General features: G+C 69.4%; 51 protein-coding genes and 1 tRNA gene (1 of these 52 only partly in view). 30 read left to right on the top strand and 22 right to left on the bottom strand.

The features are described 5' to 3' along the window. Nucleotides 1-169: 169 nt before the first annotated feature. Both LQ566_RS05670 and LQ566_RS05665 read left to right on the top strand, forming a co-directional pair. The gene (locus LQ566_RS05670; protein ID WP_231090633.1) at nucleotides 170-649 is read left to right on the top strand and encodes a hypothetical protein; all 480 of its coding nucleotides are present in this window, start codon (nucleotides 170-172) and stop codon (nucleotides 647-649) included. A 210-nt stretch (nucleotides 650-859) separates the two neighbouring features. Further along, on the top strand, nucleotides 860-1,720 hold the full coding sequence (locus tag LQ566_RS05665; RefSeq protein ID WP_231090632.1) for a sulfurtransferase: 861 nt from the start codon (nucleotides 860-862) through the stop codon (nucleotides 1,718-1,720). A 17-nt stretch (nucleotides 1,721-1,737) separates the two neighbouring features. Here LQ566_RS05665 and LQ566_RS05660 read toward each other — a convergent pair whose 3' ends face one another. The 4 genes from LQ566_RS05660 to LQ566_RS05645 form a co-directional block, all read right to left on the bottom strand. Beyond that, nucleotides 1,738-2,139, bottom strand: a complete 402-nt coding sequence (locus LQ566_RS05660; RefSeq protein ID WP_231090631.1) for a VOC family protein — start codon at nucleotides 2,137-2,139, stop codon at nucleotides 1,738-1,740. A 4-nt stretch (nucleotides 2,140-2,143) separates the two neighbouring features. Further along, on the bottom strand, nucleotides 2,144-3,139 hold the full coding sequence (locus tag LQ566_RS05655) for a permease prefix domain 1-containing protein (protein ID WP_231090630.1): 996 nt from the start codon (nucleotides 3,137-3,139) through the stop codon (nucleotides 2,144-2,146). 1 nt (nucleotide 3,140) lies between these two features. After that, complete coding sequence (locus tag LQ566_RS05650) at nucleotides 3,141-3,476, bottom strand: PadR family transcriptional regulator (RefSeq protein WP_231090629.1); 336 nt, start codon at nucleotides 3,474-3,476, stop codon at nucleotides 3,141-3,143. Between the two features lie 96 nt (nucleotides 3,477-3,572). After that, the gene (locus tag LQ566_RS05645) at nucleotides 3,573-9,014 is read right to left on the bottom strand and encodes a fibronectin type III domain-containing protein (RefSeq protein WP_231090628.1); all 5,442 of its coding nucleotides are present in this window, start codon (nucleotides 9,012-9,014) and stop codon (nucleotides 3,573-3,575) included. A 163-nt stretch (nucleotides 9,015-9,177) separates the two neighbouring features. Here LQ566_RS05645 and LQ566_RS05640 point away from each other — a divergent pair, with 163 nt between their 5' ends. The 8 genes from LQ566_RS05640 (at nucleotide 9,178) to LQ566_RS05605 (ending at nucleotide 17,879) form a co-directional block, all read left to right on the top strand. Then, on the top strand, nucleotides 9,178-10,269 hold the full coding sequence (locus LQ566_RS05640; RefSeq protein ID WP_231090627.1) for a substrate-binding domain-containing protein: 1,092 nt from the start codon (nucleotides 9,178-9,180) through the stop codon (nucleotides 10,267-10,269). Between the two features lie 146 nt (nucleotides 10,270-10,415). Continuing rightward, entirely contained in the window at nucleotides 10,416-12,062 is a 1,647-nt protein-coding gene (locus LQ566_RS05635; RefSeq protein ID WP_231090626.1) for a TIGR04028 family ABC transporter substrate-binding protein, read from the top strand. A gap of 5 nt (nucleotides 12,063-12,067) precedes the next feature. Next, nucleotides 12,068-13,042, top strand: a complete 975-nt coding sequence (locus LQ566_RS05630; RefSeq protein ID WP_231090625.1) for an ABC transporter permease — start codon at nucleotides 12,068-12,070, stop codon at nucleotides 13,040-13,042. After that, complete coding sequence (locus LQ566_RS05625; protein WP_231090624.1) at nucleotides 13,039-13,956, top strand: ABC transporter permease; 918 nt, start codon at nucleotides 13,039-13,041, stop codon at nucleotides 13,954-13,956. Before LQ566_RS05630 ends, LQ566_RS05625 begins: the two co-directional genes overlap by 4 nt. Next, nucleotides 13,953-15,611, top strand: a complete 1,659-nt coding sequence (locus LQ566_RS05620; protein ID WP_231090623.1) for a dipeptide ABC transporter ATP-binding protein — start codon at nucleotides 13,953-13,955, stop codon at nucleotides 15,609-15,611. The genes LQ566_RS05625 and LQ566_RS05620 overlap by 4 nt, the downstream gene beginning before the upstream one ends. Beyond that, nucleotides 15,608-16,633, top strand: coding sequence for a putative FMN-dependent luciferase-like monooxygenase (locus tag LQ566_RS05615; RefSeq protein WP_231090622.1), 1,026 nt, complete (start codon nucleotides 15,608-15,610; stop codon nucleotides 16,631-16,633). The genes LQ566_RS05620 and LQ566_RS05615 overlap by 4 nt, the downstream gene beginning before the upstream one ends. After that, nucleotides 16,630-17,274, top strand: a complete 645-nt coding sequence (locus LQ566_RS05610; RefSeq protein WP_231090621.1) for a CMD domain protein — start codon at nucleotides 16,630-16,632, stop codon at nucleotides 17,272-17,274. Before LQ566_RS05615 ends, LQ566_RS05610 begins: the two co-directional genes overlap by 4 nt. Continuing rightward, nucleotides 17,271-17,879, top strand: coding sequence for an alkylhydroperoxidase domain protein (locus tag LQ566_RS05605; protein WP_231090620.1), 609 nt, complete (start codon nucleotides 17,271-17,273; stop codon nucleotides 17,877-17,879). The genes LQ566_RS05610 and LQ566_RS05605 overlap by 4 nt, the downstream gene beginning before the upstream one ends. A 305-nt stretch (nucleotides 17,880-18,184) precedes the next feature. Here the strand turns inward: LQ566_RS05605 and LQ566_RS05600 are convergent, their stop codons facing one another. After that, nucleotides 18,185-18,544, bottom strand: a complete 360-nt coding sequence (locus LQ566_RS05600) for a hypothetical protein (protein ID WP_231090619.1) — start codon at nucleotides 18,542-18,544, stop codon at nucleotides 18,185-18,187. A gap of 112 nt (nucleotides 18,545-18,656) precedes the next feature. Beyond that, a complete protein-coding gene (locus tag LQ566_RS05595; RefSeq protein ID WP_231091387.1) occupies nucleotides 18,657-19,283 on the bottom strand; it encodes a GTP pyrophosphokinase in 627 nt (208 codons plus the stop codon). A 263-nt stretch (nucleotides 19,284-19,546) separates the two neighbouring features. Here LQ566_RS05595 and LQ566_RS05590 point away from each other — a divergent pair, with 263 nt between their 5' ends. After that, nucleotides 19,547-20,749, top strand: a complete 1,203-nt coding sequence (locus LQ566_RS05590) for a hypothetical protein (protein WP_231090618.1) — start codon at nucleotides 19,547-19,549, stop codon at nucleotides 20,747-20,749. Here the strand turns inward: LQ566_RS05590 and LQ566_RS05585 are convergent. Beyond that, nucleotides 20,670-21,056, bottom strand: a complete 387-nt coding sequence (locus tag LQ566_RS05585; protein ID WP_231090617.1) for a DUF3054 domain-containing protein — start codon at nucleotides 21,054-21,056, stop codon at nucleotides 20,670-20,672. The genes LQ566_RS05590 and LQ566_RS05585 overlap by 80 nt on opposite strands. A gap of 89 nt (nucleotides 21,057-21,145) precedes the next feature. Here LQ566_RS05585 and LQ566_RS05580 point away from each other — a divergent pair, with 89 nt between their 5' ends. From LQ566_RS05580 to LQ566_RS05560, 5 genes are all read left to right on the top strand, one after another. After that, complete coding sequence (locus LQ566_RS05580) at nucleotides 21,146-22,114, top strand: AraC family transcriptional regulator (protein ID WP_231090616.1); 969 nt, start codon at nucleotides 21,146-21,148, stop codon at nucleotides 22,112-22,114. Nucleotides 22,115-22,190: 76 nt separating this feature from the next. Continuing rightward, nucleotides 22,191-22,607, top strand: a complete 417-nt coding sequence (locus tag LQ566_RS05575; protein ID WP_231090615.1) for a GreA/GreB family elongation factor — start codon at nucleotides 22,191-22,193, stop codon at nucleotides 22,605-22,607. A 335-nt stretch (nucleotides 22,608-22,942) separates the two neighbouring features. After that, a complete protein-coding gene (gene gdhA, locus LQ566_RS05570) occupies nucleotides 22,943-24,289 on the top strand; it encodes an NADP-specific glutamate dehydrogenase (RefSeq protein ID WP_231090614.1) in 1,347 nt (448 codons plus the stop codon). Between the two features lie 99 nt (nucleotides 24,290-24,388). Next, the gene (locus LQ566_RS05565) at nucleotides 24,389-24,709 is read left to right on the top strand and encodes a hypothetical protein (RefSeq protein WP_231090613.1); all 321 of its coding nucleotides are present in this window, start codon (nucleotides 24,389-24,391) and stop codon (nucleotides 24,707-24,709) included. Nucleotides 24,710-25,024: 315 nt separating this feature from the next. Beyond that, nucleotides 25,025-25,948 (top strand): dioxygenase family protein, encoded by a 924-nt coding sequence (locus tag LQ566_RS05560; RefSeq protein WP_231090612.1) that lies wholly within the window; start codon nucleotides 25,025-25,027, stop codon nucleotides 25,946-25,948. Nucleotides 25,949-25,972: 24 nt separating this feature from the next. Here the strand turns inward: LQ566_RS05560 and purU are convergent, their stop codons facing one another. Next, the gene (purU, locus tag LQ566_RS05555) at nucleotides 25,973-26,824 is read right to left on the bottom strand and encodes a formyltetrahydrofolate deformylase (RefSeq protein WP_231090611.1); all 852 of its coding nucleotides are present in this window, start codon (nucleotides 26,822-26,824) and stop codon (nucleotides 25,973-25,975) included. Nucleotides 26,825-27,736: 912 nt separating this feature from the next. Here purU and LQ566_RS05550 point away from each other — a divergent pair. Then, entirely contained in the window at nucleotides 27,737-28,234 is a 498-nt protein-coding gene (locus LQ566_RS05550; protein WP_231090610.1) for a glutaminase, read from the top strand. Between the two features lie 46 nt (nucleotides 28,235-28,280). Here the strand turns inward: LQ566_RS05550 and LQ566_RS05545 are convergent, their stop codons facing one another. The 7 genes from LQ566_RS05545 to LQ566_RS05515 form a co-directional block, all read right to left on the bottom strand. Next, complete coding sequence (locus tag LQ566_RS05545) at nucleotides 28,281-28,751, bottom strand: hypothetical protein (RefSeq protein WP_231090609.1); 471 nt, start codon at nucleotides 28,749-28,751, stop codon at nucleotides 28,281-28,283. A 176-nt stretch (nucleotides 28,752-28,927) separates the two neighbouring features. Continuing rightward, a complete protein-coding gene (locus tag LQ566_RS05540) occupies nucleotides 28,928-29,650 on the bottom strand; it encodes a LysR family substrate-binding domain-containing protein (RefSeq protein WP_231090608.1) in 723 nt (240 codons plus the stop codon). 165 nt (nucleotides 29,651-29,815) lie between these two features. Next, on the bottom strand, nucleotides 29,816-30,223 hold the full coding sequence (locus LQ566_RS05535; RefSeq protein WP_231090607.1) for a transferase: 408 nt from the start codon (nucleotides 30,221-30,223) through the stop codon (nucleotides 29,816-29,818). A 134-nt stretch (nucleotides 30,224-30,357) separates the two neighbouring features. Next, complete coding sequence (locus LQ566_RS05530) at nucleotides 30,358-31,134, bottom strand: DNA-formamidopyrimidine glycosylase family protein (RefSeq protein WP_231090606.1); 777 nt, start codon at nucleotides 31,132-31,134, stop codon at nucleotides 30,358-30,360. Continuing rightward, nucleotides 31,127-35,686 (bottom strand): ATP-dependent helicase, encoded by a 4,560-nt coding sequence (locus tag LQ566_RS05525; protein ID WP_231090605.1) that lies wholly within the window; start codon nucleotides 35,684-35,686, stop codon nucleotides 31,127-31,129. The genes LQ566_RS05530 and LQ566_RS05525 overlap by 8 nt, the downstream gene beginning before the upstream one ends. A 536-nt stretch (nucleotides 35,687-36,222) precedes the next feature. Continuing rightward, nucleotides 36,223-37,005 carry a tyrosine-protein phosphatase gene (locus LQ566_RS05520; RefSeq protein WP_231090604.1) on the bottom strand — a complete coding sequence of 261 codons (783 nt, stop codon included), beginning with the start codon at nucleotides 37,003-37,005 and terminating at the stop codon, nucleotides 36,223-36,225. Further along, nucleotides 37,002-38,336 (bottom strand): MFS transporter, encoded by a 1,335-nt coding sequence (locus tag LQ566_RS05515; RefSeq protein WP_231090603.1) that lies wholly within the window; start codon nucleotides 38,334-38,336, stop codon nucleotides 37,002-37,004. The genes LQ566_RS05520 and LQ566_RS05515 overlap by 4 nt, the downstream gene beginning before the upstream one ends. Before the next feature lie 197 nt (nucleotides 38,337-38,533). Between LQ566_RS05515 and LQ566_RS05510 the strand changes: the two genes are divergently transcribed. Genes LQ566_RS05510 through LQ566_RS05500 form a run of 3 tightly spaced genes read left to right on the top strand, consistent with a single transcriptional unit; the run spans nucleotide 38,534 to nucleotide 41,134 of the window. Continuing rightward, nucleotides 38,534-40,291 carry a glycoside hydrolase family 3 protein gene (locus LQ566_RS05510; RefSeq protein WP_231090602.1) on the top strand — a complete coding sequence of 586 codons (1,758 nt, stop codon included), beginning with the start codon at nucleotides 38,534-38,536 and terminating at the stop codon, nucleotides 40,289-40,291. Nucleotides 40,292-40,300: 9 nt separating this feature from the next. Then, the gene (locus LQ566_RS05505; RefSeq protein ID WP_231090601.1) at nucleotides 40,301-40,924 is read left to right on the top strand and encodes a TetR/AcrR family transcriptional regulator; all 624 of its coding nucleotides are present in this window, start codon (nucleotides 40,301-40,303) and stop codon (nucleotides 40,922-40,924) included. Nucleotides 40,925-40,933: 9 nt separating this feature from the next. Then, nucleotides 40,934-41,134, top strand: a complete 201-nt coding sequence (locus LQ566_RS05500) for a hypothetical protein (RefSeq protein ID WP_231090600.1) — start codon at nucleotides 40,934-40,936, stop codon at nucleotides 41,132-41,134. An 83-nt stretch (nucleotides 41,135-41,217) separates the two neighbouring features. Here the strand turns inward: LQ566_RS05500 and LQ566_RS05495 are convergent, their stop codons facing one another. After that, nucleotides 41,218-41,892, bottom strand: a complete 675-nt coding sequence (locus tag LQ566_RS05495) for an SDR family NAD(P)-dependent oxidoreductase (RefSeq protein ID WP_231090599.1) — start codon at nucleotides 41,890-41,892, stop codon at nucleotides 41,218-41,220. Between the two features lie 117 nt (nucleotides 41,893-42,009). On the opposite strand from LQ566_RS05495, the gene LQ566_RS05490 reads away from it, so the two are divergent. After that, entirely contained in the window at nucleotides 42,010-42,252 is a 243-nt protein-coding gene (locus LQ566_RS05490) for a hypothetical protein (protein WP_231090598.1), read from the top strand. A 72-nt stretch (nucleotides 42,253-42,324) separates the two neighbouring features. On the opposite strand, the gene LQ566_RS05485 is transcribed toward LQ566_RS05490, so the two are convergent. Beyond that, nucleotides 42,325-43,923 carry an ABC-F family ATP-binding cassette domain-containing protein gene (locus LQ566_RS05485; protein ID WP_231090597.1) on the bottom strand — a complete coding sequence of 533 codons (1,599 nt, stop codon included), beginning with the start codon at nucleotides 43,921-43,923 and terminating at the stop codon, nucleotides 42,325-42,327. Nucleotides 43,924-44,232: 309 nt separating this feature from the next. Then, nucleotides 44,233-44,862, bottom strand: a complete 630-nt coding sequence (locus LQ566_RS05480) for an alpha/beta hydrolase (RefSeq protein WP_231090596.1) — start codon at nucleotides 44,860-44,862, stop codon at nucleotides 44,233-44,235. Between the two features lie 103 nt (nucleotides 44,863-44,965). Between LQ566_RS05480 and LQ566_RS05475 the strand changes: the two genes are divergently transcribed. The 3 genes from LQ566_RS05475 to LQ566_RS05465 all read left to right on the top strand — a co-directional run bounded on the left by LQ566_RS05475 (nucleotide 44,966) and on the right by LQ566_RS05465 (nucleotide 46,933). Next, nucleotides 44,966-45,754, top strand: a complete 789-nt coding sequence (locus LQ566_RS05475; protein WP_231090595.1) for a DUF3800 domain-containing protein — start codon at nucleotides 44,966-44,968, stop codon at nucleotides 45,752-45,754. A gap of 183 nt (nucleotides 45,755-45,937) precedes the next feature. Next, complete coding sequence (locus LQ566_RS05470; RefSeq protein WP_231090594.1) at nucleotides 45,938-46,552, top strand: NUDIX hydrolase family protein; 615 nt, start codon at nucleotides 45,938-45,940, stop codon at nucleotides 46,550-46,552. Nucleotides 46,553-46,684: 132 nt separating this feature from the next. Continuing rightward, the gene (locus LQ566_RS05465) at nucleotides 46,685-46,933 is read left to right on the top strand and encodes a hypothetical protein (RefSeq protein ID WP_231090593.1); all 249 of its coding nucleotides are present in this window, start codon (nucleotides 46,685-46,687) and stop codon (nucleotides 46,931-46,933) included. A 56-nt stretch (nucleotides 46,934-46,989) separates the two neighbouring features. Here the strand turns inward: LQ566_RS05465 and LQ566_RS05460 are convergent, their stop codons facing one another. Then, entirely contained in the window at nucleotides 46,990-48,060 is a 1,071-nt protein-coding gene (locus LQ566_RS05460; protein WP_231090592.1) for a threonine aldolase family protein, read from the bottom strand. Nucleotides 48,061-48,125: 65 nt separating this feature from the next. On the opposite strand from LQ566_RS05460, the gene LQ566_RS05455 reads away from it, so the two are divergent. Beyond that, entirely contained in the window at nucleotides 48,126-48,569 is a 444-nt protein-coding gene (locus LQ566_RS05455; protein WP_231090591.1) for a YdeI/OmpD-associated family protein, read from the top strand. Nucleotides 48,570-48,572: 3 nt separating this feature from the next. Further along, complete coding sequence (locus LQ566_RS05450; RefSeq protein ID WP_231090590.1) at nucleotides 48,573-49,505, top strand: phosphotransferase; 933 nt, start codon at nucleotides 48,573-48,575, stop codon at nucleotides 49,503-49,505. A gap of 1 nt (nucleotide 49,506) precedes the next feature. Here the strand turns inward: LQ566_RS05450 and LQ566_RS05445 are convergent, their stop codons facing one another. After that, the gene (locus LQ566_RS05445) at nucleotides 49,507-50,346 is read right to left on the bottom strand and encodes an SDR family NAD(P)-dependent oxidoreductase (protein WP_231090589.1); all 840 of its coding nucleotides are present in this window, start codon (nucleotides 50,344-50,346) and stop codon (nucleotides 49,507-49,509) included. Nucleotides 50,347-50,529: 183 nt separating this feature from the next. Between LQ566_RS05445 and LQ566_RS05440 the strand changes: the two genes are divergently transcribed. Both LQ566_RS05440 and LQ566_RS05435 read left to right on the top strand, forming a co-directional pair. Continuing rightward, nucleotides 50,530-51,126: an asparagine synthase gene (locus LQ566_RS05440; RefSeq protein ID WP_231090588.1), complete on the top strand. Its 597-nt coding sequence runs from the start codon at nucleotides 50,530-50,532 to the stop codon at nucleotides 51,124-51,126. 116 nt (nucleotides 51,127-51,242) lie between these two features. Further along, nucleotides 51,243-51,315, top strand: a tRNA-Arg gene (locus tag LQ566_RS05435). A gap of 84 nt (nucleotides 51,316-51,399) precedes the next feature. Here the strand turns inward: LQ566_RS05435 and LQ566_RS05430 are convergent. Then, nucleotides 51,400-52,050 carry a TetR/AcrR family transcriptional regulator gene (locus LQ566_RS05430; protein ID WP_231090587.1) on the bottom strand — a complete coding sequence of 217 codons (651 nt, stop codon included), beginning with the start codon at nucleotides 52,048-52,050 and terminating at the stop codon, nucleotides 51,400-51,402. Between the two features lie 68 nt (nucleotides 52,051-52,118). On the opposite strand from LQ566_RS05430, the gene LQ566_RS05425 reads away from it, so the two are divergent. Then, entirely contained in the window at nucleotides 52,119-53,489 is a 1,371-nt protein-coding gene (locus tag LQ566_RS05425; protein WP_231090586.1) for an MFS transporter, read from the top strand. Between the two features lie 66 nt (nucleotides 53,490-53,555). Here the strand turns inward: LQ566_RS05425 and pgi are convergent, their stop codons facing one another. After that, the gene (pgi, locus tag LQ566_RS05420) at nucleotides 53,556-55,238 is read right to left on the bottom strand and encodes a glucose-6-phosphate isomerase (RefSeq protein ID WP_231090585.1); all 1,683 of its coding nucleotides are present in this window, start codon (nucleotides 55,236-55,238) and stop codon (nucleotides 53,556-53,558) included. 83 nt (nucleotides 55,239-55,321) lie between these two features. On the opposite strand from pgi, the gene LQ566_RS05415 reads away from it, so the two are divergent. Next, nucleotides 55,322-56,403, top strand: the 5' portion of a protein-coding gene (locus LQ566_RS05415; protein WP_231090584.1) for an L-serine ammonia-lyase, iron-sulfur-dependent, subunit alpha. The gene runs 406 nt beyond the window's last position; 1,082 of the gene's 1,488 nt are visible here — the first part of the coding sequence; it begins with the start codon at nucleotides 55,322-55,324; the stop codon falls past the right edge of the window.

The raw sequence follows: 56,403 nt of genomic DNA, 5'->3' as shown, positions 1-56,403 counted from the left end.
CTGTCCGAGACGGGACAGCAGCATGTGAAACCCGGGGATGCTGTGGTCTCAGAACCTGTCGGCTGTCTGAACCAGAACAGCAGTATGTGAGACCGGGCGCGGGCCGTTGTCTGAGCCGACGGCCACACCTGCGCACAGCAGGACTCATCGCCGCCGATAGGCTCGGGGGATGGCCTCCGTCCCCGTCACTGTGGCGATCGCCGGGCAGTCGCCCATTGCGGTACAGCGCCGGATCGACGGATGGCTGACGGCCACGCGCAGCGCGGGAACCTACCGTCGCCGCGGTGACCGGATCCGTGTGCTGCGGCGTTCGCTCGGCGCCGGGGTCTACCAGCTTCCGAGCGGCGTGGTCCTGGAGCTGCGCATGTTCGAGGCCGACGGTGGCACCCTCCTCACCGGGCGCGCTCGCACGCGGGCCATGGACACCGTGCTGGTGCTGATCTTCGGCGGCATCGCCGCCGGGATCTTCCTGCTGCCGCTGCTCGGCGCCGTGACCGGACAAATGCCGGGCGGCGCGGACATCGCCTGGGCCATCGGCGGCCTCGTGGTGTTCGGCGGCATCACCGTGGCGATGATGATCGCCGATCGTCGTCGGCTGCGGCACACCGTGCCGGAGATGACGCAGTCGCTGCTCGCCGACCTCGGCTGAGCCGTCCCGCCTTGCGCGAACGCATGATCGTGCCACCAATACATGACCCGTCGGCCGTACTCATCATGGATTCGAAGCATGATCATGCACTCGAGAGGCATCGGCACAGCGGAACACGGCGCATGCGCCCGGCAGCCCGCACATGACGCCGTGTGTCGGCGGGTGACGAAACACGGCCCTGGTCGGCCCGGGAATGTTCAGCATGGAAACATGGCTTCGCCCCTGATCTCCGTCACCGAACTCGCGGATCTGCTGCGGGACGGTGCCGAGGTCTGTGTGCTCGATGTGCGCTGGCGCCTCGACCAGCCGGAGGGGCGCCCCGAGTACCTCGACGGACATCTGCCCGGTGCCGTGTATGTCGACCTGGAGCGCGAGCTCGCCGAACACGGGCACCCCGAGCAGGGGCGGCATCCGCTCCCGAGCGATGACACCTTGCGGGCCGCGGTCCGCCGCTGGGGCCTGCGCCGCGGTGTCCCGGTCGTGGTCTACGACGACGTGCACTCCGTCGCCGCCGCCCGCGCCTGGTGGGTGCTCACGCACGCGGGGATCGCCGACATCGACGTGCGCGTGCTGGATGGCGGGCTGCGCGGCTGGGCGGCGGCCGGCTTCGGGCTGGAGACGGGAGACGTCCAGCCGCCGGTCGGCGATGCCGAGGTGGAGGGCTTCGGTGAGCAGCTGGGAATGGTGGAGACCGCCCGGTGGCCGCAGCACGGGGTGCTGCTGGACGTGCGATCCGCCGAGAGGTACCGCGGCGACCCCGATACGCATGACCCCGTGGCCGGGCACATCCCCGGGGCGAGGAACCTGCCGACCACCTATCACCTGAGCGGTGGTCGTTTCCGGTCGCCTGCGGAGATCCGCCGCAACTTCGCCTCACTGGGAGTCGATGACACCGTCCCGGTGGCGGCCTACTGCGGCTCGGGCATCGCCGCGGCGCACACGGTGCTGGCAGGCGCGGTGGCGGGGCTCGACGTCGCCCTGTACCCGGGGTCGTGGAGCCAGTGGTCCCGCACGCGTGGCCGCGAGGTCGCCCTCGGCATGACGCCCGCGCAGCGCATCCGCCGCGTCTGAGAAGGCGCCAGGAACGCTCAGTCGGCGCGCGGAGGGTTGTGCATGAACTCGAAGCGGATGCCGCTGGGATCCTCGACGAAGGACGCGTAGTAGCGCTCGTTGAAGCGGGGATACGGCTTCGGTGCGCGCACCTCGCTCCACCCGGCCTCCAGCGCCACCCGGTGCAGGCGCTCCACGTCCTCGCGGGAGTCCAGGGCGAAAGCGAGATGCTGCCAGCCGGACTCGCCGTGGCGGTGGAGGTCGCCGGGTTCGCGAGCCTGGAAGATGATCAGCTCGGTCTCATCGCCCTGGTGCCACGCCGCCGAATGGTCGTCGGCACCGCCGAACTCGTAACCGAGCGCCGTGAACACCGCCCCGAACTGCGTCAGCGCGCGGTCGAAGTCGACGACGGACATGCCGAGATGATCCACGAGTGCCATGGCGTCATCCTCTCATTCGCCCGCGGGCGCGCCATGCCTGACGCCACCCGTCGAAGCCATCCCACGCGCAGACGGCGATGATCGCGGCGCCCAGCAGCACTGCGAGGATGCGGAAGATCCCGCCCTCGTTCGCGGACTGCAGGTCGGCGTAATGGAAATCCGATCCACCGTGCAGCACGATGGCGGCGATGATCTCGGGATTGATCAGCTGGCCGGTGGAGATCAGCCACAGCGAGACAGCGGCGAAGGCCACGGCCAGCACGGTGTTCGCTGACGCCGTCGCCGCGCTCCACCGCCGCTTCCGGAACACCGCGACGGCAACGGCCGCCTCGCCGAGCACGATCCCGAGGAAGACCAGCATCCACACCGGCCAGAGCCCGGGGTGCAGCACCGGGACGATCTCGCCGTCGAGCACGACGAATCCGCGGAACCGATCCCACAGCACCGCTGCGATCGACGCCCCCAGGAAGACGAGCGATCCCACCAGGTGCGACACGCTCGCACTGTCCTCCCGCGCCTCTGGCAGCTGATCCACGGTCCAGGTCGGGGCGGGGTCCCCGCCGACGCGCTCCAGGAGGGCGAAGACCAACGTCACCCAGAAGCACACGTGCACGACCACCGAGATACCCACCCCCACCGCGGTGCCGATGATCTGCCCGCCGGGGGCGTTGGAGATGCTGAGACCGAGGGCGACTGCGGCCATCACGCTCAGGGGAACGATCCACAGCAGCAGCTTCAGCAGGCGCCACCATGTCATGAAGTAGCGCGGGCCGATGAGGTGCAGCGGCCGATCCGCATATCCTGCGGCGAGCACTCCCGGATCCCCGAGCGCGTTGAGCACCGCCCGTTCCGCATCGTCCGCGGACTCACCCTGCTCCAGCCGCGCCTCGACGGCGTCGGCGATGGACGTGGCCAGCTCCTCGCGGACATCCTCCTGGAGGTGCGGACGCAGGGTTCGCACGGTGGCGTCGATGTAGCGATCGGTCAGGGTGGCAGCCATGTCAGTTCTCCTTATCGTGCGTCAGCGCCGCGACGGCGTCTGTGAGTGCGAGCCACTCGCGGGTGAGGGTGTCGGCGAGATCGGCGCCCGCGGCAGACGTGCGGTAGAACTTGCGGGGACGTGTCTCGTCGGTGTTCCACTCGCTGACGAGGTGGCCCTGCTTCTCCAGACGCCGCAGCAGCGGGTAGAGGGTGTTCGCATCGGTGGGGAAGCCGGCGTGCTCGAGCTGTTCCAGGAGCGCGTACCCGTAGCCCGGCGTACGCAGCAACTGCAGGCACGCCAGCACCACGGTGCCGCGACGCAGCTCCTGCAGATGGATGTCGGTCGATTCGAGCATGGCTACACAATACTGTGTGATGCACACTATTGTCACCTGTGTGGGAGCAGCAGTGCCCCGGTCCCGTCAGGACGGGACCGGGGCACGGCGATGAGGCTACTTCGTGACCTTCACGGTGAGTGGTGCGCTCGTGGTGGTGCCTGCGGCGTTCGTGAACTCGACGGTGTACACGTAGGTGCCCTTCGGTTTGCCCGAGACCGTCGTGGTCGCGCGCTGCGCGGCCGGGGTCGCCGCGGTCAGCGTGCCCGCGGCGATCTCCGTGCCGTCCTCCAGGAAGCGGTACGAGGTGGCGTTCATGCCCCACCAGAGATCCGCGGTGAGCGTGAAGGTGCTTGCTCCGCCCTTCGCGTTCGACGACAGCGTCGGCTTGCCGGGGTTGGCGTCGGTGACCTTCACGGTGAGCGGCTTCGTCGCGGTCGTACCCTTCGAGTTCACCAGCTCACCCGTGAACACGTACGTGCCGTTGCCGAGCCCAGAGATGTCGACGGTGGCGCGCTGCGCCTGCGGGCTGTTCATCGTCAGCGGCACGGTGGCGACCGGCTCCCCGTCGCGGAACAGACGGAACAGCTGCGCGTTCTCCCCCCACCACAGATCCATGGTGAGCGTGAACGTGCCGTCCTTCAGTCCGGTGTCCCAGCCGTCGTTCGACGACAGCGCGCCGACGCCGGGTGCGGTTGTCGCGTTATCGGGGCCGACCTCGGGCAGGGTGATCTCCGCGGTGGCGGCCGACCGCTCGCTCGTGCCGATCGCGTTCACCGCGACCACCTCGTACGCGTGGGTCGAACCGTGCTCCAGGCCCGTGATCGTGCAGGACGTCTCGGTGGTCTCGCACACCACCGTGTCGGTGCCCGCGGCGAACACGCGATAGCCGATGAAGCCGGGACCCGCTGGCGCCGAAGCTGTCCAGGAGACGGCCACCGAGGTGTCGGAGGCCGCGACCGCCGACGCCTCGGACGGTGCGCCCGGGAGCGTCTGATCGGCGACGGCGAGCCACGAGATCACCGGCTTTTCGCCCCCGGCACCCTCGTTCGTCACCACGTACTCCACGGTGGCGGGAGCATCGAGGGTGAACGTGAGGTCCGCGGTGAGACGCGGTGCCGAACCCGACAGCGCGATGTTGCCCTTCGCGAGTTCCACCCCGCCGGCCGACACCGTGTGGTTCATGGTGCGGGTGACGTTCCACCACTCCGTGAACCCGCCGGTGAGCGTGTACGTGCCGGCATCCAGCGGAAGCCGGTAGATGAGACGCGTGGTGTCCTGGTACAGGCCGGTCGAGAACTTGTCGGTGATGTCCGTGGCGCCCTTCGTCTTCATGCCGTCGGCGACGTAGCCCCACGAGCCGGCGTCGGGGGAGACCCGGTCCACCGCATCGTTGCGCAGTGCCGCCGCGCCGGCCACCGCCGTGTACGCGGGGGAGTCGGCGCCACTCGTTCCGGCGTCGATGAAGTACACCGGCGCCGCGGGAATCACCTCGTACCGCGCGATCACGGCCTGCGCGCCGTCGGCGAGCCGGCCAGTCACGCGAAGCGTGTCGTAGACCGCACGCTTCGCCGTGACCGATGCCTCATCCCACACGACGGGGTGAGCGGTTCCCGCGACGTCAACCGTCTCGGGAAGGTCGCCCGTGACGCCGATGGCACCCAGGACGCCGAGATCACGTGGCAGCCGCTGGACCGCGACGAGGGCGAGGCGGCCGTTGTAGCCGCTCGTGCCGTTCGTGCCGAACTCCACGGTGACGACGCCATCCGTCTCCAGCGTGATGGGCTGGGCGATCGGGGTGGCGGTACCGGTGGAGGTCGCCGTCTTCGTGGTGGCGGCGACGCCCGGTCCCGAGACCTTCGTGTAGACGTTGGTGGTGAGTCCTGCGCGTGGTGCTTGTACGGCGACCACGTTGTAGGAACCGGCGGGCAGCGTCAGCCGATAGGTCACCGGCTTGTTGTAGTCCACCCCGAGGTAGGACGAACCCCAGTCCTGGGGGTTGCCCGCATCGGCGGCGGTGGCTGCAGTGGTGTAACCCCACGTGAGGCCCGCGCCCGTGCCATCCCACTTCTGGTCGGCGACCGCGTTGCGTAGCTCCGGGAAGGCCGCCAGCGCCGCGGCCTGCACCGAACCGGTCGCCGCACCGGACGAGCCGGAATCGATGAAGTACTCGAGATCCGCCGGGACGACGATCACGCGCGCGGTGAAACGCTGATACAGGCCGTTGTCCAGCTTCGCCGTGGTGCGTCCGGTGGCCGTGAAGGCGCCGAGCTCCGCGGTGGTGGCGGCGCTCTCGCGGGCGCTCAGCGCCCAGGTCACGGGCAGAGCGCCCTCAGCCAGCGCCAGCTCGGCGGGCAGTGCCCGCGCGCCGGACGTGATGGCGAGCACGCCCAGGTCACGGACATCGGGGCTGACGTCCTTCGGCACGAGACGATCGATGGCTGCCGTCAGCCGCGCACCGAGGGCGAGAGCACCCTCCGCGTCCAGGCCGAAGGCGCGTGGGTCGGCGACGGCGTCGCGGGCGTCGGTCAGGATCGACGCGAACACCGCCCAGGTCTCGGGAGAGTACTCGGTCTCGGCGAGCTGTGCCGCTGCCTCGACAGCGGCGGCCAGCGTGCTGGTGTCCACCGCAGCGGAATCGGCCGTCGCCGTGATCACGCCGACGGCGTCGACGTTGATGGAGGCGGTGTTCGCGGTCCGGATCGTGACGGTGTGCTGACCGTCGCGGAGACCTCGCAGCTGATAGGCGGTGCGCTCGCTGCCCGCGCTCCACGTGGGCGCGCCGGCGACGACGTCGACGCCGTCGACGATCACGTCCAGCGTCGGAGCGCCGGAATTGGTGCCGATGATGTCGAGTCCGGTGCCGGTGAACGCATATGTCATCGACGCGCCCTTCGCCGTGGACTTGGACGCGGTGCGCTGCCACTCGTACATGCCCTGACCGTTGACGTGGCTCCAGTTCGCGTCGAACTGCAGCACCGGCACCGAGGTGTCGGCCCAGCTGGTCTGGTGCATGCCGTCGATCATGGCGGTGTACCAGGGCGTGTAGCCGGGCACGGTGGTGACCTTCAGGTTGTCGAACTGCACGAACGTGAAGCCCGAACCCAGCTGGATCCGTCCCGTGGCCTGCGGAGCGGCATCGGTGTAGCTGGCGATCTCGACGCCGTTGACGGAGGCGGTATACACCGCACCGGCGACGCGGACGGAGATCGTGTTCCAGACACCGGCGCCGGTGCGGAAGGCCGCCTCCGGGACGGTGGTCAGCGTGCCGCTGGCGACCGACGTCCCGAAGCGCAGCAGGCTCCAGGCGCCGGCCGGATCCACCCGCAGCTCGGCGGCCGACACGTTCTGGCCGTTGGCCGTGCCGCCCTGCTCGCGTGCGCCGATGGTGGCGTAGGCCGACGCGGTGCTCTCGAACAGCACGTCCGCCGAGACGGTGTAGTTCGCCCAGCGGGCATCGCCGATCGTGGTCTTCGGGTCACCGCCGTTCCAGGCGCCGCCGGCCATGCCGGGGCCCACCTGCTGACGGAGCACCCGGCCGTGGGAGGCATCGTCGGTGGCCACCGACTCGAACGCGCCATTGGTGTCGTTCGTGTATCGCGGGACCACTCCCGCGCGCACCGCCGAGGTGCCGGGCGTGCCGGCCGGCGACGCACCCGCGCCGCGGGCGTCGAGGAACGAGACGCCGGAATCCACGAGCTGACCGGTCGCGGGGTCGTAGCCGGAGATGGTGGGCAGGCCGGCGTAGTCGAAGTCGTCGGCGTACAGGAACTCGTCGTCCGTGACGCCGTTCACCGCACCGGTGGCGTCGGTGTCGAGGACGTCGCGGCCGCCCTCGGCGGAGGTGTACTCCGCCGACGTCGGCAGCGTGTTGCCGAAGCCCTCGCGAGGGGCGAGCGTGCCGTCGGCACCGGCCACCGCGTGGTCGAGGGTGGTGAGGGTGACGGCGGACCAGGGCTTCACCGTCACGGTGTAGGCGCCGCCGTTCGGGGCGATCTCGGCGATGGGACGCACGTAGTTCGCGTCGTAGCGCTGACCCGCATCGGCCGCGCGCGTCTCCCACACCTCCGCGGTGGCGTCGGCCCCCAGTGCGAGATCCTGCGCGATCACCCGGTACGTCCTCGTGAAGCTGCTGTCGTTGACGATCACCGTCGAGAAGTCTGAGGCGTCGGGGGCGGCGAGCGTGGTGAACGAGTTGCCGCCGGCGCGGGCGCCGCTCGGCGGATTGCCGGTCCCCAGCGTGCTGCCGGAGGCCTGCGGGATCGCCCGCCAGATTCCCGCGGTGTTATCCGCGTTCTCCCATCCGAGCGTCGCGAACTGCGTGAACTGCGCCAGCACCGCCAGCCCGCCGTCGTAGTAGGTCCACCCCGACCAGGGGTCCCGGGCGCTGACCAGTTCCTTGGACGAGTACTGGAAGCCGTCGTAGAACGAGCCGATCGCGGGCTGGAAGATGTTCATCGTCCGACGCGACGCGGCGAACCCGGTCGTGATCCAGTTGCCCATCTCCAGGGCGCTGTTCGTGCCGCCGAAGGACGTGCCGACACCGCCCTGCTCATCGCTGGCGTTGTTGTTCGGCCGGTCCGCGGAGTTCGAGAACGTCGACTGACCCTCGGAGTTCCACACCTCCTGATCGAATTGCTCCGCGAACTTCTTGAGGTTTCCGGCGCTGTCATCTGCACTGGAGTAGTGGAAGCCGACGACGTCCACGGCGTCTCGCAGCGAGGAGTCGCTCCCCGTGAGTGCGTTGCCGAACGACGTCGGCGGGGTTCCGACGGTGTCCGCAGCCACCGTCCGGATCGCCCGGTAGCGCTCGCCCTCCTCGGCGGAGGCGAAGCCGTTGTTCGGGTCGTCCGACGTGGCTCCCTCGTAGCCCTTCGTATCGTTGCGCAGCCAGGAGGAGAAGTCCTTGTAGAGCTGGATCTCCGGGTTGGACGTCTCGTTCGCGTCGGGGTTGATGGAATCCACCATCACGCCGTACTCGCGGTACGCCGCCAGCACGGTGTTCTTGAACCACACGTACTGATCCTGGTGCGAGGTGACCCAGGCGGGGCGGTTCCAGCGCAGGATGCTGACGTGCACGTCCCCGTGAGCGACGAGCTGGGCGTCGGCTGCCAGCTGGAAGCCGGGCTCGCGCTGCACGTTCGGGTACTCGTCCCGGCTCCGCATGGTGGCGGGGTTCGGACCCGTCGAGGTGTTGCGGTCGTTTCCCATCTCGATCTTGACGGTGTTCATGAGCGGGTGATCGCCGCCGAACAGGGTCTCGATGAGCTCCCAGTACTTGTCGGGGTGCTGCGCCTTGTAGTCCAGCAGCAGCGCGCTGGTGGAGTTGGCGCTCAGCACGCCGAATCCCTTGAAGGTGAGGCCGTTGACGTTCTTCGCCGCCGCCGCCACGTCGGCGCCGGTGACGGTCACCGTGACGGTGTCCGCCGGTGCGGCCATCGCGCTGGTGGGCACCAGCAGCGGAGCCGCGATCAGCGCGGCGCTCGCAGCCGCGATCCAGGATCGCCGCGGCCGGGCCCGGCCCTCGCGGCCTCGTCGATCGTTCTGCGGACGGGGCATCCTCGCCTCCGACATGGGCACTCTCCCTTACGGCGCTCACGCATCATGGGCACGACTGCGTGCCCTTCGCCGATCCTGACCGGTGTCGCGGGCGATTTCCATTCAAACGTTCACAAACGTTCATGCTTGATCGAAAACAATCAGATCACTACGCTGACCAGACATGGCCTCCTCCGACACCCCCGCCTTCGGCCTGGCTCGCCGGGAGCGCATCCTGGACGAACTGCGCCGCACGGGATCGGTGCGCGTCGCCGACCTCGCCGAGCAGTTCGGGGTGTCCGACCTCACCATCCGGCGCGACATCGGGCAGCTGGCCGATCGCGGCCTCCTCACGCGGGTCCACGGCGGAGCGACGCTGCGCAGCCGTCTGGACACCACGGTGCCTGCGGCAGCGTCCGGCACCCGTTTCCGCGTGGGCATGGTGGTGCCGTCGCTCAGCTACTACTGGCCGCACGTGATCATCGGTGCGCGAGCCGCGGCCACCGAGCTTGGCGTGCAGCTGGTCCTGCGCGGAGCCAGCTACGCGGTGGCTGATCAGCGGCGTCAGATCGACGCGCTCGCGGCGGCCGGGGAGGTGCACGGGCTGATCGTCGCACCCGAGACGAGCGGCCCTGACGGACGCGCTCTGCTTCACCGTCTGGAGACGCTGGCGACCCCCGTGGTGCTGGTGGAAAGACGCGCGCCCACCGCACTCGCCCTGCCGAGCCTCGAGTGCATCACCACGGACCACGTGTTCGGCGGTGCCCTCGCGGCTGATCATCTCGCCTCCCGGGGCCACCGGCGCGTCGGCATCATCACCTCGTCCGGATCTCCGACGTCGGTGCCGTTGCGTCACGGGTGGAACCGCGCGGTCGCCGATCTCGGACTGGAATGCGCGGTGGACGTCGACGCGGCCCTCGACGACCCCTCCAGCACGTCGCGGGAGTCGGCGGTGGTGTCGATCCTGGACCAGTGCCGCGCGACGGGAACCACGGCACTGCTCATCCACAACGATCCGCAGGCCGTGATGCTGGAGCAGTACGCCGTCGACCACGGCTGGTCGATCCCGGGCGATCTCGCCATCATCGCCTACGACGACGAGGTGGCCTCCAGCGGCAGCCCGCCCATCACCGCGCTCAGCCCGCCGAAGCAGCACATCGGCCGCCTTGCCGTGGAAATGATGGTCGAGCGCCTCACCGGCGGCCCCGACCTCCCGGTGCGGCGCACGTCGGTGCTCCCTGTGCTCCACCCTCGCGAGTCGACCGCCGCCCCCTGAGGCGACGAATGTGACGCGGGACGGCGGCGTGTGACGGCGCATTGCGGAACGTGAACGAGGGTGACACAGACGCGCATCCCCGAGGGGAGCAGATTCCTAACGTGGGGGAACGGTCGGACTGACCGAACCCTTCCACAGGAGAATCCATGCCCCGTCATTCAGCACGTGCCACAGCCGCCGCTCTCGCCGCCGTCACCGCCCTGATGATGGTGGGATGCTCGTCCCAGGGGTCGTCTGGCGGAACGACCGCGTCCGCATCGGCGAATGCCGGCGAGCCGGTACAGGGCGGCACGCTCACCTACCTGGAGTACCAGCCGTACACGAACCTCTACCCGCCGCAGGCCGGCTTCTACCCGAACGGTGCGCTGGTGGGCAACATCACCGACCGTCTCACCTGGCAGGACCCCGAGACGCTGGAGATCCAGCCGTGGATCGCCACGGACTGGACCATCAACGACGACGCCACGGAGTACACGTTCAACCTGCGCCCCGGAGTCACCTTCTCCGACGGCACACCGCTGGACGCCGCCGTGGTCGCGAAGAACTTCGACGTCTTCGGCAAGGGTGACTCCGCCAAGGGACTCACCATCTCGGAGGCCGTGAACAACTACGAATCCAGCGAGGTGGTCGACGCCGACACGGTGACCTTCCACTTCAGCGCTCCGTCGCCCGGATTCTTGCAGGCGACGTCCACCATCACCTCGGGCCTCCTCTCCTCCGCCACCCTCGACCGCAAACTCGAGGACTTCGGTGCGGGCAATGCCACTGACATCATCGGATCCGGTCCGTTCGTGATCGACTCCGAGAAGATCGGCACCGAGGTGCACCTGGCGGCGCGCGAGGACTACGACTGGTCTCCGGCCGAGAAGGAGCACCAGGGACGTCCGTACCTCGACGACATCAAGCTGCTCGTGACGCCGGAGGACAGCGTGCGCATCGGCTCGCTGCTGTCTGGACAGGCCGACTACGTCCGTTACGTCCAGGCCTTCGACGAGCCCCGCGTGGAATCCGCCGGCTTCCAGGTGTTCGCCCCGCAGACCCGCGGCGTGAACAACTCCCTCAGCCTGCGCTTCACCAACCCGCTCCTCAGCGACCTCAAGGTGCGCCAGGCGCTCGTGGCCGGTGTCAACGCCCAGGAGGTCGTCGACACGATCTTCACGCAGAACTACCCCGTCGCCACCTCCGTGCTGAGTTCGTCGGCGCTGGGGTACAAGGACGAGTCCTCCTTCTACACCTACGACCCCGACAAGGCGAAGAAGCTGCTGGACGAGGCCGGCTGGACCCCCGGCTCCGACGGGATCCGCACCAAGGACGGGCAGCGACTGGAACTGCCGGTCTACGAGGCGAAGCCGCAGCCGCTGTCGAAGCAGACGCTGGAGCTGGTCTCCCAGCAGCTGAAGGCCATCGGCGTGGACCTGCAGGTGAAGTCCGCCGACGCGGGAAGCTACGCCGAGGACATCCTCGACCCGCTGAAGACGCCGCTGTACCACTCGATGGTCGGTCGCGCCGATCTGGATGTGATCAAGAGCCAGTTCTCCTCGAAGAACCGCAACGTGCTCCGCTCGGACGACCAGCACCTCGACGACCTGCTGACCGCGGTCGCCTCGGAGCCGGACCCCGCCAAGCGCGTCGCCGCATCCGAGGCCGTGCAGGACTACATCGCCGAGCAGGCCTACGTGATCCCGCTGTTCGAGGAGCCGCAGGTGTACGGCGCGGCCACCTACGTCCACGGCATCGAGTTCGAGTCCGTCGCCCGGCCCGTCTTCGCGGACGTCTGGCTCGAGAAGCGGTGATCCGGATGCCCTTCCTCGCTCGACGCGCGGCACAGGGGGTGATCGTCCTCGTCGTCGCCTTCACCGCCACCTTCATCCTCCTGCAGCTGCTGCCCGGAGATGCGGTGCTGATCAAGTTCCAGAACCCGGAGCTGGGTCTGTCTGCCGAGCAGATCGCCTCGATCCGTGCCAGCTACGGTGCCGACCTGCCGTGGTGGCAGCAGTACCTGCACACTCTCGGCGGATACCTCGTCGGCGACTTCGGGTACTCCACGCAGTACGGCACCGCGGTGCTGACCCTGATCGGTGAGGCGCTGCCCGCGACGGCAGCCCTCGCCGGTCTCGGCTTCGCGCTGGCGATCATCCTCGCCGTCGCGATCGCCGCGCTCGCCACTCTCGCCCCCTTCGGATGGCTGCGACGCGCGGTGCACGCGGTTCCTCCTGTCCTCGTCTCGGTGCCGGTGTTCTGGCTCGGCATCATCCTGATCCAGGTGTTCTCGTTCGGTCTGGGCTGGGTGCCGGTGGTCGGTGCGGATCCCGCCGTCGGGCTCATCCTGCCGGTGCTGACTCTCGCCGTCCCGATCGCAGCGCCGCTCGCCCAGACGCTGCTGCGCTCGATCGACGATGTGCTCCCGGCGCCGTTCGTGACGGTGGTGCGCGCCAAGGGCGCCTCCAACGCGTGGGTGCTGGTGCGGTCGGTGGCGCGTAACGCGCTGCTGCCGACGCTGACCATCGCGGGCGTGCTCCTCGGCGAGCTGATCGGCGGAGCGGTGGTGACGGAGACGGTGTTCGGCAGGACCGGCATCGGCCGTCTCACCGAACAGGCCGTCGCCAGCCAGGACATCCCGGTGCTGCAGGGCGTCGTGGTGCTGTCCGCGCTCACCTTCGTGGTGGTGAGCCTGGTGGTGGACGTGATCGCCACGCTCATCGATCCGCGCCTGCGCAGCACCCGACGTGCCCGGGCCGCCGCGCCCGCGGCCTCCGAGGCGGTGCCGGCATGAGCGCAGGACTCACCGATCCGCTCACCGACACGGTGATCGACGTGTCGGCCCCGGTGACGACGCCGGTGACGGCCGCCGTGACCGCACCCGCGGAACCTCCCCGGGCCCGTCGACGTCGCCGGCTCCCCGCACCGGGGCTGATCGTGGCGATCGCGGTGCTCGCACTGGCCGTCGCCTGGGTGATCGTCCCGTCGGTCTTCGCGCCGGCAGATCCGCTCACCGGCGTCCCCGCCGACAAGCTGCAGGGACCGAGCCTGGCGCACCTGTTCGGCACCGACCAGCTGGGTCGCGATGTCCTCACCCGTGTTGTGCACGGCGCTGTCCATTCCCTCACCGGCGCGCTGGTGGCGGTGCTCGTCGGCCTCGTCGTGGGCACCGTGGTGGGTGTGCTGTCCGGATCCATCGGCGGCATCGTCGATGACGTCCTGATGCGCATCGTGGACGTGCTGCTGGCCATCCCCGGTCTGCTCCTGTCGCTGTCCGTGATCATCCTGCTCGGCTTCGGAACCGTGAACGCCGCGATCGCGGTCGGCATCGGGTCCATCGCGTCCTTCGCCCGTCTCAGCAGGTCCGAGGTGGTGCGCGTGCGCCGGACCGACTACGTCGAGGCGGCGTTCGGGTCGGGCGGGCGATTCCTCACGGTTCTGCGCCGGCACGTGCTGCCGAACTCTCTCACCGCCGTGCTGGGGCTGGCAGCGCTGCAGTTCGGCACGGCGATACTCGCCATCTCCACGCTCGGCTTCCTCGGCTACGGCGCCCCGCCGCCGACGCCGGAATGGGGTCTGCTCATTGCCGAGGGCCGCAACTACGTGGCGACGGCCTGGTGGCTGACGGTGTTCCCGGGGCTCGTGGTGCTCGCCGTGGTGCTGAGCGCCAACCGCCTGAGCCAGGCCATCTCGAGGAGGACCCGATGAGCGCTCTGCACGTCACAGATCTCCGCATCTCGTACGACACGCGTCGCGGTCGCCGCGAGGTGGTGCACGGCGTCGATCTCACCATCGACGAGGGCGAGGTGCTCGCGCTGGTGGGTGAGTCCGGCTCGGGCAAATCGACCACGGCGCACGCGGTGCTCGGGCTCCTCCCTGCGGGCGGACGCATCGAGGGCGGGAGCATCCGCATCGGCGATACGGACGTTTCGGGCTGGTCCGATGCCCGGCTGCGCTCCGTCCGCGGCGCCCGCATCGGCCTGGTGCCGCAGGATCCGGTCTCCTCGCTGGACCCGGTGCGTCGCATCGGGGTGCAGGTGGGAGAGATCCTGCGTCTGCACGGTGAGCGCGATCCGAAGGCCATCCGCCACCGGGTGATCGATCTGCTGGAACGCGTGGGGCTCGATGACCCGCAGCTGCGAGCGACCCAGTATCCGCACGAGCTCTCCGGAGGCATGCGTCAGCGCGTGCTGATCGCCACCGCCATCGCGCTGAAGCCCCGGCTGATCATCGCCGACGAGCCCACCAGCGCCCTCGACGCCACGGTGTCGCGACACATCCTCGACCTGCTCGACGAGCTGCGCGAAGAGGACGGCACGGCGCTGCTGCTGGTGACCCACGACCTCGGTGTTGCGGCGGATCGCGCGGATCGCATCACGGTGCTCCGGGACGGGGAGGTGGTGGAGTCCGGCCGCACCGGCGACATTCTCGCCGCCCCTGCCGACCGGTACACCCGCCAGCTGCTCGCCGATGCGCCCGCGTTCCAGACGGTCGAGCCCCGCACGCCTCCCGCTCCGCTGTACCTGCGGGATCCGGACGCGGCGGGCGCCGAGGACCCGTTCGCAATCGTGGCCGAGGGGATCGTCAAGCGATTCGCCGCCCGGGGTCGCGCGCCGTTCCTCGCCGTGGACGACGTGTCGTTCCGCGTCCGACGCGGCACGACGCATGCCATCGTGGGAGAGTCCGGTTCGGGCAAGACCACCACGGCGCGCATCGTGACGCGCTTCCTCGATGCGGATGCCGGAAGGGTGACCGTCGACGGCACCGACGTGCTCGCGCTGCGGGGACGCGGACTGCGAGAGCTCCGCCGCGACGTCCAGCTGGTCTACCAGAACCCGTTCTCCTCGCTCGATCCGCGCCAGAGCATCGGCTCGATCGTGGCCGAACCTCTCGTGAACTTCCGCATCGGCTCCCGGGCCGAGCGTCGCGACCGGGTGGCGGAGCTGCTGGAGCGGGTGGCCCTTCCTGCCGACGCCGCCGAGCGATCGGCGCGTGAGCTGTCCGGCGGGCAGCGGCAGCGTGTCGCCATCGCCCGCGCGCTGGCCGCCGGTCCTCGCGTGGTCGTGCTGGACGAGGCGGTGTCCGCTCTCGACGTCACGGTGCAGGCCCGCATCCTGGAGCTGCTGGATTCGCTGCAGCAGGAGCTCGGACTCACCTACCTGTTCATCTCTCACGACCTCGCGGTCGTGCGCCGCCTCAGCCACACCGTCTCGGTGATGCGCAAGGGCCGCGTCGTCGAATCCGGAGACACCCGCGAGATCTTCGAACGCCCCGCACACGAGTACACGCGCGAGCTGCTCGCCGCCGTTCCGGGGCGCCCCTCCCACACCGTTTCCCCCGCACGAAAGGAGTTGGTCCCGTGACCGACGCCCCTCCCACGCTGGCCTTCTTCACCCGTCTCCTCGACGAGGTGCCCGCAGCCCAGCGCTACGACAACGCGATCGAACAGATCCGCCATGCCGAGCGCTTCGGAATCGGCCGCGCCTGGGTCGCGCAGCACCACTTCCGCTACGCCGAGGGCGGTCTTCCGTCCCCGCTGGTGTTCCTGGCGCACGTGGCGGCGCTCACGACCGAGATCCGCCTCGCCACGGGCATCATCACTCTTCCGCTGGAGGACGCCGTGCGTGTCGCCGAGGATGCCGTGGTGGCCGATCTGCTTTCCGGCGGACGCATCGATCTGGGGCTCGGCTCCGGCGGCACTCCCTCCTCCTTCATCCCGTTCGGACAGGACCCGAAGGCGAAGGCACAGGTCTACGACGAGAAGCTGGCCGTGCTGCAGAACGCTCTGCGCGGCGGCGATGTGGGAGCGGGCAACTCGCTGAACCCGGTGGCGGGATCACTGATCGATCGCATCTGGCAGGCGACGTTCTCGTCCTTCGGCGGCACCCGTGCGGGCGTGCCGGGCGACGGACTGCTGCTCTCTCGCACGCAGCCCCGTCCGGCCGAGTCTCCCGAGGCATCGCTGGCGGACGTGCAGAACCCGATCATCGACGCGTATCTCGCGGCACTGCCTGCGGGACGGGCACCCCGGATCACCGCATCGCGCACCGTCTTCGTCGCCGACACCCGTGCCGAGGCGCTGCGGTGGGCGGAGCAGGGGCTGCGACGGGGGGCTGAGGGGCTGCGGCGCAGCGGCCAGGTGATCCCCGACGGATCGCTCGACGATCTCATCCGCTACACCGACACCCACCTCGGAACACCCGAGGAGGTGGCCGCGTCGCTAGCCGCCGACGCCACGCTGGGGCGGGTGACCGAGGTCGCCTTCCAGGTGCACTCGGTGGATGCGCCACACGAGCAGGTGCTGCGCTCCATCGAGTTGTTCGCCTCGGAGGTGGCGCCCGCCCTGGGCTGGGGCGCTCGCGTGGAAGCGGAGGTGACGGCATGACCGCCGCCGAGGTGAGTATCACCGACGTCGTCGACGAGCTCACCGGCATCGAGCCGGACGAGCGCAGCGCCGCTTTGCGGAATCGGCGTCCGGTGACCCGGGAGCAGTTGCAGGCGAGCTTCGACGCGCTGTTCGCGCCGCTGTCCGACGAGCACTTCGCGCTCGTTGATCGCGAACTGGTGGCGGCCTTCGCCACGCGCCTCACCGCGGACGACGCGGCGGCGGCGTTCTATGCGGACCGGGCACGCTCCGCGGATCCGGTCGCGGCGGACATCGTGCTGGCAGAGGCCGCCCAGGCGGCCACCACGGGGCCGTTCGGCCACTATCGCGAAGCCGGGCTGCAGAACGAGAACACCGATGGCGTGCGCTACGTCCCGTCGGAGGACGCCGTCATCGCGCTGGGCTCGCGTCTGGCCGCGGCCCTCGCGCACACCCACCTGCTGGTCTATCGTCCGCGCGAGGCCGACGATTCGGCGATCCAGGCGCTCCTGGATGCCGGGTGGGACGCGGACGGCATCATCACCCTGTCCCAGCTGGTGTCCTTCCTGGCCTTCCAGCAGCGGGTGGCCGCGGGCCTGCGCGCCCTCGCTCTCGCCCGGCCCGCTTCATCCGATTCGACCGCGACGGAGGTCTCCGCATGACCGGCACCACCCTCACCCACGACGCCGAGCACCCCCACGCGTTCACGCGCGGCGAGGTCGGCTGGCTGCCCTGGCTGCCCGCCGTGGCCGAGGAGGAGCTCACCGAGCGCCACTACGACGGACTGGTGGATCGGGGCCGGGCCGGCAGCGACTACTTCCGCCTGCTCGCGCGGGACCCGGAGATCCTCCGCGCGCGCACCCTCGTGGACAAGGACATCTTCTACAACACCGTCGACGGCCTGCCGCGCGGCGATCGCGAACTCGCAGCCGCCGCGGTGTCCCGTGTCAACGGATGCGTGTTCTGCGCGTCCGTGCACGCTCGCTTCGGCGCCCATCACGCCCAGCGTCCCGACGACATCGACCTGCTGCTGGCCGAGGGGACGAACGCGGATCTCGGTGAGCGCTGGAACGCGATTGTCGCAGCTTCGGAGGCCCTGACCGTCACGCCCGTGGCCTTCGGCCCGGTTCATGTGGAGCGACTGCGCGCCGCCGGACTCGACGACGACGAGATCGCCGACGTCATTCACGGCGCCGCGTTCTTCAACTGGGCCAACCGCCTCATGCTCTCCATCGGCCGCCCCGTGGCTCCTCCCGCGGAGGCGTGACGTCGGCTCGCCCCGGCGCCGGAACTCACGACGCCGGGGCTTGGTCTCAACCGCTGCGCCGGCATCGCCCGTCGGCGACAGATTCTGAGACGACACCCGTCTCCGCTCTCAGAAAGTGATCCGGAGACGGCGGTGCCGTGCAGGAATGGAGACCACAACGGACAACGGCCGCGCCGGACAACGGCCGGGCGTCGGAGCGAGGGCACGACGGCGATTGACAGCCGGTGGCCCCAGACCACACCGGCGCGGTCCCGCCCTGAGCCGGCCTCGACGGCTGTGCCGGTCCGGCCTCCCTTCGCCCGTTCTCAGGTGTGGCAGTCGACGACGACAAGGCGGGCGTCGGGGTCGAGGTCGCGCCAGGCGCTTTCGAACTCCTCTGACGTGTCGTCGAACGAGCCGCCGTTCCATCGCTCCTCGGCGAACGCACCGCCCGCGATCGTGAACAAGAGGGCTGGTCGGTGCTCGTCGCCCAGGCTGCCGCGACGAGCCGTATCTCCGTGCACAAGCCCTGCCCAGCGGCCACCGATCCGGTACCAGTCCCAGAGCCCGGACTCGATGTGCTCACTATCGGGTCCGAACGCGCGGAACGGAGCGAGCGCGGCGGCAACTGCCACGTCGACGTCGCGCGCGTCTTCGGGTATCTCGACCAGCGTGTACAGGTGCATGTTTCCCCCTCATGTTCACGGAGAGTCCCGCGAGGCCTTCCTCGGTGAATGAGAATCGCCGCAGTGCGCCGATTCTCTCCCACGCAGGGAATCCTCGCGGGCTCTGGCGACGTCAGATCGCGTGGATCGTGGGAGAGGGCGACGGCGGCACGGCGGCGGAGGGGGCCGACGGATGCAGCTCGTCGTGAAGACGCGCCATCCGGGAATCGAGCTCGTCGGCGGTGTCGGCGGCGTCTTTGAGGTCGGCCAGCAGTCCGTCGGGAACCTGCCCGTCGTACTTGTAGTAGATCTTGTGCTCCAGGCTGGCCCAGAAGTCCATCGCGATCGTGCGGAACTGCACCTCGACGGGCACCGCGAGCGGACCGGTCGAGAGGAAGACCGGGACCTCGACGATCACGTGCAGGCTCTTGTACCCGTTCGGCTTCGGATTACGGATGTAGTCCTTCACCTCGCGCACCGAGATGTCGGCCTGAGCGGTGAGCAGATCGAACAGGCGATAGGCGTCACGGACGAAGCTGGTGGTGATGCGGATGCCGGCGACATCGGTGATGTTCTCCCGCACCAGGTCGAAATCCAGCCCGAGCCCGCGCCGCCTCATCTTGTCGGCGAGGCTGTCCAGCGACTTCACGCGACTGGAGATGTGCTCGATCGGGTTGTAGTCGTGCATGAGCTGGAACTCGTCACGGAGGATGGTGAGCTTCGTCTCGATCTCACGCAGCCCGAACTCGTACTGCACCATGAACTCCGCGAACCTGTCGCGCAGCTCGCGCAATTCCTCGGGGGAGTACACCACGCTGCCGTCCGCGCCGAGGAAGCCGTGATCCGGGGAGAACCGCGTGGCGCTGCGAATGTCGTTGGGCCGCGCACCGAGGGATCGTCCGCCGCCGAAGATGGGGTCGGGCAGGTCGTTGCTCATGATCGCGACGCTATCGAGCGCGGATTCGAACTGACTGGGAGAGCCGTCAGCATCCGCCGCAGGCGCGATGCGGGCAAGATGGACGCATGCCGGAGTCATCGCCGCCAGCCGACACCCTCCTTTTCGACACGGAGTGGTTCACCCAGCGCGTGATGCCGGAAGCCGCGGTGGCCTACGAGCAGCAGTTTCGGGAGAAGTACGGCCCGCGCCCGAAGCCGCTCGCGCGGAGCGCGGGCGGGGCGATCTGGATGTACTCGGCGCTCGCGGTGTGGGCGGTCCTCGGTGTTCTCATCCTGGTCTGGACCACGGTGTGGATGCCGGCGGACCAGCGTCAGCTGGACGAGCCCCTGGAACGGATCATGTTCGGTCTCGTGCTCCTGTTGCCGTACTCGATCGCCTACGGGCTGCTGGCGTCCTGGCTCACGTGGGTGTTCTTCGGACACCACGACCCGGAACGGTACGCGAGGTTCCGTCTGCACAGCTTCGCCGAGCGGAACGGGCTGGACTACGAGCCGTTCGTCGCGCTGAACGACCGCGATCAGGTCACCGACATCGTCCGCTTCACACGGGGTCGCGCGATCGAGATCGGCAATCTGCAGACCGTGGTTCCGGGCACCCAGAGCGGAGCCACCGTCTTCCTGTACTCCTACGTCGCTGTCGGGCTCGCCGCGGTGCTGCCGCACATCGTGCTCGATGCCCGCGCCAATCAGTTGCAGCTCGCGATCGGCTCGGGCGTCGACGACGATCAGCGCCTCAGCCTGGAGGGCGACTTCGGGCGGCACTTCACGCTGTACTGTCCCACGGGGGTACGAGCGCGATGCCCTCTACCTCTTCGCTCCGGACGTGATGGCCGCCTTCATCGACGGTGCACGGACCCTGGACGCCGAGATCCGCGGGAACGTCCTCGTCCTCTCCTGCGCGGAGACGCTCAGCGAGCCGGACCCGCGCGCGTGGCAGCTCATCGCATCGGCACTGAACGCGCTGCTGCCGAAACTCGAGGACTGGGAGCGCTGGCGCGACGATCGCCCAGACGCGAGCACGGACCTGGTGGCGGTGCCGGGGGAGACGCCGCTCATTGGCCGCACCCTCGCAGATCCCGCCGTGGCACCGCTGCGTCGGCGTCGGTCGAGGTTCGGCCTCTGGGTGACCCTGACGGTGCTGACCTACGTCGGCGCCATCGTGGTGCTCGCGATGATCCTGAGCTGAGCCTCAGCGGCGCCGTCGGATCAGCGCGGCGATGGCGCGCCAGCCGACGAGGGCGGCACCGAGCACGAGGGTGGCCACGATGATGAACGGCACCGCCGTTCCCTGACCGGAGACCCACCGCAGCAGCATTCCACCCGCCACAGTGATCACCCAGACGGGCACCCCGGTGCGTGCAATCGCACACGGGCGACGCCAGGCGAGCGTCACGATCCAGCCGACCGCCAGGGAGGCCAGGAAGGGCCACGCGGTCGTCAGCAGGCCGAGCCCGAAGGCGGACTCCTCGTGGCTGGCCCGGCCGGTGGCGGCGAAGGCGATCACCAGGACGACATCGAGAGCGGCGGCAGCGAGGATGACGCCGCCACGGGGGCGGCTGACGGAAGTGGTGCTCACCCTTCCATTCTCGCCCCGCCCTCACGTGCACAACGCCCCGGATCCCTTCAGGTGGGCCTGGCACGATGGAATCAGGAGGCTCCCGATCCATGTCCGATACACGCTCCCCGGGAGGCGCCGCTCTTCGCGCGCGCCGGAACCGGCGTCTGGCGTCCGTTCACGATGTCGCCGAGGTCACCCCCGGGTGGCGCGTCACCCCGGTGGGCAACGGACCCCGTAACACCACGTATGAGAACTGGATCGGCCGGCGCCTGCGCTACACCGGTCTCACCGGCGGCGGAATCGCGTACACCCGCGATGAAGCCGACCTGAACGACGAGTACGGACACCTGCTGCAACTGGGGATTCTGCACAGCGGTCGCGTCACGGTCACGCGCGAGGGGCGCACCATGATCGGTGAGGCGGGCACCGTGATCGTGCTGCGCCTGGACACCCCGTACGAGACCATCACCGACCCCGGGTCCGCGCTGACGCTGATCTATGTGCCCATCGACCAGGTGGAAGCCCGCGGAATCGACAGCCGTCGGATGAACGGCCAGATCTGGCAGGCGGGCCCGATCGAGGCGACCATCGCCGAGCTGGCACCGCGCGCTCTCGATGTCGACGAGCAGAACGGGCTGATCCTGGAGGGCGGTCTGTTCGAGCTGGTCATCGGCCTGCTCGCGGCTCACGACGAGGCGGCGGTGGAGGATGTCGCCGCGCAGACACGTAACCGGGTGCTGGCGATCATCGAGGAGTCCTACACGCAGGTGGATCTGGACGCCGCCACCATCGCACGACGACTCGGCGTCAGCCGCCGCTATCTCTACACGCTGTTCGAAGGGCGCGACGCGTCGGTGGCGGCGCTCATCCGCAATCGCAGGGTGACCCACGCGGAGAAGCTGCTCATCGACGACACCGACCTGTCGCTGCGCCGGGTGGCGCAGCTGTCGGGCCTCGGATCGGAGGACCGGCTGCTTCGCACGTTCAAGACAGTGCTCGGAATGTCGCCGTCTGCCTACCGTCGACAGACCCACATCGCGGGCGGCGAAGCGATCCTCGCCAGAGAAGTGCGCTGACCCGCGTCTTCCCGCGCTCCGGTTCTCTCCGGTAAACTGGAGATTCTTTGTCATGAGCAGGGAAGGGGGCACACCCATGTCCACCACCGCAGATGCACTGTGGATGACGCAAGCCGCTCTGGACCGACTCCAGAGCGAGCTCGCCGAGCTCACCGCCCCGGGCGCCGAGCAGGATGACGCGACCCAGGCGCGGGTGCTGGAGTTGCGTGAGATGATCCGTCGCGCCGAAGTCAGCTCGAAGCCGGACGACGGCGTCGTCGAGGCCGGCATGCTGGTCACGGTCCGTTTCGATTCGGATGGCTCGGAGGAGACATTCCTCCTGGGCAGCCGGGAGATCGTCGGTGCCGCCGACCTCGACGTCGATGTGTACTCGCCCACCTCGCCGCTCGGCACCGCGCTCGCGGGCAAGGTCGTCGGCGAGAGCGCGGAGTACGAGACTCCCAGCGGCGCACGCATCGGAGTGAGCGTCGTCGCAGCAGTACCGTTCAGCTGAGCGTTTCATCGCCGGGCCCGTCCTCCACGCAGGACGGGCCCGGCGCCGTTTCGTCCGGCCCCCGGTGAAGCATCGTCCCGCGCATTCGCGGGGGTGGGATCGGGATGTATGCTCGGAAGACCGCGGCCTCATCGACGACGCCAGAATCCGGTGGGGCCGCTTCACGGCTGATCCCGTCACGTCGTCTCACCGGAGCTCATCTGGACCGAGTGATCCCCGGACAGTCGTCCTCTGCTGCCGCGTGTGCGCCGCGCGCGTCGACACGGTTCGCGTGCGGCGGGATCGACTCCCCCTGCGGCCGCGCGTGACGCGCCCGCCCACTGAACGGAACATCAATGACCGTACTGGATGACCGCCTCGTCTCCGTCTATGACGATGTGCTGGCCCGCAACCCCGGAGAGGCCGAATTCCACCAGGCCGTCCGCGAGGTGTTCGAGAGCCTGACGCCCGTCGTCGCGAAGCACCCGGAGTACCTCGATTCGGCTGTCATCCAGCGGCTGTGCGAGCCCGAGCGGCAGATCATCTTCCGTGTGCCGTGGACCGACGACAAGGGTCAGGTGCAGCTCAACCGCGGCTTCCGTGTGGAGTTCAACTCGGCACTCGGCCCGTACAAGGGCGGCCTGCGCTTCCACCCCTCGGTGTACCTCGGCATCGTCAAGTTCCTCGGCTTCGAGCAGATCTTCAAGAACGCGCTGACGGGCCTTCCCATCGGCGGCGGCAAGGGCGGGTCGGACTTCGACCCCAAGGGCCGCTCCGACGCGGAGGTCATGCGCTTCTGCCAGTCGTTCATGACCGAGCTGTACCGCCACCTCGGTGAGTACACCGACGTCCCCGCCGGTGACATCGGTGTCGGCGGACGCGAGATCGGCTACATGTTCGGGCAGTACAAGCGGATCACCAACCGCTACGAGTCCGGCGTTCTCACCGGCAAGGGCATCGGGTGGGGCGGATCGCTGGTGCGCACAGAGGCCACGGGCTACGGCACCGTCTACTTCGTCCAGGAGATGCTGAAGGCCACCGGCGACACGTTCGAGGGCAAGAAGGTGGTCGTGTCCGGTTCCGGCAACGTGGCCATCTACGCCGTCGAGAAGGTGCACCAGCTCGGCGGCACCGTCGTGGCGATGAGTGACTCGTCCGGATACGTCGTGGATGAGAACGGCATCGACCTCGACCTGATCAAGGACATCAAGGAGGTGCGCCGCGGGCGCATCGCCGACTACGCCACCGAGCGCGGTGCCACTTTCGTGCAGGGCGGTTCGATCTGGGACGTCCCCTGCGACATCGCCCTGCCGTGTGCCACGCAGAACGAGCTCGACGAGAAGGCCGCCATCACGCTGGTGAAGAACGGCTGCATCATCGTGGCCGAAGGCGCCAACATGCCCTCCACTCCGGAGGCCATCCGCGTCTTCGTGGACGACCCGAAGCTGCGCTTCGCCCCCGGCAAGGCCGTCAACGCCGGTGGCGTCGCGACCTCGGCGCTGGAGATGCAGCAGAACGCGTCGCGTGACTCCTGGTCGTTCGAGTACACCGATCAGCGTCTGGCGAGCATCATGAGCGACATCCACGACTCCTGCCTGACGACGGCGGACGAGTACGGGGCGCCCGGAAGCTACACCTCGGGCGCGAACATCGCCGGCTTCATCCGCGTGGCCAACGCGATGCAGGCCATGGGCGTGATCTGACCCCATCCGATCGACGGGCGCGGACCACGGGATCCGCGCCCGTCGTCGTCTGTCGCCGACCCTGTTGCCAGGACCGCCCGCGCGCGGCATGATGTGGCCATGTTGGAGGCACACCGGACTCCGCGGGCCGAACCCGCGTATCAGCTCGCCTACCCGCGCTATCGGGTCGAATTCTGGCGCATGGGCGAGGACGGCTGGGACCAGGAAGCGTGGTACCTCACCGGGGTCGACTCCGTCCTCGAGGCGCTCGCGTGGGTCCACGCCCACGCGCATGGCCGCCGGTTCGAGCTGTTCGTCGAGGCCGATGATCACTCGGGGGAAGCCGGGCCGCGAACCGCCCCGCTGGTGCGTCTTGCGGGATCTGATCCGAACGAGCCGACTGCCGTCACCGGCGCCCTCCGCGTCGTCCGCCGTCGCTGAGGAGCTGGTCGCCGGATCGGTTCCCTCGTCGCATGCGTCCCGTATCCATCCCTGCGCGCATCCCGTCGGGTCATCCACCGTGGCTGAGGAGCTGGTCGCCGGATCGGTTCCGTCGTGGCATGCGACCCGTATCCATCCCAGCGCGCATCCCGTCGGGTCATCCACTCGGCAAGGTCGCTTGCGGCGGACGGTGCACGGAGCGGGAACCGCTCGAATCTGTGCACTCCATAGCTCCAGCCGACCCCGCGCATAGCGTTCGCATAGCGTCGTCCGGTGTGCTGAACCTGTCGCGGGTAGCGGCGGACAGGAGAAGACATGAGCGAGCAGCACAACACCCCACACCCGGCCACCGATCCGCAGTGGATCGACGAGAACGGCCAGGAGATCGACGAGGACCACCGCGGCCTCGTGTACGACATCCGCACCCTGATCGATCGTCGGGTCGCGCTGGGCATCTTCGGAACGGTCGGATTGGGGACGCTGCTGGCAGCGTGCGCCCCGGCCGCCTCCGGCGCGTCTCCCACGGCCGCCCCGACGACGACCGCGAGCCCGACGCCCACCGCGTCCACGTCGCCGACCGCCGCTTCCACCGCCACGGCCGCGGCGGCAGAGCCGATCGAGGAGGTCCCGGACGAGACGGAGGGCCCGTACCCCGGCGACGGCTCCAACGGCGTCGATGTGCTCGAAGAGTCGGGGATCGTCCGCAGCGACATCCGGTCGAGCTTCGGATCGTCGACCACGACCGCGGAGGGTGTCCCGCTCACTTTCTCGATCACCGTGCGTGATGCCGCCTCCGGCGCTGCACTAGCCGGTGCGGGCGTCTACGTCTGGCACTGCGATCGGGAGGGCCGCTACTCGCTGTACAGCGAGGGCGCCACGAACGAGAACTACCTGCGCGGTGTGCAGGCAACGGATGCAACCGGCACGGTGACGTTCACATCGATCTTCCCCGCCTGCTACGCGGGCCGATGGCCGCACATCCACTTCGAGGTGTACCAGAGCACCAGCGACGCCGTCTCCAACGGGCCCATCGTGAAGACCAGTCAGATCGCTCTCCCGCAGGAGGCGTGCGAGGCCGTGTACGCCACCACGGGCTATGACCAGTCGGTGCGCAATCTCTCCCAGATCTCACTCGATACCGACATGGTGTTCAGCGATGACCACGCCGTGCACCAGCTCGCCGCGATCTCGGGCGACACCGCTTCAGGCTATGTCGCCGCGCTGACCATCGGGGTGTGATCGCCGTCCGCGGGCGGAATCGCCTCAGAGAATGACGGTGGAGGCCCCGTCGACGATCACGCGATCCTCGCAGTGCCACTGGACGGCGCGCGCCAGCACCATGCGCTCGACGTCCTGACCGCGTCGCTGCAGATCCTGCGCGTTCTCCGCGTGGGTGACGCGGGCCACGTCCTGCTCGATGATCGGACCCTCGTCGAGATCCGCCGTCGCGTAGTGCGCGGTGGCGCCGATCAGCTTGACGCCGCGTGCCTTCGCCCGTGCGTACGGATTCGCACCGATGAAGGCCGGCAGGAACGAGTGGTGGATGTTGATCACCGGCACCCCGACCTCGCGGACGAAGTCGTCGGAGAGGATCTGCATGTAGCGAGCGAGCACGATGAAGTCCACTTTGCCGGCCAGCAGATCCAGCTGCGCGCGCTCCATGGCCGGCTTATCACCCGAGGGGATGTGGACGAACGGCACATCGAAGTTGCGGACGGCGGCTTCGAGATCGGGGTGGTTCGACACCACGCACACCACCTCCATGTCCAGCTCGCCGCGCTGCGTGCGCCACAGCAGATCGAGCAGGCAGTGGTCGTACTTCGACACGAAGATGGCCACGCGCTTCGGCTGAGCGCCGTTGTGCAGCGACCATTGCATCCCGAACTTCTCCGCGAGCCGCTCGATGCCCCGCTCGAAGTCCGCCCGCCGGGCGGCGAAGTCCTCGATGTGCAGCACCAGGCGCTGGAAGAACCGGCCGTCTTCGGCATCGGTGGAGTGCTGTGCCAGCGAGATGATGTTCGCGCCCTGCTCGGCGAGCGTGGCGGCGACAGCGGCGACGATACCCGGCTGGTCGTGGCAGGTGATGAGCAGTCGGGCGGTGTCTTGCTGGATCATGCTTCTCCTGTCGCGGGCGCGGTCCTCCGATTCTCGCCCGTGGCGAGGCACCGCGTCGAATCCGCGCCGTCATCTGTGGTGTGCGACGGCCGCGAAACGAGGAGGGGGTCGTGAGATAAGGGCTCTGGGCGGGCTTCGGTCCTTGTTGCGGTGAATTGTCCTCGTTTCATGTGTGTGGCGTCTGCTCCGCTGGCGTGCTGGTTTGGCGGGATCGCGCCGCATACGGACAGGGCTCCCCAAGACAGGCAGGGGTGCGGGTTCGGCCTGTAGCTACGTCGCCCGGGTGAGTGTGGTGGCGGCGACGGCTGGTTCGTGGTGGGCGGTGGCGCGAAACCAGGACGTTGTCGCGAAATGAGGACTTTGGGTGGGTTGTGGTCCTTGTTTCGGCGAATGGTCCTTGTTTCGTGCCGGCGGCGTGCAGGTCGCGGCGTGTGGCGTGTGGGGTGCGGGGTGTGGGGTGTGGGGTCCGAGAGAGCAGGCAGATGAGTGCGGGGTGTGCGGGCTGGGCGTGCGGGCTGGATCGCGCGGCATGCGGGGTGGGTCGTGTGAGGGCCCGGCGTTGGGTAGTGGGTGCGGGGCAGAGCGGACGGGTAGATCTGCGATGGTGGGCGCGCGAAACGAGGAGATTGTTGCGAAATGAGGACTTTGGGCGGGTTGTGGTCCTCGTTTCGGTGAATCCTCCTCGTTTCGTGCCAGGTGTGAGGGCGTGCGGATCGGACCCGGGCGGATCCGGAGCGGGGTGGTCGGCGGCGTGGGTGGTCGGGGCGTAGCAGGTGCGGAGGTGCCGGAGGCCGGCCGCGAGCCGACCACGGAGTCTGGTGCCGGAGCCCGGCCGTGGGGGGACGTGCGCGGAGGCCCGGGAACGGTACGACGTACGCGGAGGCCCGGCATCGAGCGACGTACGCTGGAGGAGTGAACGATGTGGTCGATCTGTTCCGCGCGGCGCGCGGTCGACTCGCGGGAGCCCCGCGCGAGACGCTCGGGGTGTGGCATGTGCCGAAGAAGGTGCTGGGGCTCGGTGGGACGCCGCGAATCGTGTCTGATGGCGAAGCATGGCACGTGGGGACGCTGCTGATCGCGGACGGTTTCGTGGCATCCGTCGGCGAGGTGAGTCGTGTGCAGGATCCGGGCCGCCGCGGCTATGCGGCGGAGTCCGCACGAGAGCGCGCGGAGATCCGAGCGGCAGCCCTGCGCGGGCGCATCCCCGAGGGCGCGATCGTCCACCTCGGGTGGGATGTGATCGATGTGGACGCCGTTGCCGCGGGCGGGACATCAGGGCCGCTCGTGGGCGGGGATGAACCCCAGATCCGGTGGAGCATGAGTGGCGGACTGATGCCGCTCAGCGCCTACCTGACGGAGCGCATCGACCTGCTGCTCGCGCCGCCGCGCGGCGCGGGCGGGGCCTTCTAGCGCCTCGAACCGCCGGAGATCGCGTCTCCCACAGCGGCCACCGGAATCAAGAGGGCGATGGCCATGCGGTGGGGAGGGAGCCATCCGGGCCGGGAAGAGCCACGCCCTGATAGGGGGTCAGGATCTCCCAGCCGTGGTCACCGTCGCGGAGGAAGAGGATCCGGGGTTCCCCATCGGCGGCCTCCCCCAGAGCATCGCGGGTCTCGCCGCAGCTGTACGGCGTTGACACCACCTCGATCGTGTCCGTGGCGGAGACACCTGACGGAGCCTCCAGCCACGTCCGGACATCCACCGACCAGGTCGTAGCCGGTGCGCCGCGCATGAACTCGATGTCGCCGGTCTTCGTGCCGATCACCGCGAGAACGATGGCGTCGCTCTGGGCCTGCGCATCCTCGATCGAGTCGTACACGACCCAGTCGATGCAGGACTGCACATTGCCCGGCGAGACCGCGCTGCATGCGGGGAGCACCAGCAGCGCGACGAGGCCGGTGACGGCGAGCGAACGGATAGCGGCCATGCCCCATGGTGCCTCCGAATGACGCGGATGGCGTGGATCGATGCTCGAATGTCATCAGCGGCACTGCGGGCGGGGAGCATCACCAGCGCGAGGGGCCGGCGACGGCGGGCCTGATGGCGGGGGCCCATGGGAGCCTCCACACGACCCGGATCGCGTGGACGGTTGCCCGAACGTGGTCAGCCGCGCGACGAGTTCGCCGTGCGGCCGCGGATGATGCCGATGAACGCATCCACATCCGGGGTCTGACGATCGGCGTGCCACGCGAAGCCGACGGGAGCGATGGGACCGTCGACGAACGGGCGGTAGACCACGTCCTTGCGGTGATGGAGACGGGCCAGGGACATTGGCACGATCACGATCCCCACACCGGCTGCCACCGTGGCGATGGCGTCCTCCGTGGTCGCCGGCGGATCGAAGCGCGGGCTGAGGGTTCCCTCGATCGGTCCAACCTCCAGCACGTCATCGGCGGGGACGATCAGCACCTCGCCGGCAAGGTCGACCGGTCGGAGTTCGTCACCGGCGGAGAGCGCCGAGTCCGCGGACACCACGACGACCGGGATCTCGTCGTACAGGGCGATCACGTGCAGATCGTCTTTCTCGATCGGCAGGCGGACGATCGCCGCGTCGACATCGCCGGCCATCAGCGCATCGCGCTGCTCCGCGACCGATAGCGGAACGAGTTCCAGGGTCACATCCGTGAAGCGCTGTCGCCAGATGCGGATCCACTTGCCGGGCGTTGCCCCGGGCACGGCACCGAGGCGAAGGACACGGGGTTCGGCGGACACGGGAGCGGGGCGCGGGGGAGTGCCCGCCTTCTTCGATCCGCCGCTCTTCTTCGCGCCGCCGCTCTTCTTCGCGCCGGCCGTGTTCGCCGGGGATGCCCCAGCCTTGCCGCTCATGCGGGCAGAGGGTCTGGCGGATCGCGACGATCCGCCGCGGGACGGCTGGCGCGACGACGATCGACTCATGTCTCCAGGCTACTCGGCATGTCCGCGCGCTCCAGAGACGGCAGATGCCCCGGACGGGGGAGTCCGGGGCATCGTGACGTCTTCGGCCGGCGTGATTCACGCGGCGAGGTGAAGTCCTCGTCGGTCGGTGGCGACGCGGGCACCATCGGGGATGACCTCGTCATCGCCGATGAGCGCACCGCGGGCGACACGGGCGCCGCGGCCCACGCGCGTGCGAACGCCGATGTGCGCTCCTTCGCCGATGACGGCGGACGCTTCGACGTGAGCGTCGGCGTCGATACGGGCGTCGGAGCCGACGGTGGCGTCACGTTCGATCCAGGCGCCGCGGCCGATTCGGGCACCAGCGGCGATGCGAGCGTGCGGTTCGACGTACGCGCCCGCTTCGATGAGTGCACCGGCGTCGACCTTCGCGCCGTGAGCGACCAGTCCGCGGCCGTTGGCGTGCTTGCGATACCGCAGGGTCTGCCCGCGGTCGTCTTCGATGTCGATGTAGTTCTTACCCACAGCTTCCTCCTACGATCCTGCTCGATCGTCAACGAATGCAACACGGGGGTGGCTTCGTTCATTCCCCAATCTCGTCCTTCCCGCTGTCCTCTCTCTGTGAGGCGCCTACGAGCCGCCCGAGTGGAGGCACATGCTCAGGATCGCTGGCAGGACGGGCACCAGTACACCCGCCGCGTGCGGGTGGGATCGGCCCCGAGGGCGTCCTCGCGGATGGGGGTGCCGCACCGGCGACAGGGCTGGCCGGTGCGCGAGAACACCCAGTCGGTGCGGCCGGGGCGGGCATCGCCGGTGAACACACGTCCGATGCGGGTGAGGTTCGCCCGCATCATGCGGGCGCCGGTGCGAACCAGCGGCAGGACGTCGACCTCGGTGGCAGGGGTGTGCGGATCGATGCCGCGGACGAACAGCATCTCGTTCGCGTACTCGTTGCCGAACCCGGCGATGCTGCGCTGATCGAGCAGTGCGACGTGTATCGGACGGGGATCCGCAGCGACGCGTGCGACTGCTTCGGCTTCATCCCAGTCATCGGCGAGCGGGTCGGGGCCCAGGTGCCCGACGAGGGTGTACTCCTGCGCGGTGGGGATCACGGCGACGCCCGCGAGATCGAAGCCCACCGCGACACGGTCCGCTGCACCCACGACCGCACGCGCCTGGAAGGCGGGTCGCCGCCACCGGGCATCGGCGCGGTAGAGCTGCCAGGCACCCTCCATCCGGAGGTGACTGTGCAGCGTCCAGTCGCCGATCCGGTGCAGCAGGTGCTTTCCGCGCGGTACCACCTCCCGCGTCACCTCGCCGCGCAGATCGGCCGTCGCGCTTCCCGGCACCCGGATGTCGAAGCGTGTGATCTCGAACCCGCTGAGGAACTCATTGAGGCGAGCCGCGGTGCGAAAGACGGTGTCGCCCTCAGGCACGGGCGCCTCCCGCCTGGCGGCGGAATGTCAGCCCCTTGGGCGACTCCACGAACCCGGCGGCCCGCAGCGCCCGGCCCAGCTCCGTCTTGTAGACGAACACGCCGTTCACCTGCTCGATCGTGAGCGTCTCCAGGTTGCGTGCTCGGGCTGTCGCCACCAGGTTCGTGGCGGCGGCCCGGTTCACGTCTTCGTCCTCGGTGAAGCTGAGCACGGTGCGGCCACCGCGCTCCAGATACAGCACCAGCTCGCCGTCGACGAGAACGACGATACCGCCGGCCTTGCGACCCGGACGGTGCTTCACGGCATCCAGCGCCGGCCAGGCCAGCGCCGCACCGTAGGCGTTGGCAGGGTCCGTCGCCGCAAGAGTCATCGCGCGCAGCGGTGCGGGCTCGTCGAGCGAGGCGAACTGACGGAGCCGATCCACCGTGGCCGAGGCTGCGAACTGAGCGGCACCCAGCTTCTCGATGAAGTACCCGCGTCGGCAGTGTCCGGCGTTCTCGAAGCCGGCGAGCGTCCGATAGGTCTGTGCGAAACCGCCGGGAACCTCCTCCGCCACCGACGCGCCGCGCGTCACCACCCCGTAGCGGTCGAGCAGCACGGAGGCGCTGGCCGTGGCGCGTACGGCGGGATCGGCAGCGGCGATCGGAAGCATCGCCCATCGTCCGCCCACGGCGGTGGGCCGCGGCGGTGCGCTCGTGCGCGGAATCGCGGCGCCGCGGTACAGCCGTGCACGAGGTGTTCGCCGCGCGACGCGATGGGCCTGGCTCCCGCCGCCGATGAGCGAGCGCACGGGCGCGAAGGTGTCGTTGGACACCCGGCCCGACCAGGCGAGCTCCCAGAGCGCCTCGACGACCGACTGCTCGTTCTCGGCGCCGGTCATCTCCCGGAGCTGACCGGCGAAGTACGCACCGCCGCCGGAGAGAGCCATCAGAAGCTGATCGGCGAGTGAGCCGGGGGAGATGTCACCCTCCGGGTCGGGCAGAGTCACGGCGGCGGCGTCGGCCAGGTGGAGGGCGATCCATCCGTCGCGTCCCGGCAGAGAGCCGTGGCCGGACCAGAGCACTTCGCCGGTCGAGGTGAGCTCGTCCAGCATCGCCGGCGTGTAGTCACGAACCCGTGACGGCAGGATCAGGGACTCCCACGCGCTCGCCGGGATCGGCGTGCCGGCGAGCTGCTCAATGACGGCCACGACGCCGTCGATGCCGTCGAGGGGGCGGACCAGGTGCTGCCAGTCGGGCAGGAACCGGGCGTAGGCCGACGGCGCCACCGGCTCGACACTGCCCCGCAGCGCCGCGAGCGAGCGCATGCGGAGCCGGCGCAGCACCTCCGCATCACACCACTCGGCCTCCTCCCCGGTGCCGTCGGGGAGGAAGAAGCCGCTGGCCAGTCGTCCGGCCGATTCGAGGCGTTGCAGGGTGTGGCGGGCCACGGCGGCGCCGATGCCCAGGCGCTCGGAAACCTGCGCGGTGGTGAACGGGCCGTGGGTGCGGGCGTGGCGGGCGACGAGGTCGCCGAGCGGATCGGGGAGCGGGTCCAGGAAGGCCACGGGGATTCCCACGGGGAGGGCCACCCCGAGGGCGTCGCGGAGGCGTCCGGCATCTTCGATGGCGGCCGTGCGCGGCTGTCCGGCGATGACCACTTCGATCGCGCGGCGGGCATCGACGAGGGCGAGCAGATGAGCCCGCGCTTCGCCCACATCTGCGGAGGTGGATCGTGCTGCCACTTCCTCCGCCGTGAGCGGACCGAGCAGACGCAGCAGATCCGCCACGCCCTCCCGGTCCCGGACGCGCCGATCGGGAGCAAGGCGCTGGGCCTCCGCCTCGTACTGGGCGATCACGTCGGGGTCGAGGAGCTGGCGCATCTCGACCTTGCCCAGCAGCTCGCCGAGGAGCGCGGGATCCACCGACAGGGCGGCCGCGCGTCGTTCGGCGAGGGGGGAGTCGCCCTCGTACATGAACTCGCCGACGTAGCCGAAGAGCAGGTCGCGCGCGAACGGCGAGGGGACCGAGGGCTCCGTCTCCACGAGGCGGATCTTGCGCTCCGCGATGGAACGGGTGATGCGCAGCAGTGCGGGCAGGTCGTAGACGTCCTGAAGCACCTCGCGCAGCGTCTCCAGGATGATCGGGAACGTCGGATGGCGGCGCGCGACCTCGAGAAGCTGGGCCGATCGCTGGCGCTGCTGCCACAGGGGCGAGCGCTTGTTGGGATTGGTGCGCGGCATCAGCAGCGCGCGGGCCGCGCATTCGCGGAAGCGTGAGGCGAACAGCGCCGAGCCACCCACCTCCTCCGTGACGATCTGCTCGATCTCGTCGGCGTCGAACACGAACAGGTCTGCGCCCGGTGGTTCGGAGGTGGCATCGGGGATCCGGGCGATGATGCCGTCGTCGCTGGCGACCGCCGACCCCTCGACACCGAGGCGTTCGCGGATGCGGGCGTTCACCGCCAGCGCCCACGGCGAGTGCACGCTCATGCCGTACGGCGAGTGCAGGATGAGTCGCCAGTCGCCGACGTCGTCCTTGCCGCGTTCCACGGTGAGACTGCGGTCGGTGGGGAGTGTTCCGGTGGCCTCCTTCTGCTCCGCCAGGTAGGCGAGCAGATTCGACTGGGCCTTGTCGTCCAGGCCGGCATCGGCGAGACGCGCCTCGGCGCGCTCGCGCGGGGACGTGTCGAGGTCGCGAGTCATGCGTCCGAGCGCCTCGCCGAGCTCCGCCGGCCGCCCGAGACCATCGCCGTGCCAGAACGGCAGCTTGCCCGGCTGACCGAAGGCCGGCACCACGTTGACGCGGTCGTGCGTGATCTCGACGATCTTCCAGCTGGTGGTGCCGAGGGTGAAGACGTCGTTCACCCGGGACTCATAGACCATCTCCTCATCCAGCTCGCCAACGCGTGCGTTGCGCGTCTCTCCCGCGACGAAGACACCGAACAGACCGCGGTCGGGGATGGTGCCGCCGGAGGTGACGGCCAGCCGCTGGGCTCCCGGGCGGCCGGTGAGGGTGCCGGCGTCCCGGTCCCAGATCACACGCGGACGCAGCTCGGCGAACTCGTCGGAGGGATACCTCCCTGCGAGCAGGTCGAGAGTGGCCTCGTAGGCGGAGCGGGGGAGCGAGCGAAACGGCGCGGACCGGCGCACCGTCTCGAACCACTCTTCGACGTCGAGGGCATCGAGCGCGCTGGCCGCGACCGTCTGCTGCGCGAGGATGTCCAACGGGTTCTGCGGGACCGCGATGGCCTCGATCTGGCCGTTGAGCATGCGCTCAGTGACGATGGCGGTGTGCAGCACGTCGGCGCGGTGCTTCGGGAACATCGAGGCCACGGAGACCTCACCCACCTGGTGTCCGGCACGCCCCACGCGCTGCAGTCCCGATGCCGCGCTGGGTGGTGCCTCCACCTGGATGACCAGGTCCACGGCACCCATGTCGATGCCGAGCTCGAGGGAGCTGGTGGCCACGACGCAGCGCAGCAGTCCCGACTTCAGCTCCTCCTCCACCACAGCGCGCTGCTCCTTGGACACCGATCCGTGGTGCGCCTTGGCGAGGAGTGCGGGTGCGCCCGCGCTGGAGCCGGCCTGGGCCATCATGCCCGCGGGCACGACGGGATCGGGCAGCGCGAGCCCCACTCGCTCGGCATGGATCTCATTCAGCCGCTCGGTGAGCCGCTCGGCCAGGCGACGGGAGTTGGCGAACACGATGGTGGAGCGGGCGCCCTCGATGCGATCGACGATCGCCTCTTCCACATAGGGCCACACCGATCCGGTCATCTCGGTGTTCTGCGGCGAGTCCGCGTCGAACCAGTCGGCGGAGTCCGATTCCGGGACGGGAGGGTGGGACATGTCGTCCAGGGGCACGACCACCGACAGATCGAACGTCTTCGAGGCTTTCGGAGCCACGATCTCCACCGGGGCCGCACCACCGAGGAAGCGGGCGACCTCGTCGATGGGGCGGACTGTCGCCGAGAGGCCGATGCGCTGTGCGGGAGTCTCCAGGAGCGCGTCGAGGCGCTCGAGGCTGACCGCCAGATGAGCGCCGCGCTTGGTGGCGGCGACGGCGTGCACCTCGTCGATGATCACGGTGTGCACGTCGGTGAGGGTCTGTGCCGCGCGGGAGGTCAGCATCAGATACAGCGACTCCGGCGTGGTGATCAGGATGTCCGGAGGATGGGCGAGGAGCGTGCGGCGGTCTTTGGCGGGAGTGTCTCCCGAGCGCACGCCCACGGTGATCTCCGGCGGCGTGACACCGAGCCGGCGCGCCGACTGTGTGATGCCGACGAGCGGGGAGCGGAGGTTTCGCTCGACGTCGACGCCGAGCGCCTTCAGGGGTGAGATGTAGAGGATCTTGGTGCGCTCATTGCCACCACTGCCGTCGTGGAAGAGCCGGTCGATGGACCAGAGGAAGGCCGACAGCGTCTTTCCGGAGCCGGTCGGTGCGACCACCAGCGAGTGCCTGCCGTGGGAGATGGCCTCCCACGCCCCCTCCTGCGCCTTCGTGGGGCGCGAGAACGCCCCCCGGAACCAGTCGGCGGTCGCAGGGCCGAAACGATCGAGCACATCAGCCATCGCATCCATTCTGCGCGCCCCCTCCGACATTCGGCCCGGAGCCGGCGTGGAGGGAAGGGCCGCTCGTTGCGTACCCCCGTACAGAGCGGCCCTTCAGCGCCGTTGATGGAGGGGATGCCCCGGCGCAGCAGTGACCGGTGGCGGGAGTCCCCCCGGCGAGCGTCCGACACGCTGTGTCACCGGATCAGTGCATGCTCAGCGTAAACGGGGCGCATTTCACAACCGATCCCGGAATGTGAAGGCGGCGTCGCATGTGCGCAGTTGTGCGTTGAGATTGCCGGGGCCCCGCAGATCAGGCAGAGTCGGGCCGCAGCGCGCTCGTCGAGTCCCCGGCACACCCTGGCGCGCCTGCACGGTGGTGTCGGCAGGAGCTCGGGAGCTCCTTCGGCTGCGCACGGGGCGCTCCGATCGGTCGATCCCACGGGGTCGGGCCGGGGCGACGGACCCGCGGCCCCACCACCGGGATGTCTGGGCCGGAGATGGAAAACGCACCTCGGAGCGCTCTCGGAGGTGCGTTTTCGATCTTCGACGAAGGCTCAGCTCCGCAGGCGTGCCTGGACCCCCGCGATGGTGTCGTCGTCGAGGCCGCCGGATCGGAGGTACGCCGCCGACCCGCCGCGTTCGTCGATCCACGCGAAGGCGGATTCGATGGCCTCGCGGGGCGTGCCGGAGAGCAGTTCGGTCACCGCGGGGACGAGCGGGACCCCCATCGCTGCGACGCGCGCGGTCATCGCCTCCGCCCACGCGCCGCTGAGGTTCTGCTCGCTCTGGGCGTAGTCGTCGACGACAGCGTCGCGTTCAGCGCCGGCGATGTCCAGCATCAACGCCGTGGCCACCCCGGTCCGGTCCTTGCCCGCCGTGCAGTGCACGAGCACCCCGGGGCGATCTGCGTTCTCGGGCGACGCGATGCTTCGCGCGACGTCGGCGAACGCGGGCGCGGCATGCTGCAGCATCGCGAGGTACAGCTGCGAGATGCTCGGGATGCGCTCGAGCATGCGTCGCATCATCTCCGCATCCACCGCCATTCCGGGCGTGGGAGCGGCGCCCGTGGGCAATGCCCCCTCCAGGAGCGACAGATGGTGCTCGGCGATCGGTACCCCCGCGGGGAGGCGGTTCGGCGCCTCCGCGCGCTCGCTCTCGGTGCGGAAGTCGATGATCGTCCCGATCGGGCTCGAAGCGATCACCTCGAGACCGGCATCGGTAACCGCGGCGAGGGCGTCGGAGCGGTACAGCACACCGGCGGCGATGGAGCCGCCGCCGGCGAGCGGCAGACCACCCACGTCGCGGGAGTTGTGCGTGCCGGGGATCAGGGGTGTCATACGGTCTCCTGGGTGAGGGTGTCGGTTGCGGTCAGGGCGCGGCGCCGCTCGTACGCGTCCCGGCGCAGCACGGGGCGAAGCGCGGGGAGCGTGAGCAGTGAGGCGAGCACGGCGATGGTACCGACCAGGTACAGCGCGAGATAGTTCTTGTCGCCGCCGGAGACGGGGTCGCTCCCGCCGATGAGCACGACCAGCGGCGCGAGGGCGGGCGCCAGCGACTGCGGCAGGGTCTTGGCCAGGTTGAAGATGCCGAGGAACTTGCCCTCCTGACCCACGGGAAGTGTGCGCATCGACAGCGCCAGATCGACGGAGTAGTAGGCGCCGAGCGCGAGGCCCGCGAGCAGCGTGCTCACCCAGAAGACGGCGACGCTCTGCGTGAAGGCCTTCATCAGCAGCGATGTCGCCATCAGCACCGCGGCCCCCACGATGAAGGAGGTGTAGTTGCCGCGCTTTCCCGCAAGGTAGCCGCACGCGAACGCGGCCGCGAAGTTGAGGGCCGCTCCCACGAGAGTCGCCATGGACGTGAGCGATGCCGCGCCGGTCTGGTCCATCCCGAGCCGCACGATCAGGTAGAACAGCCCGAACGTGCTGACGATGGTGTAGCCGAACTGCATCGCGGCGCGCTGGATCCACACCAGCGTGAACATGCGGTGCCGGAACGGGTTGAACGCGAACGCGGAGAAGATCTGCAGCAGCGAGCGGTGGCCGGTGTCCGTGCGCGCGACCGGCGGGTCGGGGAGTTTGATGCAGGCGATCACGACGATGATCACCGAGATGACGGGCATGGCCAGGATCACGAGGGACAGGTTCGAGGCGAACAGCGCCGCGATGATCATCGCCGGGACGAGTCCCAGGAATCCGAACGCGCCGAGGATGCCGGAGGCCTTCGAGCGCTGCTCCTCCGGGACCTGTTCGGCCAGCAGCGCCGACATGGCTGCGATGGTCGCGTTGTAGGCGGCCTGCGAGAGCACCCAGCCGAGGATGAGCACGGGGATGTTGTCGGCGAGCGCGAGCACGACGGCAGCCAGTAGTCCGGCGACCACGCCGCCGACGAGCCACGGGCGGCGCCGGCCCCACCGGCTCGTCGTGCGGTCGGACAGATGGCCGAAGATCGGGTTCGCCACGAGCGCGGCAACCGCGCCGATCGCGGTGACCAGTCCGATCGCCCCCTCCTTCTCCGATTCGGGGACGATCTGGAGGACCTTCAGGGAGAGCGAGACGACCAGCGGGGTGATGAGGGCGCCGATGGTGGCGAGCTCGATGATCGCGAGCAGATAGATGCGCGACATCGGCACACGGGGCTGTTCGGCGGCGATGGATGGCGAAGCCATGGGGATCCTTCCAGAGGCGGTGGTCCCTCATTGGACCAGTGGATCACGTACGGAAATGAACAACCTAGTGACGACTAGGTTAATTCAGCAGACCGTAGCGCGCATTCGTGATCCGCCGCAAGAGTTGGTGCGAAATTTACCTAGTGACTACTAAGTTTGGTGTAGCGTGACGGATCACGTCCCATCGGAGGAGCACCATGACCGCATCGCACACCTCGGCACGCGTCGAGCAATTGATCGCCGAGATGACCCTCGCGGAGAAGGTCGGCTCCCTCCTCGTGGCGCGGGTCGTCGCCGCCGAAGGCGGAGAGCTCTGGGAGGGGCGCGATGATCAGTCGCCAGTGGGCTTCGGCGCCACCACCGAGCTGATCGGGGAACGATTCATCACTCACCTGACGCTGATGAACCCGGCCCCCGTCGCCGATCTCGCCCGCTGGGGCTCGCGCGTGCGCGCGCTCGCGGCCGGGACCCGCCTCGGCATCCCGGTCTCCCTCGCGGCCGACCCGGTGCACGGCCGGGACCGCAATGCGCAGGTGGCGATGAGCGGCGGAGGATTCACGACGCTGCCGGAGCCGATCGGGCTCGCCGCCACCCACGACCCCGATCTCGTCCGCGAGACCGCCCGGATGATCGGGGCGGAGCTTCGCGCCGCGGGCCTGCACATCGCCCTTCATCCGATGGCCGATCTCGCCACCGAGCCGCGGTGGGCGCGGATCGCGGGCACGTTCGGGGAATCGCCCGAACTCGCCGCCGAGATGGCGCGCGCGTATGTGGCGGGACTTCAGGAATCCGGCGTCGCCGCCACCGTCAAGCACTTCCCCGGCGGTGGGCCGCAACGCGACGGGCACGATGCACACTTCGCCGAAGGTGCGCACACCGTCTATCCGGGAGGGCGCTTCGAGGATCACCTCGCCCCGTTCGCCGCAGCCATCCGTGCCGGAGTGGTGCGGGTGATGCCGGGCTATGCCGCACCACTCGGACTGGACTACGACGCGGTGGGTTTCGCCTTCGAGAAGCGACTCATCACCGACGTGCTGCGCACTCGGCTCGGCTTCGACGGAGTCGTGATCACCGACTTCAACATCGTCCACGGCATGAGTCTTCCCCGCCTCGGCGTGCAGCTTCCCGTTCGTGCGTGGGGGCTTCTGGATCTGGATCCGGTCGACCGGGTGGCGCGCCTGTTCGACGCCGGCGTGGACCAGCTCGGGGGAGAGGATGATCCGAGCACGGTGCTGGCGGCCATCGAGCGCGGGCTGGTGTCCGAGGAGCGCATCGACGAGTCCGTCCGTCGTGTCCTCGCCGAGAAGGAGCGGCTCGGGCTCTTCGACGACCCCGCCGCACGGGCCGCTGCGCCCGAGGACATTCCCGAACGAATCGCCACGCGCGAGCACCTGGCCCTCGCCCGCCGGGTGCAGGCCGCGTCGATCGTCGCCTTGCAGGGCGAGCCGGTGCGGATCGAGCCCGGCACGCGCGTGTATGCGGAGGGGATGGATCCGCAGATCCTCGCCCGGCGGGCGACGGTGGTGGACGATCCTGCGGACGCGGATCTGGCGATCCTCCGGCTGGTTGCCGCCTATGAGCCCGGGGAGGGGATGATGGGTCGGGCGTTCCATGGCGGCAGCCTCGAGTATCCCGCGGCGGAGGTCGCCCGTATCACGCAGGTCGTCCGGCAGGTCCCCACGGTGATCGACGTCATGCTGGAGCGCCCGGCGGTGCTCACGCCCTTCACCGAGCTCCCGGTCGTCATGACGGGCACGTTCGGTGTGGATGACGATGCCCTCCTGGACGCCATCACCGGACGCGTGGACGCCACTGGCCGTCTGCCGTTCGACCTGCCGCGGTCCATGGCCGCCGTGATCGCGTCCCGCGAGGACGTCCCCTTCGACACGGCCGATCCGTTGTTCTCCTTCGGGTTCGGCCTCGGGTGGTCCCGGATCGGGGCGAATGCCTCATAGGGTCAGAGGGTGACTGAAACCGCGCCCGCCCTCACCGACGCCGACGGCCGCATCGCCCGCGGCGACGAGCGTCGCACCAAGATCCTCGCTGCGGCGACCCGGGAGTTCGGTCGCCGCGGCTACGACAAGACGCGGGTGGCCGACATCGCGCGCGCGGCCGGCGTCACCGACGCGGGCGTGCTGCACCATTTCGCCACCAAGCAGGACCTGTTCATGGCCGTCGTCGAGCGGCGTGAAGAGGTCTACCAGCAGATCCGCCTGCCCGCCGCATCCGTGCGGGCCCTGTTCGACGACTTCATCGGTGCCGTGCGGTCCGCGGCGCAGGAGCCTGATCTGCTCCGGTTCCGTGTCATGCTCACCGGGGCGTCACGCATGGAGGGCAACCCGGCGTACGGGCGCGCCGTGCTGGGCCTGGAGAACGCCCTGCGGGTCCTCGTGCCGTTCGTTCGCGACCGCATCGCAGCGGGCGAGCTGCGGGATGACACCGATCCGCAGCAGCTGATCCTCGAGCTCCTCGCGCTCAACGAAGGAATCCGCGACCAGTGGGCCACGCTCCCGGAGAGCATCGATTACGTCGCCGTGTTCACGGCAGCGGCCGAAGCGCTCTACGCCCGTGTCCGCGCGCTCGGGTAGCGTCAGAGGATGCGCGCGCTTCAGCAGGCTCTCCTCGGTGGCGGCACCCTTCTCATCGTCCTGGGTATCGCCCTGATGCTCATCGACGTCTCGCGGATGATGGGCATCGGCGTGACGATCATCGGTGCGGCGGCGATGGGTGCATCGCTGGCGATCTCGATGCGGGCGCCGCGCGATGACGATCGCCGCGGCCCGCGCCCCCGCCCCTGACGCGAGGCTTCCGTCTGAGGGCGGGAATCCACGCGTCGCGGCGATTCTCGCCCCCGCCCTTGACGTCTCGGGGGAGCCGTCGCTCAGTGCCGGAAGGAGAAGGCGCCGTCGGCGAAGAGTCGCTGACCCGACACCCACCGGCCCTCCGGCGACAGCAGGAACGACACCACCGCGGCGATGTCACGGGGCGTGCCGAGCCGGCCCATCGGGGTCCCCGCAGCCAGCACCTCACGGGTCGGTTCGTCCATCCATCCGGTGTCGATCGGCCCCGGGTTCAGCACGTTCGCGGAGATCCCGCGCGGGCCGAGTTCCCGCGCCGCGGAGCGGACGAGTCTGTCCAGGGCTCCCTTGGATGCGCCATACGGCAGGTTCCCCGTGGTGTGATCGCTGGTGAGCGCGAGGATCGCGCCGCCGGATGCGGGGGCCTGCCGGGCGAAGGCGGCGATGAGCAGCAGCGACGCGCGCGCGTTGATCGCGACGTGCCGGTCGAAGCTCTCGGCGGTGGTGTCCAGCAGCCCGCTCTCCACATCGTGGGCGTGCGAGAGGACGAGGGCGGTGATCGGGCCGTGCGCCGCGGCCACGTCGGCAATCAGGGTGTCCGGCGCGCTCGGGTCCGCGAGATCGCAGGGATGGTCGGCATCGTGCAGGTCGCTGGTGACCACGCGCCAGCCGTCGGCGCGCAACCGCGGAACGATCCCCGCGGCGATGCTGTTGGCGCGAGCGACGCCGGTGACGAGGGCGAGGGGTGGATGGGTCATGTCTGTCCGATCAGGGGTGTTCAGGGGTTCTCAGGGTCGGCGTACATCGGAAGATGTACGTTGCAGGTCCGCCTCTCGGGCGATGTGCCGAGGCTGCGGTGTTTCTAGCGTGGAAGCATGAACATCACGAAGGAGCCCGCCGGCCGCCGCACCCGTCCCGCTCGATCGAGCGCACCGGTGCGTACCGCCGAGGTGATGATGTCGTTGCTGATCGGCATGCTGGCCGGCTGGCTCGTGGCCCTCGCGCTTCCGCGTGAGCCCATCGCCGCCGTCGTCGGCATCCCGGTCGCGATCGCGGTCGCGCTGATCGCCGACTTCGTGATCTCGCGGGTGCGGCGCCGCTATCTCGCCAACGACTGAGCAGGGCCGCACTCCGCGGGGGCGAGAGTGCGCACGACGCGCGCACTCTCGCCCACATTCGGACGACTGGCATCAGGTGAGCTCGTCGATCCGGCCGGCGTCATCGATACGGAGCGTGCGATTGATGCCGAGGCCATCGAGGAACGCCTGGTCGTGACTGGTCACCAGGATCGCGCCGCGATAGCCCGAGAGCGCACTGACGAACTGCTCGACCGTGTCGATGTCGAGGTTGTTGGTCGGCTCGTCGAGCACGAGCAGCTGCGCGGGCGGTTCGGCCAGGAGCAGCTGAGCGAGGGCGACGCGGAAGCGCTCCCCGCCGGACAGCGTGCCGACCGGGCGCTCGGCGGCCGCCCCGCGGACGAGGAAGCGCGCCAGGCGGTTGCGCAGCTCCCGGTCGGGAAGGTGCGGCGCCGCCTCCGCGATGTTCTGCGTGGCCGATCGTGCATCATCCAGTCCGTCCAGGCGCTGCGAGAGCAGGCCGATCCGGTCGGTGTGTGCCTCCGCCGTCAGGTGCGGCAGCCAGTGCGCCGGCTCCCCCGTGACGAGGGAACGCAACAGCGTGGTCTTGCCCACGCCGTTGGCTCCCACGAGTGCCGTGCGCTCCGGACCCTGCAGGATCCACTCCCGCTCACCGTCGGTGAGGGTGGCGATCCGGCGCCCGGCCGCGACATCCGGGTCGGGCAGATCGATGCGGATGGTGTCGTCGTCGCGGATGCGCCGCTCTGCCGCCTCGTGCGCCGCTCGCGCGGTGTCCTCCTTCTCCCGCATCTCCGTGCGCAGGTTCCCGGCCGAGACCTGGGCGGCCATCCGGCGCCCGTGCGCCACGATCTTCGGCACGCGCTTCTCGCGCTCGGCCTTCTTCGCCATCTTCGAGCGGGTGGCCAGCTTCAGGTCGGCTTCGATGCGCTCGCGCTTCTCGCGCCGCACGACGCCAGCTGCCGTGCGCTCAGCCGCCTTCGCCGCCTCCTGCTCGGCGTCCAGCCAGGCACGCCATTCGGAGTAGGGACCGCCGAACACCGACAGTTGGCCGTCGTAGAGCTCGGCCGTGTCGTCCATGAGCTCGAGCAGCTCGGTGTCGTGGCTCACCACGATGAGCGTGCCCGGCCACGTGCCCACGAGCGCACCCAGCCGCGCCCGCGCGTCGTGGTCGAGGTTGTTGGTGGGCTCGTCCAGCAGGGTGATGTCGGGGCGGCGCAGGCGGAGCCCGGAGATGGCGGCGAGCATCGACTGCCCGCCGGAGAGGGTGCCGACCGTGCGGTCCAGGGCATCGGCGGAAAGGCCCGCGTCGGCGAGCGCGGTGATCGCGCGCGCCTCGATGTCCCAGTCGGTCCCGATGGTGTCGAAATGCTCCGGTGCGACATCGCCGGATTCGACGGCGCGTACCGCCGCGAGGGTGTCGGCGATGCCCAACAGCTCGGCGACGGGACGATCCACGTCACGAGTCAGCCGCTGATCGAGCGTCGCCACGGCACCGCGGGACTCCACGCGCCCACCCGTGGGGGTGAGATCGCCCGCGATGAGCTTCAGCAGCGTGGACTTGCCCGAGCCGTTACGGCCCACGAGTCCGGTGCGGGCGGTGGAGAACGCGCCCGAGACGCCGTTCAGCGCGACGGTGCCGTCCGGCCAGGTGTAGGAAAGGTCGTCCAGGACGACGGATGGGGTTAATGGCATGAGATGAAACCTCCCGGTCAGTCGGAAGCGCTGACACGGACCCTGCCGAGGCGGTCGTCGAGGAGACGAGAGCGGCGACGCGGGTGCGACGTTCAGCGCGGGGGTGCGCTGAACGTCGGCCGACAAGCCGCGGATCGGGTATCCCGATCGGTGACGGCGTCTCCGGAAAGAGGAGCGGGTGGTCGACGGATCAGCGCGCTTACAGCGCGGAAGCGTCGGAAACAATCACCGCTGGATCCTCACGTCGGGGACAGGACGTCGTCCACCATACCCGACGAGCTCAGATTTCGCATCCGGGCGTGTCGCGAGTCAGGCCTGCTTGGCGAGGAAGTGGCGGAGATCCTCCAGTTCCTCGCCGCTCACAGTGTGACCGAGCCCCGGATACACCCGCCCGGACAGCGCGCTGTGGGCGGGAAGCCAACCGGCCGTGAAGTCGATGGCGGCGCGGGGGATCACCTCGTCCATGCTGCCGCGACCCCAGAAGACCGGGACGCGCAGCTCGGTGAGCCGGGCATCCTCCTCGCGCTCTTCGTCGGCGGCGTATCCCGACAGGTTCACCGCGAAGCGCACGCGCTCGGGCGCGAGCCGCAGCGTCTGCAGCGCCACCGCGCCGCCCTGGGAGAACCCGATCAGACCCACGCGGTCCAGGCCACGCGCATCGAGCCAGTCGAGGAGGGCGCGCGCGGCCCGCGTGATACCGGCGGCATCCCGGGTGCCGGGCTCATCGATGTCGTACCAGGAATGGCCGGACAACGGCCAGCGCGGTGCCAGGGGTGCCCGCACCGCCGCGTAGACCGCGTCATCGGCGAGGTGCGGCACAAGGCCGAAGAGGTCGTTCTCGTCGGACCCGTAGCCGTGCAGGAGCACCGTCACCGGTGCGTCGGTCTGCGGCCGGGACCAGCGCACCGCTGCATCGTCGAGCATCAGTCCGTCACCCATGTGCTCATCCTTCCAGAGCCCGCCGACACCTGTAGGAACGGCCCCTATCCCCAGATCCGCCCCGGGGCGTTTCGGTCGCGTACCGCGCCCGTACATTCGGATCGTGATTCTGCACGCCTACATCGATGAGACCGGCGATCGAGGGCAGTCGGGCAAACCGAAGACGAGCCCGATCTTCGGGATGGCGGCGGTGATCGTGTCCGACGCGGCAGCCGCGAGGCTGAGGGCCGTCATCCGTCATCTGCGTGAGACGTTCCGTGTCCCCGACGGCACCGTCATGTCGTGGAAGAACCATCTCAAGACTCATCACCGTCGGCAGTATGCGGCTAACTCGTTGGCCGCCGTGGAGGGCGTGACCATCGTGTACGTGTACTGCCAGAAGGATCGCGTGAGCGGCAGCTACGTGTACAACACGGAGCGGTTCTACAACTACGTGGCCAAGATGACGTACACGAATGTGATGTGGGCAGCGCGAGGGCTCGATGCCGAGGGGATACACACACGATTCGGGCACGTGCGAGGGCATGATCACCTTCCGACCAAGGAGTACTTGCAGCGTGAGGCGCGACTCGATCGGCGTGTGCCGCACGATCTCGAGCGAGGACTGCGGTGGGTGTCGGCCGACCGCTATCTGGAAAGCCAGGCCGCGGACCTGTATGGCGGCTTTCTCAAAGCCGCCTTGTGGCCGGGGGAGTTCGGGCTGGTGGAGCCGCAGTACATCCGCACGATCTGGCACCAGGTCCGCCGCGGCGATGAGGGCTGCCCGGTCCCGCTGGGGTTCATGTCCATGCCGAGCAACGAACTCGCGCGAGCGCTGCCGTGGAACCCCTGCGACTGCAGCGTCTGCAACAGCATTCGGGTCGTGGGAAGCCCCCAGGGGCCGATCCACTGAAGGAGTGCGGTGGCAGCACCGCGGGCAACCCTGGCGAGCATCACACGACCCGACAGGCGAAGATGCTAACACGATGCGGTCGGTGGCGACGCAGTCCTCCACAGCCGCGAGGAGATACCGCTCGCTCATCCTTCCGGAGCCCGCGGACACCTGCGCGACCGGGGCGTCGGGTATACAGGAAGCATGACCGTACGCACGCCTGACCCCGACCCCGCCGACGACGGTCGCGACCCCCTGGAGGGTCTCACCGGGATGGGCCACCAGATGCGGGTGCCCGGGTCCAACCCGGGCTGGCTGAGCGACGTCGAGCTGCTGGAGGCCCGCCGCCATCTGCCGATCCTCTACGTGGAGGCCGTGCCGGTGCGCACGGACGGGACGGGCGCGGTCACCGATGTCGGGATTCTGCTTCGCGCGACGCCGATGGGTGAGATCACCCGCACCATCGTGTCGGGCCGGGTGCGCTACGGCGAGACGGTGCGCGATGCCCTGTTCCGCCACCTCGAGAACGACCTCGGCCCGATGGCGTTCCCGATGCTGCCGCCGCAGCCGACGCCCTTCACGGTGGCGGAGTACTTCCCGATCCCCGGCGTGAGTGCGTTCCACGATGACCGTCAGCACGCGGTCTCGCTCGCGTTCGTCGTACCCGTGACCGGGACGTGCGAGCCGCGCCAGGACGCGCTGGAGGTCACCTGGCTCACACCGGAGGAGGCGCAGAGCGCGGAGCTGGCGGCGGAGATGGAGGGCGGTCGCGGCACGCTGGTGCGGCAGGCCCTCGCCTCGGTGGGTGCCCTGCGCTGACGCTGGGGCCCGCACTACGCAGACGCGCCGCGGGAGTACGGATCATCCGCCCTGCGTAGTGCACAACTGCGGCCTCGCGCCGTACCGTTCGCTCGATCCCGCACCCGCGGGACGCAAGTGAACGGAGTCGTGATGATCATTCGTCGTACTGCGGTGAAGCTCGCGCTCGCCGCCGTCGTCGCCGTTGCCGCCGTGCCCATGACCGCGGGAGCCGCCTTCGCGGCACCGCACGCCGAGCAGATGGACGGCAGCGACCACGGCAACAGCAACATGCCGGCCCGCCAGGACCCGCAGCCGGATCGGGGCCAGGACTGTCTGGTGCACGGTAATTGGGGCGGGATCAACGAGGACCACTGCGGTCCCTCGAACCCCGACACCTGAGTCGGCCGCGCCGCAGCGTCCGGGAACGGATGTCGTCCTCGGACGCCGACGGCGTCTCAGCGCGCGGCGGTCTCCGCTGCGAGCAGCTCGACCAGTGAGTCGACATCGGACTCCGCGGTGTCGAAGCTGCACACCCACCGCACCTCGCGGCGCGCCTCGTCCCAGTCGTAGAAGCGGAACGTCTCGCGGAGGCGGTCGGCGACGCCGGCCGGCAGCGTGAGGAAGAGTCCGTTGGCCTGCGTCGGCTGCGTGAACTCCACCCCGGTGATCTCGCCTGCGGCGATGCGGCTGTCGATGGCACCACGCAGTCGCGCCGCCATGGCGTTGGAGTGGCGTGCGTTGCGCAGGTACAGGTCGCCCTCGTAGAGCGCGATGAGCTGTGCCGAGACGAAGCGCATCTTCGAGGCGAGCTGCATGTTGGTCTTGCGGAGATAGGTCAGACCCTCGGACGCCTCGGGGTTCAGCACGACGATCGCCTCCGCGACCATGGCACCGTTCTTCGTGCCGCCGACGCTCAGCACGTCCACGCCCGCGTCCCGCGTGAAAGCGCGAAGCGGAAGATCCAGCGCCGCGGCGGCGTTGGCGATGCGTGAGCCGTCCATGTGCAGGTGCATGCCGAGGGAGTGGACGTGATCGGCGATCGCGCGGATCTCCTCGACCGAGTACAGGGTGCCCAGCTCGGTGGACTGGGTGAGGGAGACCACGAGCGGCTGCGCGCGGTGCTCGTCGCCCCATCCGCGGGCCTCGATGTCGATCAGCTCGGGCGTGAGCTTGCCGTCCTCAGTGGGTACCGTCCACAGCTTGATGCCGCCGACCTTCTCCGGTGCGCCGCCCTCGTCGACGTTGATGTGAGCGCTCTGCGCGCAGACCACGGCGCCCCAGCGGGGGAGCATCGACTGCAGTCCCACCACGTTCGCACCGGTGCCGTTGAACACCGGGAAGCTCTCCACGCCCTCACCGAAGTGAGCGCGGAACACCTCGGCCAGCCGGGCGCTGTACACGTCCTCGCCGTAGGCCACCTGGTGGCCGTCGTTGGCGGCTGCGATGGCTGTCATCACCTCGGGGTGGATGCCGGAGTAGTTGTCGGAGGCGAAGCCGCGGAGGTTGACGTCGTGGATCGTGGTCACCTTCCCAGCCTAGAACCTCGCTCCGCCTGCGAGCACGCGGTCCCAGCCCGTCGTAGGCTCCCGTCATGAAGACGACGACGTTCGAGAGCGAGCTGTATTCCGTGGATGGTCGCAACACCGCGATCCGCGTGTCCGCGCAGGTGCTCGACGAGTGGGGTGTGGGCAAGCGGGTGCCGGTGATCGTCTCGGTCAACGGTTTCGAGTACCGCTCTACGATCGCCCCGATGGGCGGCCAGTTCCTCATTCCGTTCTCGTCGGACAAGCGCGCCGCAACGGGGCTCGGGGCCGGCGATGAGATCACGGTCACGCTCACCCACGACACCGCGGAACGCACGGTCGACGTGCCGGATGACCTCGCCGCCGCGCTGGATGCCGCCGGGCTGCGCCCGGCCTTCGATGCCCTCGCATTCACCTTCCGCAAGGAACACGCGCGCGCCGTTGTCGACGCGAAGAAGCCCGAGACCCGGCAGCGGCGCATCGAGGCCGTGATCGCGAAGCTCGGCGGTTGACGGATGCCGGACGAGGAGCGCAACGGGGCGACGGGCCCGCCGCGGATGCACACCGATCAGCTGGCGATCGATGCCGAGCAGGTCGAACGGCTCGTCGCGGCGGCGCGACCGGAGTGGGCGGGCCGACCGGTCACGGCCATCCGATCGCAGGGGACCGTCAACGCGATCTTCCGCGTGGGACGTACGATCGCCGCGCGCTTCGCGCTGCAGCCGGACGAGCCGGTGGCGCACCGCACCGCGCTCGAGCGTGAGGCGCGTCGGTCCGCGCGCTTCCTGCAGGTGTGTCCGGTGGCCGTCCCGGAACCGCTGCTGATCGGCGACGCGGGGGAAGGGTATCCGCTGGCATGGACGGCACAGAGCTGGGTGGACGGTGACGTGGTTGATCCTCGCGCCTTCCGGGACGCACGCGACCTGGCGGATGACCTCATCGATCTCCTCGCGACGCTGCGGGATGTGGACGTGGCCGGCGAGGCGTTTCGCGGCTACGGGCGCGGCGATGTCCTCGCGCCGTTCGACGAGTGGGTGCAGGAGTGCCTCCGCCGCAGCGTCGGCATGATCGACACCGCCGCGATCGGCGCACTGTGGTCGCGGCTCCGAGACCTTCCCGCCCCAGCGGGACGGAGCCTCAGTCACACCGACCTGGTCCCGGGCAACGTGCTCGTGCGGGACGGGCGCCTGGTGGGGTTGCTCGACACCGGAGACGCATCAGCCGCCGACCCGGCCCTAGATCTCGTCATCGCCTGGCACCTCTTCGATCCCGCGATGCGGGAGCGGATGAGGACGGGACTCGGATCGTCGCCGGACGAGTGGGCGCGCGGTGCGGGATGGGCGCTGGTGCAGGCGATCGGACTGGTCTGGTACTACGAGTCCAGCAATCCCGTCATGGCGGCTCTTGGTCGCTCGACGCTGGATCGTCTCGCCACGTCCGCGCTGTGATTCAGCGGATCGGGGTGGTGGTGTCGGTCGCCTCGCGCAGGGGGCCGCGCATGAGGTTCCAGTACCGCACCGGCATGGCGCGGGTGATCCAGTCCACCAGATACGCCTTGCGTCCGATCATGGTGCGAGCGCGCCGTTCGATCGTGGCGCGGATGATGATCTGCGCGGCCTCCTCCGGCTCGGTCTCGTACATGTGAGCCTGGGCCGCGGCCGCCCGGGCGGCGATGGCGGGGTCGATCGCGGCCGCGTACCGGCCGTGCAGGATGATTCCGGTCTTCACTCCAGCCGGATAGATCGCCCCCACGCTGACGGTGGATCCCTCCAGCTCGTGCCGCAGAGCTTCGGTGAACCCGCGCACCGCGTACTTGCTCATCGCGTACGGGATACGGCCGGCGGGGGCGCCGAGGGCGTAGATCGAGGCCAGGTGCGTGATATGGGCGGCAGGGGAGCGTCGCAGTGCGGGGAGCAGGGCTTTCGTGATCGAGACGGTGCCCCAGAGGTTCACATCCATGAGCCAGCGCATCTCCGCCATCGTGAGCTGGTCGAGGGTGCCGAGCATCGACGATCCGGCACAGGTGACGAGGGCCTGGACGGCCCCCTGTGTGCGCTCGATCTCGCCGGCGGTCTCAGCCACCGCATCGTCATCGACGAGGTCCACGGTGTGGGTGGTGACCATGCCGGCCGGCAGCTCCGCCGACAGGCGGGCCAGCCCCTCGGCGTCGCGATCGAGCAGGGCCAGTCGTGCCCCGCGCGCCGCGAGGCCACGCGCCACCTGTGCACCCATTCCGCTCGCGGCGCCCGTGATGACCGTGAGGTTGCCCGTCACGTCCAGTTTCGCCATGCTGACCTCCGACTCGTCCGGCACCGGCGCCGGACCTCTCGATTCTGCCGTGAGCGCGCGGCGGCTGTCCGGAGCCGGTGCGGAAAGGCGGGCGTGTCGGGCGTGGGCGACTACGCTGAGAAGACCGGTGTCGTGCGGCCCGGGCTGCGATGACGCAGAAACGTGGACGACAGGGGAGGCCCGGTGGGAGCGAAGCTCAATGAAGCGATCGCCGAGGGCATGTCCATTGCACTGGCAGCCGGCCGGCTGTCGCTGAAGAATCAGATTCTGGTGGACACGATCGCGGGTGATGCCGCGTTCGAGTCCGATCACTTCATGCAGGTTGCGCGCGAGATCCTCAACGATCTGGCCGACGAGGCCGAAGATGCCGCCAACCGGCTGAAGCGGCAGGGGCGCAAGGCGTGGGGCAAGTACTCGCAGTCCGATGGCACCCACGACTACCGCGATCGGGACGTCAAGAACCTGCGCCGCCGCCGCAAGCAGTCCGCGGGCGTCGCCGTGCGTCTGCGCCAGCTCGCCGCCGATGACGAGCAGGTGCGTGAGCTCGTGGAGGAGGGGCGCGAGGCCGCCTGGGGCGATGTCTCATCCAACCTGGATCGCCGGTTGCGCGCCGAGAGCATGCGCCCGGACGCCGACCCCGACTACGCCAAGATGCGCGACGCCCGGATGCAGGCCCTGCGGCTGGTGGATCTACAGGCTCTGGAGTCGCAGGTTCGCGCCCGGAAGAAGGCGGAGAAGGCCGAGAAAGCCGAGCGCAAGGCCGCGAAGGGGAAGTCCTGATCCGCTCGGAGAACGCGGGCTCGACGCGCCCGGGCGGTCCCTGCCGATTCGCGCTCCGCGACAGAGTGCGTTAGGCTGATCTACGGCCGCCGCGCGAAAGTGCAGAAGCCGAAAATGCGCCCGTAGCTCAATGGATAGAGCATCTGACTACGGATCAGAAGGTTAGGGGTTCGAGTCCCTTCGGGCGCACACTGTGTTGAGACAGTAGACGAAGACCTCCGGTGAGAGCCGGGGGTCTTCGTCGTTTCGCCGTGGCGGAGGCGAGTGCGGAGATCAGTCGGCACTGTTGAACGACACCCACTCGGTCCAGGTCATCGTCTCCCCGCGAATCAGCTCGGGGTGCTCGACGCTGTGCCGCAGGCCCAGAAGGTACACATCCAGCTGGCGGAGATGCAGCTGGATCGCGCGCTCACGATCGGTGGGGATGCTGGGGCGCAAATGGGTGATCGCGATCATCAGCTCGCCCGGGCCGAAGTCGGCGGGGACGATTCCGCGTTCCCGATCCACCGCGATCAGCTCCTCGAGCGCTTCCCGCAGCTCTTCTGCGGCGGCGTCGACGTCGGGGTTTCGCAGCACATGCCGGCCGAACGTGGTGGCGAGCGGGCTCGCCGCCTCACGCAGGTGGCGCTCCAGGAAGGCTCGCACGACAGACGGCGCTCGTGCCGACAAGGCGTCCTGGGCGATCTGGGTGACCTGGTGCAGTGCGCGCAGGCGGAGATCGAGCGTGAGCGCGTCCTTGCTGGGGTAGCGGCGGTAGATGGTGGCGACACCCACGCCGGCGCGCTCCGCGATCGCCGACATCGGCGCATCGAAGCCGCGCTCGACGAATACCTCGCGCGCGGCGTTCAGGACGGCGTCGTCGTTGCTGCGCGCCTCGGCGGCCCGGCCGCGCAGCGGAGCCCCGCGGGGTGAATCGAAGGTCATGTTGACACGATACCGATCGTCGGGTGTTTAATCGGAACGAACCATTCCGTTCCGATTAGGAGACGATCATGACAGCACCCGTGCGAACCATCGAGCAGGCGGAGGTCCGGTCGGGCCCGGTCGTGTTCGCGCTCGCGCTCGCGGTCCTCGGCTTCTCGCTGATGCAGACCCTCCTCGTGCCGGCGCTGCCAGAACTCGCTCACTCGTTCGATGCCCAACCGGGCGCCGCGGGCTGGATCCTCACCGTCTATCTGCTGGCAGGAGCGGTCACCGCTCCGATCCTGGGCGCCCTCGGCGATCTGCACGGGCATCGACGTCTGCTCCTGGTGACCTTGGCTCTGTTCGCCGTCGGCAGCGTCCTGGCGTTCTTCGCCCCGTCGTTCGCCGTGCTGCTCGTGGCCCGCGTGGTGCAGGGCGCCGCGACGGCGTCATTCCCGCTCGCCCTGGCCATCGTGCGAGTGCAGCTGCCGGCTGCGCGACGAGCGGCGGCCATCGGCTGGCTCAGCGGCATGCTCGGGCTCGGTGCCGGATCTGCACTGGTGATCGGCGGCATCCTCACCGATGTGGTCGGCTGGCGGGGACTGTTCGGATTCGGCGCGATGATGGCGCTGGCGAGTCTTGCCGCGGTCGCCCGGTGGGTGCCGCGCGGTCACGGTCGCGGGGCGGGCCGGCTGGATCTCGCCGGGGCAGCGCTGCTTGCCGCCGGACTCGCCGCGCTCCTTCTGGCGATCTCCCAGGGATCGACCTGGGGATGGGCGTCGCCGGCGGCGATCGGCCTGTTCGCCGCCGCGGCTGCCGGGTTCGCGGGCCTGGTGCTGGTCGAGCGGCGCACCGCCGTGCCGGTCGTCGATGTCCGTTCCCTGGCCGATGTGCGGCTGGCCCTCGTCAGCCTCGTGACGGTGTTCCTGGGGTTTGTGCCCTACCTGTTCTACGTCGCACTCCCGATCCTGCTCGAATCGCCCGCCGGGATCGGGCACGGCATGTCGGTGACCGCGGCGGGCATCGCGATGCTCCCGAGCGCGGTGCTGGTGTTCGTGGGTGGACGCCTTGCGCCCGCGCTCATCTCCCGTGTGCCGGGAGGCGTGGTGGTCTCCCTCGCCCTGGTCGTGATGCTCGCGGGCAGCACTCTGGCGGCGCTCTGGCCGTCGTCCCTCGCCGCCGTGGTGATCGGATTCGCGCTGATCGGGTTCGGCAACGGTGCCGGTTTCGCCGCGGCGTCCGACCTCGTCACACGCATCGCCCCGCGGGACGAGGTGGCAGCCGCCGCGGGTCTGAACGGTGTGCTCCGCACCGTCGGCTCCGCGGTGGGCATTCCGGTGACAGGGGCGATCCTCGCGACCTCCGCCGTGGACGAGGCGGGCCTGCGCGCACTGTTCCTGCTCGCTGCCGTCGCCAGTCTGGTCGCTGCCCTGCTCGGCGCGCTGATCCGGCGCGCGTGAATCTCCGGACGAACGGCAGCGCCGCCCGGAGAGTCTCCGAGCGGCGCTGTCGACAGCCCTCGCGTGTCAGTCGTTGCGGTGCGCGTGGTAGTACGCCAGCAGCGCCTGTGTCGAGGCGTCCTGTGCGGCGATGGCGTCGGCGTCGCCCTCGATGGCGGGGGCGATCTGCAGCGCCAGCTGCTTGCCGAGCTCCACACCCCACTGGTCGAAGGAGTTGATGCCCCAGATGGTGCCCTCGGTGAAGGTGATGTGCTCGTAGAGCGCGATCAGCTGGCCGAGCACCGCGGGGGTGAGCGCGGGCGCGATGATCGAGGTGGTCGGACGGTTGCCGGCGAAGGTGCGCGCAGCCACCAGCGCACCCGTCGTCCCCTCGGCCTCGACCTCCTCGGCCGTCTTCCCGAAGGCCAGCGCCTTGGTCTGGGCCAGGAAGTTGGCGAGGAACAGCCCGTGCACGTCGCGGCCGTCGTCCTGCAGCGGGTAGCCGGGGTTGACCACGGCGATGAAGTCGGCGGGGATGAGCCGCGTGCCCTGGTGGATCAGCTGGTAGAAGGCGTGCTGGCCATTGGTGCCGGGCTCACCCCAGAAGACCTCGCCGGTGGCGGTCGTGACAGCAGACCCGTCCCAGCGCACCGACTTGCCGTTGGATTCCATGGTGAGCTGCTGCAGGTACGCCGGGAATCGGTGCAGGAGCTGCGCGTAGGGGAGCACGGCGTGCGTCTGCGCGTCGAGGAAGTTGGTGTACCAGACGTTCAGCAGGCCCATGAGGACGGGCACGTTGCTCTCGATCGGCGTGGTGCGCACGTGCTCGTCGACGGCGTGGAAGCCGGCGAGCAGATCGGCGAACGCGTCGGGGCCGAGCGCGATGTTCAGCGACAGGCCGATGGCGGAGTCCACCGAATAGCGCCCGCCCACCCAGTCCCAGAACCCGAACGCGTTGGCGGGGTCGATGCCGAAGGCCGCCACCTTGTCGAGCGCGGTGGAGACGGCGACGAAGTGATGCGCGACGGCATCCTGCTTCGCGGAATCGGAGCCGTCGATCGCGCCGGCGGCGGCGAGCCTCTCCCACAGCCAATCGCGCGCGAGGCGGGCGTTGGTGAGGGTCTCCAGGGTGGTGAACGTCTTCGACGCCACGATGAACAGCGTGGTCTCGGGATCGAGATCCGCGGTCTTCAGGGCGATGTCGGTGGGATCGATGTTCGACACGAACCGGGCCTGGATGCCCGCGGTGGCATAGGGCTGCAGCGCCTCGTACACCATGACGGGGCCGAGGTCGGAGCCGCCGATGCCGATGTTGACGACGTGGGTCACCTTCTTCCCGGTGACGCCCGTCCACTCGCCCGAGCGGACCCGATTGGCGAACACGCGCATGGCGTCCAGGACGGCGTGCACGTCCGCGTCGACGTCCTGGCCGTCGACGATCAGCGCCGGGGTCGCGCCCGCGGGTCGGCGCAGGGCCGTGTGCAGGACGGCCCGGTCCTCCGTGGTGTTGATGTGCGAGCCCTCGAGCATGGCGGCGAAGCGTCCGGCGACGCCCGTCTCCTCGGCGAGCTTCACGAGGGAGGCGAGGATCTCGTCCGTGACGAGGTTCTTCGACAGGTCGACGTGCAGGTCGGCGAGCTCGAAGCTCAGCCGCTGCACACGTCCCGGATCCTGCGCGAACCAGGCGCGCAGATCGGGGGAGAATCCGTCGCGCGCGGCGGAGAGCTCGGCCCAGGCAGAAGTGGCGGTTGCATCGATGGGAGTGGTCACGCCATCCACGGTAGTGCCGTCTGCCCCGATCCGGGCGTGGTGTGGCAGGCGCTTCGTCTTCGCGCCGGGATTACGCTGGTCTGGTGAGCGCATACGTGTCCGCATTTGATCTGTTCTCCATCGGTGTGGGACCCTCCAGCTCCCACACCGTCGGACCCATGCGCGCGGGCGTCGATTTCGCCCGCCGGCTGGCCGCCTCCGACGTCCTGGTGCGTACCCGGCGCGTCACGTGCTCGCTGTACGGGTCCCTCGGCGCCACCGGACTCGGCCACGGCACCCCCGACGCCGTCGTGGCAGGACTGCGCGGTCAGGAGCCGGAGAGCGTGGATCCCGCCGCTGTGCGCGAGGCATGGTCGCACTATCCGGAGGGTGAGCCGCTGATGCTCGCGGGAATCCACGCGGTGCCGTTCCGCAAGGAGGACATCACCTTTGAGGCGCGCACGCGCCTGCCCGGGCACCCGAACGCCATGACCCTGCGCGCCTTCGACGAGGCCGGCAGCATCCTCACCCAGGAGACGTACTACTCGGTGGGCGGCGGGTTCATCCGTCGTGATGGCGAGAGCACCGAGGTGGCCGCCACAGCCTTCCCCTTCGCGTACTCCGACGCCGCCACCCTGCTGGAGCTGTGCGACGAGCATGGGCTCACCATCGCCGAGCTCGCCCGTCTCAACGAGGAATCGCTGCACGGCGAGGCGGAGGTGGCGGCAGGGCTCGACGCCATCTGGGACGCGATGAGCTCGTGCGTGGACGCGGGCCTGCACACCGGCGGCGTGCTGCCCGGAATCCTCGGGGTGAAGCGCCGGGCCTCCACCATCCGGGAACAGCTGGAGAACGTGGAATCCGACGGGCATCGCGAGCTTCCCGGGGAGTGGCTGGGCGCCTTCGCGCTCGCGGTCAACGAGGAGAACGCGGCCGGCGGCCGAGTGGTCACGGCGCCCACCAACGGCGCGGCCGGCATCCTTCCCGCCGTCGCGATGTACTGGTGGCGGTTCCTGGCTGATTCCGGTCTCGGTCGTGGCAACGCCGTGACGCCCTACGGTGAGCTGGTGGGCAGCGCCCTGCTCGGCTTCGGTGGCGAACCTGCCGATCTCCCCGACGGCGACGAGGAGGCCATCGCGGAGGCCAACCGCCGCCGTGGCATCCGCCGGTTCCTCCTCACCGCGAC

It is taken from the genome of Microbacterium nymphoidis, assembly GCF_021044885.1.
In the GTDB taxonomy this organism is placed as follows: domain Bacteria; phylum Actinomycetota; class Actinomycetes; order Actinomycetales; family Microbacteriaceae; genus Microbacterium; species Microbacterium nymphoidis.
Note: the sequence above shows the minus strand (reverse complement) of the source record. Positions and strands in the feature narration are given on the sequence as shown.

Excerpts from the sequence above, each read along its gene's own strand:
- LQ566_RS05670 (WP_231090633.1), top strand. The coding sequence starts at position 170 with ATGGCCTCCGTCCCCGTCACTGTGGCGATCGCCGGGCAGTCGCCCATT.
- LQ566_RS05665 (WP_231090632.1), top strand. The coding sequence starts at position 860 with ATGGCTTCGCCCCTGATCTCCGTCACCGAACTCGCGGATCTGCTGCGG.
- LQ566_RS05660 (WP_231090631.1), bottom strand. The coding sequence starts at position 2,139 with ATGGCACTCGTGGATCATCTCGGCATGTCCGTCGTCGACTTCGACCGC.
- LQ566_RS05655 (WP_231090630.1), bottom strand. The coding sequence starts at position 3,139 with ATGGCTGCCACCCTGACCGATCGCTACATCGACGCCACCGTGCGAACC.
- LQ566_RS05650 (WP_231090629.1), bottom strand. The coding sequence starts at position 3,476 with ATGCTCGAATCGACCGACATCCATCTGCAGGAGCTGCGTCGCGGCACC.
- LQ566_RS05645 (WP_231090628.1), bottom strand. The coding sequence starts at position 9,014 with ATGCCCCGTCCGCAGAACGATCGACGAGGCCGCGAGGGCCGGGCCCGG.
- LQ566_RS05640 (WP_231090627.1), top strand. The coding sequence starts at position 9,178 with ATGGCCTCCTCCGACACCCCCGCCTTCGGCCTGGCTCGCCGGGAGCGC.
- LQ566_RS05635 (WP_231090626.1), top strand. The coding sequence starts at position 10,416 with ATGCCCCGTCATTCAGCACGTGCCACAGCCGCCGCTCTCGCCGCCGTC.
- LQ566_RS05630 (WP_231090625.1), top strand. The coding sequence starts at position 12,068 with ATGCCCTTCCTCGCTCGACGCGCGGCACAGGGGGTGATCGTCCTCGTC.
- LQ566_RS05625 (WP_231090624.1), top strand. The coding sequence starts at position 13,039 with ATGAGCGCAGGACTCACCGATCCGCTCACCGACACGGTGATCGACGTG.
- LQ566_RS05620 (WP_231090623.1), top strand. The coding sequence starts at position 13,953 with ATGAGCGCTCTGCACGTCACAGATCTCCGCATCTCGTACGACACGCGT.
- LQ566_RS05610 (WP_231090621.1), top strand. The coding sequence starts at position 16,630 with ATGACCGCCGCCGAGGTGAGTATCACCGACGTCGTCGACGAGCTCACC.
- LQ566_RS05605 (WP_231090620.1), top strand. The coding sequence starts at position 17,271 with ATGACCGGCACCACCCTCACCCACGACGCCGAGCACCCCCACGCGTTC.
- LQ566_RS05600 (WP_231090619.1), bottom strand. The coding sequence starts at position 18,544 with ATGCACCTGTACACGCTGGTCGAGATACCCGAAGACGCGCGCGACGTC.
- LQ566_RS05595 (WP_231091387.1), bottom strand. The coding sequence starts at position 19,283 with ATGGTGCAGTACGAGTTCGGGCTGCGTGAGATCGAGACGAAGCTCACC.
- LQ566_RS05590 (WP_231090618.1), top strand. The coding sequence starts at position 19,547 with ATGCCGGAGTCATCGCCGCCAGCCGACACCCTCCTTTTCGACACGGAG.
- LQ566_RS05580 (WP_231090616.1), top strand. The coding sequence starts at position 21,146 with ATGTCCGATACACGCTCCCCGGGAGGCGCCGCTCTTCGCGCGCGCCGG.
- LQ566_RS05575 (WP_231090615.1), top strand. The coding sequence starts at position 22,191 with ATGTCCACCACCGCAGATGCACTGTGGATGACGCAAGCCGCTCTGGAC.
- gdhA (WP_231090614.1), top strand. The coding sequence starts at position 22,943 with ATGACCGTACTGGATGACCGCCTCGTCTCCGTCTATGACGATGTGCTG.
- LQ566_RS05565 (WP_231090613.1), top strand. The coding sequence starts at position 24,389 with ATGTTGGAGGCACACCGGACTCCGCGGGCCGAACCCGCGTATCAGCTC.
- LQ566_RS05560 (WP_231090612.1), top strand. The coding sequence starts at position 25,025 with ATGAGCGAGCAGCACAACACCCCACACCCGGCCACCGATCCGCAGTGG.
- purU (WP_231090611.1), bottom strand. The coding sequence starts at position 26,824 with ATGATCCAGCAAGACACCGCCCGACTGCTCATCACCTGCCACGACCAG.
- LQ566_RS05545 (WP_231090609.1), bottom strand. The coding sequence starts at position 28,751 with ATGGCCGCTATCCGTTCGCTCGCCGTCACCGGCCTCGTCGCGCTGCTG.
- LQ566_RS05540 (WP_231090608.1), bottom strand. The coding sequence starts at position 29,650 with ATGAGCGGCAAGGCTGGGGCATCCCCGGCGAACACGGCCGGCGCGAAG.
- LQ566_RS05525 (WP_231090605.1), bottom strand. The coding sequence starts at position 35,686 with ATGGCTGATGTGCTCGATCGTTTCGGCCCTGCGACCGCCGACTGGTTC.
- LQ566_RS05520 (WP_231090604.1), bottom strand. The coding sequence starts at position 37,005 with ATGACACCCCTGATCCCCGGCACGCACAACTCCCGCGACGTGGGTGGT.
- LQ566_RS05515 (WP_231090603.1), bottom strand. The coding sequence starts at position 38,336 with ATGGCTTCGCCATCCATCGCCGCCGAACAGCCCCGTGTGCCGATGTCG.
- LQ566_RS05510 (WP_231090602.1), top strand. The coding sequence starts at position 38,534 with ATGACCGCATCGCACACCTCGGCACGCGTCGAGCAATTGATCGCCGAG.
- LQ566_RS05500 (WP_231090600.1), top strand. The coding sequence starts at position 40,934 with ATGCGCGCGCTTCAGCAGGCTCTCCTCGGTGGCGGCACCCTTCTCATC.
- LQ566_RS05495 (WP_231090599.1), bottom strand. The coding sequence starts at position 41,892 with ATGACCCATCCACCCCTCGCCCTCGTCACCGGCGTCGCTCGCGCCAAC.
- LQ566_RS05490 (WP_231090598.1), top strand. The coding sequence starts at position 42,010 with ATGAACATCACGAAGGAGCCCGCCGGCCGCCGCACCCGTCCCGCTCGA.
- LQ566_RS05485 (WP_231090597.1), bottom strand. The coding sequence starts at position 43,923 with ATGCCATTAACCCCATCCGTCGTCCTGGACGACCTTTCCTACACCTGG.
- LQ566_RS05480 (WP_231090596.1), bottom strand. The coding sequence starts at position 44,862 with ATGGGTGACGGACTGATGCTCGACGATGCAGCGGTGCGCTGGTCCCGG.
- LQ566_RS05470 (WP_231090594.1), top strand. The coding sequence starts at position 45,938 with ATGACCGTACGCACGCCTGACCCCGACCCCGCCGACGACGGTCGCGAC.
- LQ566_RS05465 (WP_231090593.1), top strand. The coding sequence starts at position 46,685 with ATGATCATTCGTCGTACTGCGGTGAAGCTCGCGCTCGCCGCCGTCGTC.
- LQ566_RS05455 (WP_231090591.1), top strand. The coding sequence starts at position 48,126 with ATGAAGACGACGACGTTCGAGAGCGAGCTGTATTCCGTGGATGGTCGC.
- LQ566_RS05450 (WP_231090590.1), top strand. The coding sequence starts at position 48,573 with ATGCCGGACGAGGAGCGCAACGGGGCGACGGGCCCGCCGCGGATGCAC.
- LQ566_RS05445 (WP_231090589.1), bottom strand. The coding sequence starts at position 50,346 with ATGGCGAAACTGGACGTGACGGGCAACCTCACGGTCATCACGGGCGCC.
- LQ566_RS05430 (WP_231090587.1), bottom strand. The coding sequence starts at position 52,050 with ATGACCTTCGATTCACCCCGCGGGGCTCCGCTGCGCGGCCGGGCCGCC.
- LQ566_RS05425 (WP_231090586.1), top strand. The coding sequence starts at position 52,119 with ATGACAGCACCCGTGCGAACCATCGAGCAGGCGGAGGTCCGGTCGGGC.